The following is a 56,651-nucleotide window of genomic DNA, read 5'->3' on the forward strand; positions in this document are numbered from 1 at the left end:
AATGGTGGGTCGGACAATGTCACCCGGTACTCCGGCTCCGGAGCTGCCGCGCTGCCGAAAACGGAACAGGCCGTGACGGACAGCAGACTGGCGAAGGCGGTGACTGCCCGGGTGGCGCGTGAAAACATCCTTGTCTCCTTTTCATCCAAGGGTGCGCATCCGATCAGCTTATGCCCCGAACGTGTCCTATTCTGATTGAACGCATCACAGCAGAGAAATGGATCAGCACACCGCCCTTTAGCTTACCATGGGCAACATTGGTGTGAATTGAAACGTGCCGCGAGGGTCGTCGCATCAGCGTGGCAGCTTGCGCTGCTCCAGGGTTTCGTCGTTGCCATCCGCCTTCATGACATCGGCAATCAGATGCTCGACCATGTCGCCGAAATACGCGGTGAGTTCCCGGTGCAGTGCTCGGAACTCCTCTCCCACCGTACTCTCAAAGGTCGGTTGATGCACCCGGACCATGACAGTTGTGCGCCGTTGCCTGGGATAGCGGTACGGCTTGATGTCATGCTTGCGGCAAAGCGCCACAAAAATCCGGACCGACCAGACATCCGGCAGCGAATACTGCAGTTCGGGCTCGGGTTCGCCTTTTCCATCTGCTTCAAGGACAATCCTGGCTTGCAGGCGGTCACGTGCCGCACCTGCCGCCGCACGTTCACCCGCCGTAGCGCCTCGTGAGAACAGCGCCTCAAGCTTCGCGAGCTTGTCCTGAATCTCTTTTTCCCCAGCCATCGTCGACCCTCCTTCTGCCCGGACCTTGAACGCCATGGCAGAGAGCAGGTCAAGCAAGCCCCAACGGGCGCCCGTTGCCAACCCGGTGGGATATTGATCCGGGCATTGGCAAAGTATCTGGTCCCCGGAAATGCCATGTGGCAGCATCCCGACATGATCACGTTTCAAACCCTGTCAGATGACCATCCCGACCTCGCGCATTCGCCGATGCTGCGCGCGGCCTTGCTGACACTTCAGTACACGCGCGAACACGGGGCCATCGGGCTGACCAAAACCATGGCGTTCAAGCGCGTTTTCGTTCACTGGGCGGTCGAACACTTTGACTGGCCGGGACGCAGTGCGGAAGAAATGTTTCGGTACAACAAGGTGATCAACGAATATGAGTTTCCCCCGCTCGAACTACTCCACTTCCTTTTGATTAGGCTGCGCCTGGCGCGGCATTTCAAAGGAGAGTTCAGGCTGACCAAGCGGGGAGCAGACCTTGCGGAAGCCCCGGGGCGGCTGTTTTCTGAACTGGTACCGTTCTTCGTTCTCGAGATCGACCATGCGGCGTACTCCCGTTTTGAAGAGGCGCCGTTTGGAAAATGGGATGTCTGGATGAACGTCATCAATGTCGAGGCCGACCACGGCACAACCGAGAAAGCGCTCTTCGGTGCCTTCTACGGAGACGGCCCGGACTGGGACAATGCCGGCTGGCGGCAGATGGCGGCGTTCTCCTCCTGCGTCTTGCGACCATTGGAATGGGCGGGCTTGGTTGTCCTATCCGCCGATGAACTCGCCGGGAAGCAAGTGCATCATGTGTTCAAGACACCGCTATGGCGCAGTGCCCTGAAGCTCGACACCGACGCCCAGCTTCAGCCGATCTCCGTCCAGTGAAATGTCCAACTCAAAAGCGGCAATAAACTAGATGACAGGCGGAGGGGATAGCCGTTGCAAGGCGCCGACTAGACGCAGAAAAGATCGATGATCAGTACTTCTAGGGCAGTTGATGTAGGATTTTCCCTGCCAGAAAACACGTCTTGAAGGGCGGGGAACTGCCGTTCGCTGCGCTCGTCGCGAACGGCAGCAAAGCGCAGGAAGCGGTCGCTGCAAAGTTGTGAACCATGGTCGGCCTTGATGACGCGACCCGCCCACAGCAGTCATACGAGCCAGGCGCAGCCTATGGCCGCTCCCAGCCCGAAGCGCCCCCGCAGTTCGGCTTGCTTTGCCTCGGTTCGACAGCCGTGCTCAATGTAATCCCTGATCCGCCATCCGGGTGTGATGCGCGCATCATCGAACGAGAGGTAGAGCGTGTAGTCGTCCTGATCGGTATCGGACGGCATCGCGCCGTCTTCGTCGAGAAACTCATCGATGATAGCGCGAACTGGGGCTCGAAGTCAGTTCGGAAGCTGCGGAATACTCAGTTTAGCGGCCTCGCCTGAGAAGGCTCCGTTTGCCTTGAGCCTTCTACTCTCTCGCAGCATCATGCCACTCTTGCACAGAAAACTCACCTACCCGAGCTGTTCAAAATTCCCTTCCACTTCTCCACCAAAGTGAGCCAAAAGCTCTACAGAAAACTGGGTCAAGTCCAAGTAGTGTCACTTGCCTTTCCGAGGCTTTGAAGCAGGGAGCAAGCGTGGCAGGATGAGGCCTGCGGCGTGACGGGTTTCCGGATTCACGTCGCGCAAGCTTGCCTCGCCATGAACGGCAGCCTTCAGCGCGGCATGGATCGGGGCATATCGATTAGCCAGACGAGTCTCTTCGAACCAGTCGACCAAACGCTCGCCAAGTCCAGCCGTGATGGAGAGGCGCAGCAAACGTTCCAGGTCATCGGTGAAATTCCAGCTCTCCGGCACCAAGCCTCCTTGCAGGGCCTTGTTCAGATGCTCCGTGGCGTCTCCAAAATTTCCTGCCTGAACGGCAAGCGCTGCATCCATCAACGCACGCCCCTCGGTCGGCATGTCTTCGAGATGGGGCAATGTCTCTCTCGCCTTGGAAAGCTCTCTCGATGCAACATACAGCCAGAACAAGTTCCCGTAAGCCAAGGCTTTGTGGCTTTCCGTCACGCTTTTCAAGAGCGCTTCAGTTCGGCCCCCCTCGACGCCAGTGTCGATCAGGCGATTGGCTAGAGAGACCTTCGCCTGCGCGACCTCTTCCTGCAGCGGGAGGGCGTCGTTGTCGCCGTAGCGGGCGATGAGAGCGTCGTAGGTCTCGATCTCTGCCGCAGGATCGCCGGTCTGGCCCAGCGTGATCCCCTTGCTGAGCATGGCCCGCGCGACCTGTTCCTGCAGCGGGAGGGCGTCGCTCTCGCCGTAGCGGGCGATGAGAGCGTCGTAGACCTCAAGCGCCGCCGCAGGATCGCCGGTCTGGCCCAACGTGACCGCCTTGTTGAGCATGGCCCGCGCGACCTGTTCCTGCAGCGGGAGGGCGTCGCTCTCGCCGTAGCGGGCGATGAGAGCGTCGTAGACCTCAAGCTCCACCGCAGGATCGCCGGTCTGGCCCAACGTGACCGCCTTGTAGAGCATGGCCTGCGCGACCTCTTCCTGCAGCGGGAGGGCATCGCTCTCGCCGTAGCGGGCGATGAGCGCATCGTAGGTCTCGATCTCTGCCGCAGGATCGCCGATCTGGCCCAACGTGACCGCCTTGTTGAGCATGGCCCGCGCGACGTGTTCCTGCAGCGGGAGGGCGGCGCTGTCGCCGTAGCGGGCGATGAGCGCGTCGTAGGTCTCGATCTCTGCCGCAGGATCGCCGGTCTGGCCTAGCGTGATCCCCTTGTTGAGCATGGCCCGCGCGACCTGTTTCTTTACTTGCTGGTCTGGGCTGTCGCTGTAATGAGCGATCACCTCCTCGAATATCTTGAGCGCAGCTACACCCTCTCTGTCTCTACCTACGGATACGCCCGTGTCGCCCATCTCCTTCGCCTTTTTGGCTTCGGGCGAAGCCGGATAGTCTGCAACGATCATGTCGTTGTGGCAGGGCCCCGCCGACTTCAGGCCGAGACGCTCGCGCGCTGGTGCGATCTGCGTCGCCTGTTCGAACGCATGCACGTATTCCCGGGTCCAGAGATCGAAGCGGCCCGTTGCGCGTGCGGTCCGACCGATTTCTTCCAACTCGTCCTTGCAGTAGAAGCTCGACAGGAACGCGACGAGCCAGCGCATCCGCTGCCTGATGCGGCGCGTTCCGTGCCGCATCAGGTACCAGATATTGAGGAACCGTTCGACGACCTGATGGCCCGCGTAGGAGCCCGAGGTTTCGATCCTTTCAATCAGACCATCCTTGCGCAGCCGGGTCAGCTGCGGCGACAGCGTCGTGGTCGGGATGCCGGTTATGTCGGACAGGTGCCCGGTGGTGACCGGGTCCCAATGCAGCGCGATGGCATCGATGATCGCCCGTTGCAAGGGGGTCCGATATTCCTCGACGCGGGCCTTGTAATAAGGCGTGACCTCGTCCAGCAGCCGCTCGAGATCGGCCATCGCGCTGTGGGAATCCTCGGTCTCGAGAAGGCGATATGTCAGGGCTAAGATCCGAGGGTTGCCACCGGTCAACCGGTGAAGGACGCGGAGCCGTGCGCGATCGGTGTGCATTACATGGAGGACGCGGCGCCCGACCTCGCCGCGCTGGTTTGCGAGAGCTCGCATGCAGGTCTCGGTTTCCTGCAACTCGAGGGGCTCAAGGTAATAGGGTTGGAAGAACTCGTAGAAGGCTGCGTCGCGGTCCGCGGTTTCCTTCAGTGACTGGGTTGCGGCACCGACAAGGATTGGCCCGCCCCGCGCCTGCAAACTGGCGCGCAGGGTCCAGCGGTCCTCGTCCTTGAGCGCATCCAGAATCAGGTCGAGGTTGTCGATCAGCAGAACTGCCCGTTTGCCAAGCGCCTGCATCTCCGCCTCGAACTGCTCTGCGGCGCCGTCGTCGCTGTCCCAACTGCTTGAGAAGACCACGTCGTCAAGATGCTCCGCCAAGTCGTCGCGCCCTTGGCTTTCCGCCCATCCAGCGAGGGATTCCCCGCAGTTGCGCCAGAAATCCTGCAGTCGCAGCACATTGTACTGCTCTTCGCGGAACATGAGCGGGACAAAACGGTCCGACAAGTCGTGATCGCGCTTGATCTCAATCGCCATGCGGCGCAGCAGGGAGGTCTTGCCCATCCCCCGCGTGCCGATCAGGATCTGATGCTGCCCGTCGTCCTCCGGTCCGACAGATTTCAAGCGGCGGCACATCGTCTCGAGCGTGTCGCGGCGTGCCACGAAGCTGGCGACGAAATCATCGTCATTAAGGATGGTCTGATTGTAGAGCGTCGACTGCGGGATCACGGTCAATCCGCCTCGTACTGCTGCCAGTAGCGACGGATCAGGCCGGACCGGAACCTGTAGCGCCCTTCGGTCAGGTCAGTCAGGCCATCGCTTTGCAGGATGTCAAGAATGTCCCGCACGGCTTTCGGTTTGGCGGGGGCCATGGCAGCTTGCAGCGTGTCCAGCGTCTCGCCATCCGCAGCGGCCGACACACGGCCCAGCACCCCGCGCGCGAGGTCACGATCGGTCTGGGGCAAGTTCTTGTCGATATGCTCGCGCCAGACGGCGAACTCGGATTTCCGGGTCGGTTCAAGTAGTTTTTCCATGGCGGCCCGCAGGTCCTCCGGCTTCGCGGTCAGCGTGCCGCCTTGTTCGGGGCCAGATGGGCGGACTTCATTGCCGACCAGTTTGAGGTAGTAGGGCGCTAGCCAACCCAGTTCTTCGAACAAAACCTTGAGGTCTTCGTCACTGGCGTGGAACTGGTGGTTGAACCCCATCTGCGTGGCCGGATCACGGAGAAAGGACCCGGCTTCGGCTTCGTCGAACGGCTCGAGGATGAACGTGGTCAGATCCACGAACGCGCCGCCAAGGCCGAACCGTTCGGCCACAAAGTTCAGGCCGATCGAGCCGGTGAAGAGCCAACGGACGTTCGAGTATTCGGCCTGCAGTTTCCTCAGCTCGTAGAAGAAGTCCTTGGCGTCGTTCTCATTTCTCTCTGCGAAGCCGAGAACGAAATAGGCGATCTCGTCCACGAAGATCGCCGATTGCTTCTCTTCCTTCTCTAGTGTTTCCAAAAGCGCGTCCAAGAAGGCCACGGGGTCGACTTGGCCGATCACGTTGATAGGGTTGGTGCCCCAACCTCCCCCGATCAATGCCTCGAGCCGGTTTTTGAAGGCTGCATGCAGACCTGACGTCGTGGGCAACTGACCTTGAATCTTCTGGCACAGGCGCCGCGCGAACTTGTCCGGAGCGGACATGCCTTGGACATCCACCTCGACGATCAGCCAGCCCTCTTTCCGCATGTCTTCCGCGAGCCTGTTGATTGTCCAAGTTTTCCCGATGCGACGAGGGGCCGGCATGTGAATGTTCTGTCCGGCTTTAAGCTTGCGTTTCAGAGTGTCGCGTTCATTCTCTCTGCCGTGCATGAATTTATCCCGTCATGAATTAATTCCAGGATGAATAAATCCATCGAGCTTCGAAGTCAACTGGCCTGCGTCCCTGCCCGAGCATCTCCGTGATGACGGTTCTCTGCGCATCGCTGCCGTTCGTCCAGGTCGCAGCGAAGGGCCACTTCCCGCCCTCATGTCCTGGGCTCGGCTCAATGCTGCGCCGGGCACGAATGTCGTAGAAGGGCTGGCTGCCGCCGGTTGTCATGATCGCCGAGGCGGTTCGGGCTCGGCATTTTCATGCTGCACCGCCGCGAGGAGGCTCTGAGCCCATAGTGATCATTTGGGTTCAGATAGATGGATCCACACCTCAGCATCTGGTTCGTGTTCAGCACGCGTGCCATCCGTGTTTGCTCCGAGACGTTTCGCAACCGCTTGCGAACGATGATTTTCGCAATCAATGTAGCTAACCAATTGGTTGAATCCATGGGTTTGATACGCCCAGCTACGAACGGCCTGCCCAGCTTCGGTTGCGTATCCTTTGCCCTCGGCTCCTTCAAAAAGATGCCACGCCAACTCAACTTCGGGCCAATTTGAATGCTTAAGCAGCCCGACACGACCTATAGGAAGGCTCTGTCCACGTTCAATTAGCGTAAAGAATCCAAATCCGTGCCATCGCCAGTGACCAATCCCGGTCAAGAAGCCAAACCAAGCTTGTTCTTTGCTGACCGTTTCTCCCTGAGCCTGCATCCTCGGCGAACTCGTCATGAATCGGGTAAACTCGGGTAGGTCGCTTTGTAGTGGTCCGCGTAGGGTTAGGCGTTCCGTTTCAAGGACTGGCGCGGACGTCAAAGGTTCGGTCATAGCAGAATCCGTTTGGACATTGGTTTAGGAACGATAACTCGCAATAGCATGACCAATACACCACCCTCGGCCTTGAAATGGAGGTCGGAAAAGTCCGCAGTGCTGTCGGTCGTCGGTGATTGGATGATGCAATTGCGGCGAACGGCAGCTCCCGAGCCCGGCACCGCAACATAAAAACTCGGCTGATCTTGCCAAAAGCTTGAGTTTGCAAATGGCGCTTCCCTGCGCCTTGCTGACACTCACGCACCGCATGACGCTCGACCGCTCCCAGCCCTCCTACGACATTCGTGCCCGGCGCAGCATTGAGCCGAGCCCAGGACGTGAGGGCGGAGAGCTGCCGTTAGCTGCATTTGCACATATTGCGCCCCAATGATGATAGCGGACATATCACGGATATCCAGCAATAGTGCGAGACAAAACTCCTTAGGCGCGGGCCTATGGCGCGTTCAACCACTGCCCCTTGTCTTTTCCGCTTGCCGCAGCATGTCCGTAAAAACAGACACTTTTGCGGCGCGGAATTTTGACGCCGGAAGCACCACGAAGATCCCCCCTTCGGGGAGTTGCCACGCGGGCAATACCTGCGTCAGCGCGCCCGAGGTCAGACGATCACGCACCAGATAGTCAGGCAGGATCGCCAAACCTGCTCCTTCCTCCACGGCGGCCATGATCGCGGGCGCGCTGTCGATTGAAAGATCGCTTTGCATTGTGACGGAGACCGTTTCGCCAGCGGTGTTTTCGAACAGCCAGTGCAGCGGGTCGGACAGCGCCTTGTTGGCAACAAAGGGCACCGTGGCGAGATCGCTGGGGTGTTGAATGTGATCGAACCGGCCGGACTTGTCGCCCGCGCCGACGAGAAACTGTCGGAACCCGCCCAGTTTGCGCGCCAACAGGGTGGAATCGCGCAGCCACCCGACCCGAATGGCCAGATCAAGCTCTCCCGCCATAAGATCGCTATGATCATCCCCGAGATATAGCTCCACCTGACACTCGGGGTATTGGCGTCGAAACGCTGTGACCAGCCGGGCTACGACCGCCGTGCCGTAATCATTCGGGGCGGTCATGCGTAATAGGCCCACGGGCTGCTCCGAGAGGTGCGACAACTCGCTGAAGGCCTCTTCCGCCTCGTTCAGGATCGATGTGCAGCGCATATAGAAAAGCCGCCCCGCCTCGGTGGTGCTGACCTTGCGCGTGTTGCGCACCAAAAGCGTCGCCTTCAGCTCGTCTTCCAACTGCGTCACCTGACTGCTGACCACGGCTTTGGTCACGCCAAGGCGGTCAGCGGCATTGGTAAAGGATCCGGTTTCGACAACCGCGGCGAAATACGCCAGCCGGTTGAGATTATGTGATCTAGCCATGCTTTCAGTGTTAGCCTTTGACATACAGTCTGTCAAAATAGTTTGTCTTATCAGGGGCAATGGAAGCGCCTATATCCCTCCCCAAGGAGACAGATCATGACACAAACAGTGACACTGCACTACCTTTTCGATCCGCTCTGCGGTTGGTGCTACGGTGCCTCGGAGACCATCGCCACGCTTGCGAACCACCCCGACATCGACCTTCAACCATGGGCCACCGGCCTGTTCGCAGGCAATGGCGCACGGCCGATGAAAAGCTTTGCCGCGCAGGCTTGGGCGAATGACCAGCGCATTGCCGCGCTGAGCGGTCGGCAGTTCACCGAAGCCTATCGCCGCGACGTGCTGGGGGCCGACGATGCGTCTTTGGACTCCACCATGGCGACGCTCGCCGTCACGGCTGCGGCCGACACCGTCCCCGATCGCGTGATCGAGGCCCTCACAGCCATTCAGACAGCGCGCTATGTCGACGGCAAAGACGTGACCTCTTCCTCAGTTGTCGCAGGCTTGCTGACCGACCTCGGTCTTGCAGAGGCGGCCGCGCGTATTCTGACCCCCGATGCAGCCCTCACGGGCCTAGCGCAGACGCGCAGCGCGAAAGCACGCGATCTGATGACGTCTCACAACCTACAAGGCGTTCCCGCCCTGATTGCCGAGGTCGACGGCACGCAGTTCGGGCTGGATGCAAGCAAACTTTATTCCGGACCTGATGCAATACTGGCCACCCTCGGGCGCGCCTGATCCCACCATACTGAAAGGACAAAAAACATGAACCGCAGAGATCTCCTGAAACTCTCCACCGCAGCGGGCGCAGCCGCCCTGATCGCGCCCGGCATTTCGCTTGCAGATGCGAACGGCTTGACCTGGACCCATTTCCCCGCAGGCGAGAACGGCTTTTTCCGCGCGCCCGTTCTGATCCAGGGCGAAACCGAGGCCGTGTTGATTGACGGCGGGTTCACCCTCCCCGATGGCCGCGCATTGGCCGAAAAAATCAAGGCGACGGGCAAGACCCTGACCACGATCTATATCAGCCAGAGCGACCCTGATTTTTACTTCAGCCTGCGCCCGATCGTCGAAACCTTCCCCGAGGCCCGCGTCATCGCAACCAACGAAACCGTTGCGGCCATCAATGCCAACGTGGCGAAAAAGGTCGAAACATGGGGGCCGCAACTGGGCGAGAACGGCCCCGCGACGGTGGCAGAGGTGGTTATTCCCGAAGCCGATGACAGCACCACCCTGACGGTAGACGGCCACGCCATCGAAATCGTCGCGGCCGAGGGGCTGACGAACCGCCGCTATTTGTGGGTCGAGGATCTGAAGGCCGTGTTCGGCGGCGTGATGGTCTTTTCCGGCACGCATGTCTGGACCGCAGACACCCCGACCAAGGAACAGCGCGCCGCATGGATCGCCAATCTTGACGCGATCATCGCCCGCAATCCGCAGGTTGTCGTGCCCGGTCACATGACTCTGGACGCGCCGATGGGCCTCGATGCGGTGGAATTCACGAAAAGGTATCTTCTGGCCATTGAGGAAGAGCTCGCCAAGGCAGATGGTTCGGAAGCGTTGATCGCAGCAATGACGGCCCGCTATCCCAATCTGGGAATGGGCGTGGCCTTGAATGTCGGCGCCAAGGTTCTGACCGGCGAGATGAAATGGGGTTGACCCGCGCCTGATCCGTTTCGGGGCGCTTGCCATTTGAGAAATCAATCAAACGAGAGCGGCCGAGAAATCTTGGCCGCTCTCCCGCCGTTTCGGATATGCGCACCTTGAGATCGTCGCAAAATGTAGGGCGGCGGCGGCGCTGCGGTGGTCGGTCAGCATTGTGGAGGATGTTATCCGCCGGCTCAAAAGACCGCTTCGAGAAAGTCGCGGCGCGGCTCCAGTCGTGGTGATGAAGGTCGGTTCAGGGCCGATCGATGCGGTGGACACTCCCACCTAAATCAGGGCAGGTCGCCATGGGTAATGACAAGATCGTAATGTCCCCCGCAGGCTTCAACGTACCTGCTGATGGAATCGAGGCTGGGCACAGGCCCGCTAAGGGCCTCCATACGGGCAATCGTCGGCTGTTTCATATCCGAGTTTCGAGCCACATCGGCCTGGGTCATGCCAACCGCGTCCCTCAGGACACGGAGTTTCATGGCGATCTTGCGCTTGTGGACATTCTTTGCCTGCCGTTTGACCACATCGGGACGCGCGTCGCGTATTCTCTGGTGAAACGTTCTGGTAGCAGTGGTCATTGTCATGTCTCCCAGGATGGGTTAATCAATTCGAACTGCTGGAACGCAAGGGATGCGCCCTGATTACTGCTTTAGTCCGGTGTCGCGATCACGCCGTGCAGCCATCTCCACCGGGAAGAAATCCGCCTGTCGATCGACAGGATGATCCTCGACTCCACTCATTCCAGCAGATGGATGGCATCGACCTCGTAGCAATCGACAAGCATTTCGCATCGATGAAGGCTTTCCGTCTTCGCACCCGGGAACCTGTGCAATACTGAAGATGGCATGGCGCTTCCGACGCCCTCTGTATAGCAAATGTGTTATCAAAATTCAAGATCAGGCAAGGCTGTGAGGCAAAGTCATCTGGCCGTCAGGGGAGCCTGGTCAGGGTTCCATCCGGAAGCGGCCGCTGAAGCGCCTTTGCTTCCGACCAGGCCGCCGTCATCCAGGTCTCCCATTCCGCGGGCTCAACAAAGATGACCGGCATCGCTTTCGGATGAATTTCGGCCACCTCGCTATTCGGCTCGGTGGTGAGGAACCCGTAGAGATCGTCTGTGGTCTCGCCATCCTTCAGTCTTCGGATGCTGGTCCATTCTGACACCCAGAGCCCCGCGAACATAGCCGGGGGATCGTCTGCGATCGCGAACCAGGCGTTCCCCTCCCCCTTGCCGGCCGGTTCGGCAAGCAGACCTGCTGCCGGTGCGTTATTTCCATCTCGTCTTCACTTTACCCAAACCGATTGCCGACATCGCACACCAAAACAAACGCGAGCTTTACAACCTGCTAATGCGAGCACCAATCGTGCGGCGCGGATGATCACTTGTTTGGTCCTTCGGTTCAGGCTCCTGCCCGACGCCTCGGCAACCACAGCGGCTTTGGCATCGTTCTCACCCTGCAGACTCAATGTGCAGTATGTAGAAAAAGGGCCTACAAAGATAAGCGAGCAATGCCTGTAGAGCGTCAACCACCTTGTCCGCGGGCGACAACCAATTTGACCGGTTCTGAGGCCGCTGTGGTTGGCGTGTCGTTCAGTGTTTTGGGTTAGGTCTCTCCTTCGTTTTGCTTGTCGTTGTTGGTTGTCGCTGACGCTTCGGCCAGTGCCATCCTGTTGGTGGCCGCGGCCCGCTGACGGAAGCTTTCGGCGTTCATCTCCAGGATGGTCGCGTGGTGGACCAAGCGGTCGATGGCCGCGACGGTCATGGCCTTGTCCGGGAATATCTGATCCCAGCCACTGAAGGGTTGATCGGCCGCGATGGCGATGCTGCGGTATTCATCGCGTCGGGCGATGAGTTCGAAGAGGACGCCAGTTTCGGCCTGGTCCTTGTGGGCATAGGTGATGTCGTCGAGGATGATCAGGTCGAACTTGTCGAGCTTCGCCAGAGCCGCCTCGAGAACGAGATCGCGGCGGGCAGCTTGAAGTCTCTGCACCAGATCGCTGGTCCGGGTATAGAACACGCGGTGTCCGGTCTCGATCAGGGCATGCCCGATGGCGCAGAGGATATGGGTCTTTCCGGTGCCGGAGTTCCCGATGGCAATCAGGTTGCCGCCACCGTCCAACCAATCGCCCGCAGCCAGAGCCTCGACGCGGGCACGTGGCAAGGTCCGCAGCGCCTTGAAGTCGAAGTTGGCCAGCGTCTTGCCGACCGGCAGCTGCGCCTCGTTCAGATGGCGCCGGATGCGGCGCATGTCCCGCTCCGCCAGCTCATATTCCGCCAGCACGGCAAGGAAACGGGCGGCAGGCCAGCCTTCGGTGTCCGCGCGGGTGGCGATCTCGGCCCAGAGCTTGTGGAAGCTGGGCAGCCGCAGCGCAGTCAGCATGCTGGGCAGCGTGTGGATGTCGATCTCGCGGGCGGTCATGCGCTTGCCCCCAGCAGCGCATCGAAGCTGCGGACACAACATCCGCAAGATCTTGGCCTCGCTGAAGGCTCTTTTGGTCCTGTTGTTCGAGGGCCCATCACGGGCGCGGCGCGCGATCAAAGTCTGCACCGTCCGATCAATAGCAGTACAAATCGCTGCGTAGGTGTTGTTCAATGTCGACGAACCAGATGATATCGATAATGAACCAATCAACATCAAGTGCCTCCCGTCGATTACCCAGATGCCATCTATTTCCGATCAAGACCGGCAAAGAATGTTCTGGATGCAGCTTTTTCTTCGGCTGCCCCTAGGCGGCGTTGGCCTGCGGTTCCCAGACGAAGCCGCCTGTGAACAACGCTTCCGAGAAGTACGTTGGCCCGAAGGAATTCGCTGCCTCAAATGCGGTGGCGTCCAGCTCAAGACCTGCCGAGCGCGAAAAACGTTACGGTGCAGAGATTGCGGCCGTGAGTTTTCCTTGAAAGTCGGCACCTTTATGTTCCGGTCTCGACACAGCATTCGCGATTGGTTCCTTGCAGCCGAGGAGCACATGACCCTGTGCGCCTTCGGGCGCGATCGCCTCGACACCGGGCGGGACATGGCCGACAGAAATGGCATTGCCTACACAACAGCGTTTCGGATGAGGGAAAAACTCCGAGGAGAGCTCCGGAGGGATCCCAGCTTGCTGGTATCCAGCATCTGCATAGAGGACCTTTGTCCGCCACAGGATGTGGTGGATGATGAGTTTCGTTTCCTCATGTGGCTCCTCGATTCTTGTGCCTCCCGTGAGCAACAAACCCGCGAGGGGTGAGTTAACGCTATCGCCGCTCCACAGTTGAAGAGTTCGTCTGACTTCCCTGCAGACCTGTCGCCTACTAAGTCAAATCGTAAGACAACAAGCCAACCCGCAAATGGAGCAGGTACCTTGGTCTATAGGAGGCCGATGAACTAGAGAATAAACAGAAGTAGGGAGTTTTTCGCATTATTTTCAGACACTTGACTCGAATCGGTCAAGGAAATCTAAGGCCGAAGGGAATTTTTCTTTTCGGTTTTTCACGACTAACGCGCACATCAATCACGAAGGCTACAAAGGTACAGCGACCAGGAACACAAACTGTCTGACGTCAGCGCTTTTGGGACAGATTTGAGGATTTGAACAACGGAGGATTTCTGGTTCATCGTAGCTTTCAAGGAGCGAAGATGAACAAGACATCCGGAACGTCGAAGGACGCAGCTGACAAGCTGGTCAAGAACATCCGCCGCAAGACGCGGCAGACCTATTCTGCAGAGGAGAAGATCCGCATCGTCTTAGCTGGCCTGCGCGGTGAGGAAAGCATTTCGGTGCTATGTCGGCGGGAGGGTATCGCCGAGAGCCTGTATTACAGCTGGTCGAAGGAGTTCCTGGAGGCTGGCAAGCGTCGCTTGTCTGGCGATACGGCGCGCCAAGCCACGTCGCCGGAGGTGAAGGAGCTTCGCTCTGAGTCTTTGGCCCTGAAGGAATGCGTGGCCGATCTCACCCTGGAAAACCGTCTGCTCAAAAAAAGTATGACAGGGGCTGGGGAGGTGGAGGAATGAGATACCCTGCAACCGAGAAGCTTGAGATCATCCGCACCGTTGAAGGTTCGCATCTGCCCACCAAAATGACGCTGGATATGCTGGGCATTCCGCGCACGGCTTTCTACCGCTGGTATGATCGCTACGTCGAGGGCGGGTTCGATGCGCTGGCCGATCGGTCTCCTCGACCAGGGTCGGTCTGGAATCGAATACCCCAAGACCGGCGCGATGACCTGATCGAGTTTGCGTTAGAACATGAGGCGCTGACGACACGTGAACTGGCGGTCAAATACACCGATGAGAACCGGTATTTTATCTCGGAATCATCGGCTTACCGCATTCTTAAAGCAGCTGATCTGATCACGGCGCCGGACTATGTGGTGATCAAGGCCGCGGACGAGTTCACGGACAAGACCACGGCCATCCATCAGCTCTGGCAGACCGACTTCACCTACTTCAAGATCATCGGCTGGGGCTGGTATTACCTGTCCACCATCCTCGACGACTACAGCCGCTACATCATCGCCTGGAAGCTTTGCACAAACATGCGGGCCGAGGACGTGACGGACACGATTGAACTGGCTCTGAGCGCATCGGGCTGTGACCAAGCCGTCGTCCGGCACAAGCCGCGCCTGCTGAGTGACAACGGGGCCTGCTACATCTCTGGCGACCTCGCCAAGTGGTTGGGAAATCAAAAAATGGGCCACGTTCGCGGGGCACCATTCCATCCGCAAACCCAGGGCAAGATTGAGCGCTGGCACCAAACTATGAAGAACCGGGTTCTGCTGGAAAACTACTACCTGCCCGGCGATCTCGAACGCCAGATCGGGGCCTTCGTAGAGTATTACAACAACGCGCGATACCACGAGAGTCTCAACAACGTCACGCCCGCCGACGTCTACTTTGGGCGCGACAAAGCCATCCTCAGAGAAAGGAAGAAGATCAAGATACTGACAATCCGCGAACGCCGCTTGCAACACCAAAAACAAGCCGCATAATCAATCACACAAACGAGCCAGAGCCTCCAATGCTCAAGCCGCTCTGATGTCCCATTTTATATGACGACGGACACCTTGATCTGCGCATCCAGGCATTGCGGACACATGCGGGTGTGCCGGGAATGCGCGGGACCGGCGAGCGTATTTTTGGCACTTTCAGCACCGATTTGATGCCGCGTCTTGTGGGTCGCACCTTCTCCAATTCCATCGAGCGCGGGGATTATAAATCGCAGGACAGGGCCTGCCTGAACGCCGAGGATGTCGCCTTCATCCTGGTGCGCTGGGTCGTCGATATCTACCACAACTCGCCGCACCGTGGTCTTGGTGGCCGCACTCCGCTGGAGCAATGGGAAGCTGACATGGACGACGGAAATTACCCCCTGAGCGGGCTGCCGGATGTGGCCTCCAAGCGTCTGGCATTTGGCAAGCGCCTTGAGTGCAAAGTCTCGCTGGCAGGCATTGTGGTAATGGGGATCCAGTATCAGAGCCCCGAGCTCGGGATGTACTTCATGGGGATGGAGACAAAGCTGGTCGATGTCCGCTGGGATCCTGAGAACCTTGGCGCCATCAGCGTTTATCTGGAGGGCAAATGGCAGGTCGTTCCGTCCGTGCATGACCGGTTTGTCGGAATGCATTTCCATGACTGGATGAAAGTTCGCCGGGCGCTCCGCGCCAAGTCAGCGTCGCGCAAGGTGTGGAACCAGGAAATCGTATTCAACGCAGTCGATCAGATTGAAGACCTGGTCAAGGAGCGCTCCATGGCGTTCGGTATCATCGATACCACGATCAGCGACAGCCAGTTCAAAAAGATCCAGGAGGACTTCTTCTCATCCTTCCGTATGGATGACGCGCCACGCCTGAAGGCCGATGACACGGGACCGGGCCGCGTGATCACACCGCGTGCGCCAGACCCTGACATCGCGCCTACGGGGTCCAAGGCACCTGCGAAGTCCGCCGTGGTCAAGCCGTTCCATGATGTGGAGCAACACGCAGAGGCGGCGGATGCTTCCGACGGGCCGCGCAAGGCTCGCGCCGCGGCGCCGAAGTTTGGTGTGCCGCCCAAGCGCGGGGACTGACACCGGTCATTCGTTGCATAGTGCAGGCCCCCACTGTCACACAGGCATTGGGGGCCTGCTTCGTACCCGTGGCGACAGCTTTCGGTTGCCCAGGGCGCGGTGCGGCAAGTGCAAATGACCACTGGCCATCGCTCTCCGCTGATCGACGCTGACAGACCAGAGCCGCACCTTGCATCCAACCGCTGCACCGCTGATTCACAAAAGGGATGCCACTGTCGCGTCGCGCAGTGTTTTCGATAGTTGAATGCCAACAGAGCGGACAAGATTGACGTTGTACCTTTTTGAAAAGCCGAAGCTGTTGGGAAGTTCTTTGATACCCTGGCAGCGGCTTTGAAACAGGATCGCCTCGAGCGAAGAGCCGAGCATTCCAAAAATTGTTGCCCGGCACTCTCGACGTCATGCTTGCGCCAAGTGGTGCGACGAACCGTCAAATCGTCCCGACAGTCGCGTCAGACAGACACCGGCTGAGACGGCCAGTGCGCCGATGAAAGGTGTCGCAGCCACTCCGATGTGATCGACAACCAGGCCGCCCGACCATGCGCCCAACGCGATGCCGAGGTTGAAGGCACCGATGTTCAGACCGGATGCTACGTCGACCGCACCGGGACTGACCTCCCGCGCGATCTGGACAACATAGGACTGCAACGGCGGTACGTTCGCGAAGGCAAAGCCGCCCCAAAGTGCGATGACGGCGATGGCGGCAACGGGATGCGCAAGTGCCAATCCAAGCGCGACCAGCATCACGGCCAGCCCAACAAAGATGAGCGTCAGCGCAGGGACTGGCCCCACGCGGTCGGCCAGCTTGCCGCCTAAGATGTTTCCCCCAGCTACGGAAGCACCATAAAGCAGGATAACAAGGCTCACCATACCGGCCGACAGGCCGGTGACTCCGGTCAGCATCGGCGCAAGATACGTGAAGGCCACAAAATTGCCGCCATAGCCGATCGCAGTGATCAGGTAGACCAGAAGCAACCGAGGAGAGGTCAGGACCTGCGCCTGCGCCCGCAGGCTTGGCGCCGCTGTCTGCGGCAGATCGGACGGCACCAGAACGGCGCTTGCCACCAGCCCTACAATGCCAAGCGCCACCACACCCAGGAATGTCGACTGCCAGCCAAATGTCTGTCCGACCCAAGTGCCCAACGGGACGCCCGTCACAAGTGCGACCGTCAACCCCATGAACACCATGGCGATTGCCGAACTTTCCTTATCACGCGGCACGAGGCTTGTCGCAATGGTCGAGGCGATGGCGAAGAAGACGCCGTGCGCCAAGCCGGTGATGAACCGGGCGATAATCAGGCTGCCGTAACCGGGGGCGAAGGCGGCAAAGGCATTGCCGACGATGAAGAGCGTCATCAGTGCCAGCAGCAGCGTCTTGCGTGGCAGGCCCCCGGTCAGGGCCGTCAGGACCGGTGCACCAATGGTGACGCCAAGAGCGTAAAGACTGACCAGAAGGCCAGCGGATGGGAGTGATACGCCGAGGCTGTCAGCGATGGTGGGCAGCAGGCCGACGATGACGAACTCGGTCGTGCCGACGGCGAAGGCGCTGATCGTCAGCGCCCAGAGGGCGAGAGGCATGAGGTGATCTCCGGAAGAATGAACTCGACCCCGGAGATGGCAGGAATTAGCTATTGCGTGAACAAGCCGAATTGGAAAGGGCCTTTGCGTATGGCGCACGACTTGCCACAAGCGGCTGACCTCGCGGTTTTCATCGCGGTGATCGAGGATGGCGGCTTTGCAGAGGCTGGGAGACGGCTGGGGGCTGCACCATCCACGCTCAGCCGCACGGTGACGCGGTTGGAACGGCAGTTGAACGTGACCCTGCTGCGCCGCTCGACGCGCGGGATCGAATTGACGCCAGAAGGTCGCGACCTGCTGATGGCTGCGCAAGAGATCGTCGCGCGCACAGAAGCCTTGGCGGATCTGGCAGCAGGCAGTCGTGCGCCGCGCGGCCCCCTGCGGATCAATGCGCCGGTGCCCTATGTCCTGCACGTCATCGCGCCACATCTCGCGGCGTTTCATGCGCAATATCCGGACATCCAGTTGACGATCGACATGACCGACCGCATCGTCGATTTGATCGACGCCCACGCTGACGTTGCGATCAGATTCGGGCCGTTACCCGACAGTGATTTGCTGCAGCGCCGACTTGGGCAGGCGCAGTGGCGGCTGGTGGCCGCACCAAACTATCTGGAACGCACGGGCCGCCCAAAGGAGCCCGCAGACCTGGCGGATCTCGAACAGGTGCAATTTGCGTCACCGGTCCACATCAACCACCTGCAGTTCAAGAATGTGAGGGCAGCCATCACGCCGCCCGCCTCTGTCACTGCAGCGAACGGCGAGGCTGTTCGTCAACTGGTGCTGAACGGCATGGGCATCGCCCGGTTCTCAGACTTCATGATCGACGCAGACATTGCGCACGGGCGCGTGGTCGAACTGTTTCCGGGTCAATTGGACATTCCCCCGCTGAACATCACCGCGCTTTACCTGACCCGGGCGTCAGGTCTGCGGAGGCTTGCGGTGTTCTTGGACTGGCTGGAAACACTGCAGCACTGAGCTGCTTTGAGTAGCCATTCGCGGCAGACATTTTTCCCGCAGTTCCGTCTTGCGGCAGCGCGATACTCAAATTCTGGCATGGGGAAACCACGCGATGTTCAATGCTGTCCCCGGTCGACGGCTTTCAGCCCGAAACGAAGCTCCGAAGAATCGCCGAGGCAAGGGAGATGCACCCCCATGGTTGCTCGAGGAGCGATATTTCTTTGCTGCGCGACCCACTGTGAACCGGTCACGATTTGTGAGTTTCGCCCATCCGGAAGGAACGCGGTGACATTCAAGTTCCCATTCTGTTCTCTCTGCTTTAACATTGTCGTAAGAACCGCAAGAGGGAACCGGGCATGGCAGAGGCAGGCTATCTCGACAAGCTGAACGACAACCAGCGCGCTGCCGTGGAATTCGGCGTCGGAGGTGACACCCTGCCCCCGCCGTTGCTGGTGATCGCCGGGGCCGGGTCGGGCAAGACCAACACTCTGGCCCATCGCGTGGCGCATCTGCTGGTCAACGGAGCCGATCCGCAGCGCATTTTGCTCATGACATTCTCACGCCGCGCCGCGACCGAGCTGACCCGCCGGGTCGAGCGCATCACGGCGCAGGCGATGGGCACCTCCGTCGCCGCCGAGGCGCTGACCTGGGCAGGGACGTTCCACGGAATTGGCGCGCGGATCTTGCGCGAACATGCGCTGTCGATCGGGTTGAACCCTGAGTTTTCGATCCATGACCGCGAGGACAGCGCGGATCTGATGAACCTCTCTCGCCACGGCTTGGGGTTTTCAAAGACCGAGAGCCGCTTTCCATCCAAGGGCACCTGCCTTGCCATCTATTCCCGCGCTGTGAATGGCGAGGCACCGCTGAGCGACATCCTGCGCGACCACTTCCCCTGGTGCGCCCCGTGGCAGGTCGAGCTGAAGCAGCTGTTTGGCGCCTATGTGCAGGCCAAGCAGGCGCAGTATGTGCTGGACTATGATGATCTGCTGCTGGCCTGGGCACAGGTGATGGCGGATCCGGACTTCGCCGCGCATATCGGCGCGACCTGGGATCATGTGCTGATCGACGAATATCAGGACACCAACCGGTTGCAGGCGCGGATCCTGATGGCGCTCAAACCGGATGGGCGCGGCCTGACCGTTGTGGGTGATGATGCGCAGTCGATCTATGCCTTCCGTGCCGCGACCGTGCGCAACATCCTCGACTTCCCTGACGCTTACACGCCCCGCGCCGATGTCATCACGCTGGATCGCAACTACCGCTCGACCCAGCCGATCCTTGCCGCCGCGAACGCCGTCATCGGCCTTGCGAAAGAACGCTTCACCAAGACCCTCTGGACCGAGCGCACCTCGGCACAAAAGCCCCGGCTGGTGACGGTTCAGACCGAGGCCGAGCAGGCGCGGTATATGGTGGACCGCATCCTCGAGGACCGAGAGACGGGCATGAAACTCAAGGACCAAGCGGTGCTGTTCCGCACCTCAAGTCACTCTGTGCAACTTGAGGCCGAGCTGACCCGCCGCAACGTGCCTTACGTGAAATTCGGCGGTCTGAAGTTCCTCGATAGCGCCCATGTGAAGGACCTGCTGTCCTTTCTGCGCCTTGCCCGCAATCCCCGCGACCGCGTGGCGGGGTTCCGCGTGCTGCAGCTGATCCCCGGCATCGGGCCAAAGGCCGCAGGGGATGTGCTGGAGGCGCTCGACCTTGTCCCCGATCCCCGCGCCGCCCTGTCGGATGTCGCGCCCCCTGCCCGCTCCGGGGCCGACTGGCCGGGGTTTGTCGCGGCGATGACGACAGAGGCGGCCTGGCCCGCCGCATTAGGCCTGGCCCGCGCCTGGTACGACCCGCATCTCGACCGCCTGCACGAGGATGCCGAGTCCCGCCGCGCAGACCTGCTGCAACTCGAGCAGATCGCCACCGGGTACGCTTCCGCCGAGGCCTTCCTGACCGACCTCACACTGGACCCGCCCGATGCCACCAGCGATCAGGCCGGTGTGCCGCTCAAGGACGAGGATTACCTGATCCTGTCGACCATCCATTCGGCGAAAGGGCAGGAATGGAAGTCGGTCTATCTGTTGAACACGGTTGACGGCTGCATGCCCTCCGACCTCGGCACCGGATCGACCCACGAGTTGGAGGAGGAGCGCCGCCTGCTTTACGTCGCGATGACGCGGGCCAAGGATCACCTGACTTTGGGCCTGCCGCTGCGGTTCTACGTCACGCAGCAGACCCGCAACGGCGACCGGCATGTCTATGCCATGCGGACGCGGTTCATCCCAAAGGAGATTCTTGAGCACTTCGAAGCGGTCCACTGGTCGCCGACGCAGCAGGGCAGCGCCCTGCGGCCTGCGCCCGGGTCGATTGATGTCGCCGCGTCGATGCGGGACATGTGGAGTTAGGCGCATGGAACTGTCCTTTTGACTTTGACTCCGATCAGAAAAGAGGGTGCGGCTGCAAAACCCTGGGCTGGGTCACATGGGAACAGAGGTGGTTCTGTAGAGGTTGTCCGGGAAACATATGAATGAGGCAGAGATGAAGATCGACACAGTCACGCTCAGGAACTCTGGCGACATTCGCATGCCAAAGATTGGCATCGGAACATGGCACATGGGCGAGCAGATGCAGACCGCCGAAACCGAAATCAGCGCATTGCGCCACGCCTGCGACCTTGGGTTCACGCATTTTGACACGGCAGAAATGTATGCCGATGGGGGTTCCGAGGACATACTGGGGCGCGCCATGGCCGGGCAAGACAGGGGCCGTCTGTTCATCACGTCCAAGGTCTATCCCTGGAATGCCGCACGGAACGACATGATCACCGCCTGCGAACGCTCTCTTGATCGCTTACAGACAGACTACGTTGACCTCTATCTGCTGCACTGGCCGGGATCGGTGCCGTTCGATGAGACATTGGAAGGTGCGCGGGCCTTGCTGGATCAGAGCAAGATCCGTGCCTTTGGCGTCAGCAACTTTGACACCCGGGGCATTCAGCAGCTGATCGGCGAGGGGCTTGCCGACTTGGTGACCGTGAATCAGGTGATGCACAATATCCCGAACCGGGGTGTCGAGCTGGATCTGTTCCCCCTGATGGCGGAGCATGGAATCGCGGCCGTCGCCTACTCGCCGCTTGAGGTGGGACCGACCCGTGCGATCCCCGGCATGCAGGACCTCGCCCGCGAAGAAGGCCTGAGTGTGGCGCAGCTTATCCTTGCCTGGCATATGAGCCGCGGCCTGGCCGCACCCATTCCGAAATCCAGCCGGATCGAGCACCTCAACGATCTGGCGGCCGCCGCGCAGACACAATTGTCTTCGACAACGCTCGAGCGGATCGACTCGCTTGCACCTGCGCCGGATCGCCCAGTGCCGCTGGAAATCCGCTGAGCGGCATTGTGAGATCTCGAATAAAGGCAAAGGCGTGCGTGACAAACCGAGGCTACCGGGCCCATCATGCCCCCGTGCGATCGCTTCGATGGCTTTTGTCGAGCCAAAACCAGATGGCAAGGCCTCAGTAAACTCATAGGAGATCTTGGTGGTCATGCACTCACTTTCGCGCGGTGGGCAGATTGTCCAAAACGGTCACTCAGCACGCTGCTGCAACACTCGACGATGCTGCGGACCGCACCAGCCGCAGTGATGCGCAGATAGCGGCCTATGCAAATTCGAGTTGCCACAGCGGGATCAACAGGCAGGACCGGCCCAAAGTTGCCACTCGTCGCAAGCCATGTTGCCGCAGTGCAGCTCACGAAAACTGCCCGCCATGCATTGCGCAGTATTTTGACATCTCAGACTTCGGATAGCCGACAAAGCCGACACTCTCAATTATCGTCCCATGTCGCTCCCAGGCGCGCATCCGGCAATCTCCCGACTGAGGATGGTCAGTTGTTTCCGTTCGCGGTTTGGCACACTTCAATGAATGCCCGCAGGGGTGCCGCGGCAGAGCGGCTGGGGTAATAGAGATGCGGCCCTTCCATGTCCGGCCACCAGTCCGGCAGGATGGGCAGCAGCTTTCCGGTTTCGAAATCCTGGTCCAGCCACTTGCGGAAGGTTTGGATGATCCCCAGCCCCGCATGCGCGTACCGCAGGCCCGTGTCGAGCGCGCCTACGCTCAGAATGAGCACGTTGACGGGCTCGACCTGCAGAGATCGCCCTTGGTTCTGCAGCACCCACGGCAACAACCGACCGCCGTCGAAACGGTAGCGGATCGCGTCATGGGTGGTGAGATCCTCGGGGACCTGCGGCATCCCTCGGGCCTCCAGGTAGGCGGGGGATGCCCCGAGCGCGGTCTGTTGTCGGCGCGGCCCGATCGGGATCGAGATCATGTCATGCTCCAGCACGCTGCCATACCGAATGCCGGCGTCACAGCCCGCAGCGACGATATCAACGAGATCGCTTTCCACCATGATCTCGACCTCCACACCCGGGTGCCGCGCGTGGTATTTGGCCAGAATCGGCGGCAGAATGTCGGGCATGACCGCCCCGGGCACATTCAGCTTCAACCGCCCCTGCACCTGACCGCCAAGCGTTGCCACCTCGTGGCATGCGGCCTCCAGCGCCGACAACAAAGGTCCCACGCGATCCACCAGCAGCTGCCCCGCATCCGTCAGGTGCAGGCTGCGCGTTGTTCGCCGCAAGACAGGGGTGCCAAGTTGCTCCTCGATCCGTGAGACCGTGGTGCTGACCCTCGAGGGGGCCGTGCCGAGCCGCCGGGCGGCGGCGCGGAAACCGCCTTCGCGCAGAACCGCCAGCAGAATGGTAAGATCGTCAGCCGAAACATTGTTCTTCATGCAGAACAGACCATTCCAATTTTGAAAACTTATGCAAGTAATCAAGAACAGTCATCTTGTCAATCATCATCATTACGCACGGCGCCTTTTGGCGCGATACAATGGATTGGAGATCGAACATGTTCATCGTTACGGGCGCTTCAGGAAAACTGGGCGGGCTTGTGGTGGAGGCTCTGCTACGCCTCGTGCCGACCGATCAGATCGGAGTCAGTGTGCGTGACCCGGAAAAGCTTGCCGGGCTGGCAGCCCGCGGGGTGCGCGTCAGGCGCGGCGACTACGACGACGCAGACAGCCTGCGCCATGCCTGGGAAGGCGCAAGCCGCGTGTTGCTGGTATCGTCCAACGTTGGGGCCAGCGGAGGCAATCCACAGAAGCAGCATGAAACGGCGATTGCGGTGGCAAAGGAGCTTGGCGTCGATCGGTTGCTCTACACCAGCCAGGTGTCGAGCAGCGCAAAGTCGCATTTCCCGCCAGGCCGGGACCATGCGGCGACCGAGGCGATGCTGGGGGCGTCCGGCTTGGCCTGGACCGCGCTCCGCCATGGTTTCTACGCCGACAGCGCCATGGACATGAATGCGCATGGCTTCGCAAGCGGCAGGCTGGCGGGACCCGAGGACGGCAAGGTGGCCTGGACGACCCATGAAGACCTGGCAGAGGTTGATGCGCTTCTGCTGGCCGGGCGTGAGACCTTCGAAGGCGCGACACCGCCCCTCACCGGAAGCGAGGCGCTCGACCTCGCGGACCTGGCGCGCATGGCGAGCGAGGTGACAGGCCGGACGATCACCCGGCAGGTCATCAGCGAAGACGCCATGATCCGGAACGTGCAAACCTCGGGCGTGCCGGAAAGCGTCATGGAGATCATTCTGGGCTACTATCGCGCTGCCCAGGCCGAAGAATTCGCGACCATCGATCCGACACTTGCGCGCATTCTGGGCCGTGCGCCGCGTCCGATACGGGGCGTTCTGAGCCGATATCTTGGATAAAGTCGAACCGGGCAGCCCAATATGGAGTTCCGCCCACACGCCGCCTGGGCACCGGAGCCTTTGTGAAACCTTGGTCGCCTTGGGCGATCGGTACTTTGGGCTCACAGTAGTTATGCGGCGACGCGGCATGGCCGCGCATCGACGGCTTGGCTGACCGTCACTCGCGGCCCTTTGCTGCCCTTCGCGCCGGGCGCAGCGGATGACCGGTCTCAGCTAAAACAAGGTAGACGGGGTGGCAACCTTCCAGATTCGGCGTGCTTGCGGAGCGGTTCGATTAAGCTCTGAAGCCCCCATTGCAAAACCAATCACTATGGGACGCTGCTTCGTATAACGCGCCTTCCCAAGAATTGAGGCTAACGTCGGCACAACTCAAGCTCCTTTCCAGCAGATCCGCGCTGACCGCATCAGCTCCGGCTGCGTCGTAAATATTGGATAGAGAACGTCGGATGTTTTGTATTTGTCGACCGGCTTGGGACGCATAGAGCCTCGCCAGCTTTAGTTTGTCTGACGTCAGCGCTTTTGGGACAGATTTGAGGATTTGAACAACGGAGGATTTCTGGTTCATCGTAGCTTTCAAGGAGCGAAGATGAACAAGACATCCGGAACGTCGAAGGACGCAGCTGACATGGACTTGTCGCGATTTAGTTCCGGTCTCTTTCGAGCGATATTCGCAATGAAGGAGACACAAATTGGCACCAAGATACAGCGACGAGTTCAGACGTGATGCGGTTCGCATTGCAACAAGCAGTGGACTGACGCGACCTCAGATTGCGTCTGATTTAGGGGTTGGTGTTTCGACACTGAACAAGTGGGTTCAACACCATCAGAATGATGACCTGATGTCCGGCCCGCATGAGGATGTGGAGAAGGAGAACGCCCGCCTTCGCAAAGAGAACCGGCTACTCCGCGAGGAGAGGGAAGTGTTAAAGAAGGCGACGATCTTCTTCGCAGGCCAAAAGGCGTGAGGTTTGCCTTTATCGACACCTGGAAGAAGATCTGGCCCATTGAGTTTCTATGCCGCGTTTTGCGGGTAACTTCCCGTGGGTTTCGCGCCTGGAAGATCCGCCCTATCAGCCGAAGCCAGCGAGATGACATGGTGCTGTTGGCCCATATCAGAGAACAACACCGCCTTAGCCTGCAAAGCTACGGCCGACCTCGCATGACGGAGGAACTGCGCGATCTCGGTCTTGTTGTCGGGCACCGCCGGGTAGGCCGGTTGATGCGTGAGAACGCGATCAAGGTTATTCGAACCCGTAAACATAAAGTCACGACTAACAGCAATCACGCCTTCAATGTCGCCCCCAACTTTCTTGATCAGGACTTCTCTGCTGATGGCCCAAACCAAAAATGGGCAGGGGACATTTCCTACATCTGGACGAGCGAGGGATGGCTGTATTTGGCCGTGATCATCGATCTTTACTCCCGCCGGGTCATTGGCTGGGCGGTCAGTAACCGGATGAAGCGGGACCTGGCCATCAAGGCATTAGACATGGCAGTAGGGCTGCGAAAGCCACCCAAAGGCTGTATCCATCATACGGATCGTGGCTCTCAATACTGTTCAGGTGACTATCAGAAAAGTCTGAAGCAGCATGGATTTCTGGTCTCAATGAGCGGCAAGGGAAATTGTTATGACAATTCCATGGTCGAGACCTTCTTCAAATCTCTGAAAGCCGAACTGATCTGGCGTCAGAAATGGGCGACCCGCAGACAAGCAGAAGGAGCAATATTCCAATACATCAATGGGTTCTACAACCCGCGAAGACGGCATTCATCCCTTGGCGGGAAAAGTCCCTTGGCTTTCGAGAGACGGGCTGCCTAACATGAGCTGAGAGACCGGAACTTTTGCGTGGCAAGTCCACCATCGAAACGGCGCCGTTCCTGGCCGCAAGCCGCGACAGCAAGGAAGTGGCCGGCTCGCAGGCGGCATGCGCCACCGTCAGCGGCAACTGCGGGAAATTCGTTCCGGGAGTGGCATGTAGGCTTTTGACCAAGCGAGGCTTCCGAGATCAGACAAAGGCTGGATTGGCCGAGTCTTACGATCACCCGCTCAACTGAGCAACGCTGCTATGATTTCTAGAAGTACTGCCGACTGGGTCAGTTGTCTGTCACAAAAGTTGGTTTTGCTTGGCATCTGACAAAAGTGAGATGGTGCACCGAGGAGGATTCGAACCCCCGACCCCTTGATTCGTAGTCAAGTACTCTATCCAGCTGAGCTATCGGTGCGTGAGGGCAGCGTTTAGAGATATCTGGCAAGGATTGCAACAGACAAACTGCAGGAATTTTCAACCTTACCCCAGATCACCCATCGGAAGCCAGATCGAGAAACATGTCCCTGTTTTGTCGCTACTTTTCAACTCGAGCCGACCACCATGGCCGCGCACGAGTTCTGCCACAATCGCCAGACCCAGTCCCGAACCACCTTTGCGCACACCACCCTGAAATGGCTGGAACAGATGTTCGCGCGCCTTGGCTGGCAAACCCGGGCCGGTATCTGTCACTTCGATGATCCAAGCAGTGGGTTCGACACGGGCCGCGACGCCGATTTCGCCTGCCAAACCCGATCCGACAATAGCCTGCCGCGCATTGCGAACCAGATTCGAAATCACGCGGTAAAGCTGCTCGGGGTCACCGCGGATCATCAGCGTGGCCGGAATGTCGCCTGCCAGGCTAAGATCAAAGTCGTCGATCGCAAGACGTTCACTGTCAAGCACGTCATCCACAACCTCGGCCAGACGGAACAGCGTCATCATCGGAGCCGGTTCTTCGGCTTTGCCGAAGGCCAGCGTGGTTTCGCACAGCGACACGGCGCGGGCGATCGAATTGACCAGTTTGGGAGCCAGCCGCTGGACTGTTGGATCCTCGGACATTTCGATCCGGTCGGTAAAGAGCTGTGCAGAGGTCAGGATATTGCGTAGGTCGTGGCTGATCCGCGCCACAGCCCCGCCCAGTTGTGCCAGACGTTCTTTTTGCCGTAGCGCCTGGGTCAGTTGGGTTTCCAGTGCATGCAGCGCATCCTCGGCCTCGCGCAGTTCGGTTACACGGGCCGTTGGCTGAATGATCCGGCGCGCATCCTCAGGCGATTCAGCATAGCGTTGCATATGGCCCACCACATTCTTGATCGGCTTGACCAGAATGACCCGCACCGCAAGGAACAGCATGCATGCCGTGATGACCGAAATCACCGCAGACAACAGCAAAATGCGCAGACCGTAGTCGATCATTGCACGTCGCAGCTCGTCCGTCTCCATCGTGATCTCGATCAGCAGGCCAGCATCGCGCAGCGGACTGCCGATCACCCGGATCATCTGCGGCGTCGGCGTGACAAGCGTCATCAGGGCGTCGCGCACCAGTTCAGGTGCAGCATTATCGCGCAGATCAAACGTCTCGCTGACCGGCATCGGCACGGGCGAAGACAGGACCAGTTGGCGCGCCTCGTCGCGCCGCAGCACGATGTTGAACACCCCGGCGTTGAGCAGCAGCTCCTCTTCGAGATCTCGGTCAATCATGTCGTTGGCAAGCAACGCCAGCGATGCGATCTGCGCCCGTTCGAGCCGGGCCAGCAGGTAATCTTCGCGAAAACGCGCAACCGAGGGCACAAAAATCATGATTTCGGCCAGCATCACAAAGATCGTCGTCAGGATCAGGAACCGGCCAGAGAGCGAATTGAGCATGGCGGTCCTACTTATCATTCCTCACGGCAACCAGCGCTGCACAAACCCGACAACACGCTTGACTGTAGGGCTTTGAAACAGCCTTGGTGTAAAATAGGCACCCGCAGCGCGTTTGTTAACCTCCCCGATTGTAGGATATGGGGAAACCATGGCGGCAACATGCTTCATCTTCAGCTTGTTGGCCAGCACCAGCGCCCAGAGGTTGATCAGCTCGCCTGCCTGATAGCCGACAATCGACACCCCGACGGGGCGGCCGCGAACCACCATCACCTTAATCAGCCCCTTGGTCTTGCGCTCGGCAATGGCGCGGTCGTTATGGGTATAGTGGAACCGCACAACTTCGGTGTTCAGACCGTGCCTCTCTTTCGCCTGTTCTTCGGTCAGGCCAACCTGCGACAGTTCCGGGTCTGTGTAGGTGGCCCAGGGAATATGCGCGGTGCTCGCCTTGGACGGCAGTCCAAATAAGGCCGAACGAATCACGATCCCCGCGTGATAGCCCGCCACATGAGTGAATTGCAGCCCACCCGCCGCGTCTCCGATGGCGTAGACGCGTTTGTTGGTGGTCCGCAGGCCGGCATCAACCTTGATCCCGGTGCGGGTCGTCTCAATCCCGGCCACATCAAGGCCCATGTCACCCGTATTCGCTTTGCGCCCCACTGCGATCAGCACGTGACTGCCACGGAACACCGCGCCGCCCTCGACTTCGACCTCGATCCCATCTGGTGCGCGGCGCACCTCTTTCGCCAATGCATGTTCGGCAATGTGGATACCTTCGTCGTGCAGCGTATCAAGCACCACGGCAGCCATTTCAGGATCATCCTTGCCCAGAGCCTTGGCGCCTTCGATCACAGTGACGTCACTGCCCAGCCGCCGATGCGCCTGCGCCATCTCCATCCCGATGGGTCCGCCCCCAATCACCAGCAGGTGCCGTGGCTGTTCACGCAGGGCCCAGAGCGTTTCATTTGTCAGATAGGGCACATCAGCCAGCCCGGGAATCGGCGGCACCAGCGGTGACGATCCAGTGGCAATCACGACGCGGCGGGCGGTGATGATATGGTCCCCGGCCTGCACCTCGGTTTCTGAGACAAAGCGCCCGCGTTCGCGGATCACCCGCACGCCAAGGCTTTCGAACCGTTCCTGACTGTCAACCGGTTCAATCTGCCCGATCACATCTGCCACATGATCTTTGGCGGCGGCGTAGTCCACTTGGGGCACGACATTGCCAACACCAAATTGGCTGGCATGGGTCATGGCATGCGCCGCTTTGCCGCTGGCGATCAGCGCCTTGGATGGGACGCAGCCATAGTTCAGGCAATCTCCGCCCATCTTGTGATCTTCAAGGAGGACAACCGACGCCCCCATCTGGACCGCGCCTGCCGCCACTGACAAGCCGCCTGACCCGCCGCCTATGATTAGAAGATCCGTCTTGATACGATCCATGGTCACAGACCTTTCTTGCCACGCAGTGCTTTGAGGAGAATGGGAAGCGCCGCCAGCACACACAGCCCCAGAATAGGCAGCAGGATCTGCGGCTCGAAGATGATGCCAAGGTTCGGCGTCTCGCCACGGGCGAACACTTCCCCTAGGCCAGCGCCGACAGAGGTATAGACGACACCGCCCGGAATAATTCCCAGAAAGGTCGAGATCACAAACCGGCTTAGCGGCACACCAACAAGAGCGGGTACCAGATTGGCGACAAAGAACGGCACTGCGGGCACGAGGCGGATCAGGAACAGCATGGACCACTGATTCTCGTCGATACCGTCCTTGGTTTTTTTGACGACACCCGCGCCAGTGTCCATCCGCGCAGAGAGCCTTTCACCCAAGCCCCAGCGGGCGGCGAGAAAGATCAGCGTCGCACCCAGCGTTGCGGCCGTAACGTTAAAGATTGCACCGGGAAAGGTTGCGAACAGAAACCCACCTGTCAGCGTGGCCACCGTGGCACCCGGAAGAGAAAAGCCGACAATCACCACATAGGCCAGCATGAACACCGCCACCGTCAGCACATAACGGCTGTCTCGAAAGGCCAGCAGCGCCTCCCGGTTGTCGCGCAGCGTATCAAAGGTCAGGTAATCGCGCAGGAGATATCCGCCCGCCAGTGCGCCGCCGATAATAGCAATCAGCGGCAAATTTCTGGCAAAGCCTGATTTGGCGGAACTCTCGGTCATATGGCTCATCTCTTGGGGCCTCTCGGGCGGTACTTTCTGTTTGCGTTGTCAGAAACATGCGGGCACAGCAGGCAAAACAACAGCCGCCTCACGGGTGCTTGATGCCTGTGCCCCGGTTCCGTGAGAATTGACGCGCCAAATAGCGGTTCTGAAACATAAGACGCGAACATGCGGGCCAAAATGTTGCAATTCCCCTGCCCGAGGCGTTTGACTTATGCGGATACCCTGCCTATAGCACGGGCTTCGAATGGAACGGCCCCGCGATTCCGCGCACCTGGGCCCGCAATTGTACGGAGACCGCGTGATGACGAAACGCACATTTCAGCCCTCGAACCTCGTGCGCAAGCACCGCCACGGATTCCGCGCGCGCATGGCCACCAAGGCCGGCCGCAAAATCCTGAACGCACGCCGCGCCAGCGGCCGCAAGTCGCTGAGCGCATAAACACGCCAACGATCTGCAGACGGATATGACACCGCCGGAGACCCCCGCAATCAATTCGGGGAATACGTCCCCGGCGGATTTGTCATGTCCGGAGGCAACCCGGATTGAGAAACTACGCAAGCGCGCAGAATTTCTCAGCGCCGCCCGGGCACGCCGTCAGGGAACTGGCGGCATGATGGTGCAGGCGCGATTCCGGGACGATGGCACAGTCACGATTGGCGTGGGGTTCACCTGCTCCAAAAAGGTTGGCAATTCCGTCGCCCGCAACCGGGCCAAGCGTCGCCTGCGCGAAGTGGCGCGGCTGTTGTTACCGTCTCTGGGCAAACCCGGTTGGGACTATGTTCTGATTGGCCGGTTCGAGGCGACGGCCAGACGGCCCTTTGCTGATCTTCAGGGCGATCTGCGCTATGCGTTGAAAAAGCTGCACCCATGACACCACTGGCGCATCTTTTTGCCCTGCCCGTGCGCCTGTACCGGCTACTGTTTTCACCCTGGGTTGGCCACGGCTGCCGGTTTCAGCCTACCTGCTCGGCCTATGCGCTTGATGCGCTGCGTCATCACGGCGGGCTGCGCGGTGGCTGGCTTACTCTGCGCCGGATCGGGCGCTGCCATCCCTGGGGTGGTCACGGGTATGACCCGGTGCACGGGGCAAACCCTGACGCCTGAGCCCTCGGAACAGAATATTCGGGCAGCACGCTCAAAAGCCAGACACACAATCCAAGTGCGACGCAAAGCTATGCTGACAGGGGTTTGCGCCACTTTCGCGGCCCTTGCTGGATGTCGGGAAACGGGCTAAGCCCGCGCCATGTTAGATGATGCCGATGATATCCATCCACTGTTTTACGGCGCCCCCAAAAGCACCGAATTCAAGAAGCTGCGCAAACGCATCGTGCAGAACGTCCGCGAGGCGGTCGAACAATATGGTATGGTCCGGCGTGATGATCGTTGGTTGGTCTGCCTTTCGGGTGGGAAGGACAGCTATACCCTGCTTGCCGTACTTTATGAATTGAAATGGCGCGGTCTGCTGCCGGTGGACCTGCTGGCCTGCAATCTGGATCAGGGCCAGCCGGGATTCCCCGCGACCGTGTTGCCCGAATTCCTGGCGAAAATGGGCGTGCCGCACCGGATCGAGTATCAGGACACCTATTCCATTGTCATGGACAAGGTGCCCGCAGGTCGTACCTTTTGTGCGCTCTGCTCGCGGCTGAGACGCGGAAATCTCTATCGGGTTGCGCGCGAAGAAGGCTGCTCTGCCGTTGTGCTTGGCCATCACCGCGACGATATCCTCGAGACGTTCTTTATGAACCTCTTTCACGGCGGCCGTCTGGCCACGATGCCGCCCAAGCTGGTCAATGAAGGGGGGGATCTGTTCCTCTACCGCCCCCTCGCCCATGTCGCCGAGGTCGATTGCGACCGCTTCGCACGTGCGATGAACTATCCGATCATTCCCTGCGACCTCTGCGGATCGCAGGACGGATTGCAGCGCCAGCAGGTCAAGCAGATCCTCGATGGCTGGGAAAAGAACAGCCCGGGTCGGCGTCAGATCATGTTCCGCGCATTGATGAACGCCCGCCCGTCACATTTGCTGGATTCTAAATTGTTCGACTTTGCCGGGCTGACTCTGGACGCCGGGCAATTGGATCAAATCTGAGCGATCTTCCTTTTTCCGTTAACTCCTGCGTGAGTATTAGCGCCTAGGTTGACCTGAAACCACTTCGGTTTGCATGGCACCAAAAGGTAAAAATATGGCGCTCGACATGACAGCCCAGACATCAAAAATGCGGCGGCGGCTGCGACAATCGCTATTGGGCCCGCATGTTCTGGCGTTTTTGCCGGCACTGGCACTCGCCGCCTTCTGGTTAGGGGGCGAGACCTTGTTACTGGGTGTCGCACTGGGCATCCCGTTGCTGTTTGCCCTCTCTGGCGGCTTTGCATTTGGCGCTTCTGATGGTGGCTTGACCAGACAACTCGACCTAACCGACAGTCACGGTCTCATCGAACTTGCGGATCTTGCCCTTGCGCGAGCCCGACTTGCGCAGATGTCCACCGCCTGCTTCCTGATCGAGGCAGATGGTATCGCGGCACTCGAACGCCGCCATGGCGAGGTTGCGGCGCGCGGCGCCCGCGACTTGCTTCTGGGGCGCCTCCGCTCTCTGCTACGCGACGGCGATACTGCGATCCGCACTGGCGATATCCGCTATGCCGTATTGTTGGCACCCAATCTGCGACTCGATCTCGAATCACTGCTGCAAATCGCGAACCGCCTGCAGGCCACGCTGGAGGAACCCACCATATTCGATGGGATCACGCAATATATCTCGGTCTCGGTCGGCTTTTGCGGTAGCCCCCGCCTGCCGCACAATGCCATGGGCGAACAGCTGGTCGACGCTGCAACAACAGCACTGGCCGAGGCGCTCGCCAACGGTCCCTCCGCAGTGCGCGCCTGGTCAGACAGCATGCGCACGGCCAGAACCGCGCGACAATCGCTCCGCAATGAGGTCGCGCGCGCGCTGGAAAACGGGCAAATCCAGCCGTGGTATCAGCCGCAACTCTGCACTTCGACCGGTCGCGTCAGCGGAGTCGAAGCTCTGGCCCGCTGGATTCATCCCGACCGCGGGGTGATCGCCCCCGCCCAGTTCTTTCGCGCACTTGAGGATAATGGCCGCATGGACCGGCTGGGCGAAATTATCCTGAACCACACGCTGTCCGCCTTACGCAGCTGGGACAAGGCCGGTGTAGAAATTCCACGCGTTGGTGTTAACTTTTCAATGAACGAGTTGCGCAATCCCAAGCTGGTCGACCGGATAAAATGGGAACTGGACCGTTTCGACCTGACGCCCGACCGACTGGGAATCGAAGTCCTGGAAACCGTGATCGCCGAGACCGACGACGGCATCGTAGTCCGCAACATTGCCGGGCTCAGCAAACTCGGGTGTCAGGTCGATCTGGACGACTTTGGCACCGGCCACGCCTCGATCACCTCGCTTCGACGCTTTGCGATTGCACGCCTCAAGATTGATCGCAGTTTTGTGTCTCAGGTCGACCGGGACGAGGAACAGCGCCGCATGATCGCCGCCATCCTGGGAATGGCAGACAGGCTGGGCCTGGAAACACTGGCCGAAGGCGTCGAGAGTCTTGGCGAACATGCGCTGCTTTCACAGCTGGGATGTGATCATGTTCAGGGCTTTGGCATCGCACGCCCGATGCCAAAGGACCAACTGGCCGAATGGGTCACGGATCACAACCTGCGCATTGCAGAAACCCCGACGTTGGGACGCAATACCATCTGATTGCCGCCGCGAATGGCCACAGTTGACAGTGGATTCCCCCGAAACCGCTTGACCTTTGCTGCCACTCTCTGTTGAACCCAAGCCTGACTTACAAAGGACAGGTGTGGTCCCACATGGACGATCAAAACAAGAACCTCATCCTCGCAACGGCGCTCAGCTTCATCGTGATACTGGTGTGGTTCGTCCTGTTCCCACCGCCCGAGCCTGACGCGGTTGACCCGAACGTGCCAACGGTGAGCGAGAGTGAAGCCGCGCCCGTGGCATCGCGGCCCGCGGCAGCAACCGGTGGTGCAGCCCCCGTTGACACCATGGCGACAGAATCGGTGCCCGAAGCGCCGCGCCTGGCGATCAGCACGCCGCGCCTCGATGGCTCGATTTCGCTCACAGGCGGGCGCATCGACGACCTGAAGCTCAAGGATTACCGCGACTCGATTGATCCGGGATCGGACACCGTACAGCTGCTGGAGCCCGCTGGCCGCGAACATCCCTATTATGCGCTCTACGGCTGGGCACCTGGTACCGGGATGGCAATCGAAGATGTTCCAGGCGCCAACACACCCTGGGCGATCGAGGTGGGTGATACCCTCACCCCCGATACCCCGGTCGTGCTGCGCTGGGACAACCCGACCGGCATTATCTTCCGTCGGACACTTGGCGTCGACAACGACTTCATGTTCACCGTGACGCAATCGGTCGAAAATGCCTCGGGTGGCACTGCTGCGATGGCCCCGTACGGTATCATCGCCCGCAACGGTGAGCCGCCGAACCGCAAGAAGTTCTTTATCCTGCACGAAGGTGTTGTCGCCATGTCTGATGGCGAACTGACCGAAACTGACTATTCCGACATGCCCGACCTTGATGTTATCCCGTCCGAAGGCGCCCGCGCTGAGGTAGTGCAGGTGGCGCAAAATGGCTGGATCGGCTTTACCGACCACTATTGGATGACGACGCTGATTCCCGCGCCGGGTACCGCGTTCAAGGCGGTCGCGAAATATGACGAGGCACGCGACATCTACCAGACCGAGGCTGTGCTGCCGACACTGACCCTCGCGCCCGGCGAAAGTCAGCAGGTCACAACACAATTTTTTGCCGGTGCCAAAGAATGGGAAACGATTCGCGAATATCAAGCCGCTGGTGTCGATCGTTTCGTGGACAGCATCGACTGGGGCTGGTTCTTTTTCCTGACCAAGCCGATCTTTGCCGTGCTACATTGGCTGAACGGTGTGATCGGCAACATGGGCTGGGCGATCATCGGCCTTACCCTGCTGATCAAGGCACTGCTATTCCCGCTCGCCTATAAATCTTACGTCTCGATGGCCAAGATGAAAGAGCTTCAGCCGGAGATGGAAAAGCTCAAGGAATCCGCAGGCGACGACCGCCAAAAGCTGCAACAGGGGATGATGGAGCTTTACAAGAAGAACAAGGTCAACCCGGCTGCCGGCTGCCTGCCGATACTGATGCAGATCCCGATCTTCTTTTCACTCTACAAGGTGATCTTTGTTACCTTGGAGCTGCGTCACGCACCTTGGATCGGCTGGATTCGCGATCTGTCGATGCCCGACCCCAGCTCAATCCTGAACCTCTTTGGCCTGTTGCCATTTGCACCGCCAGATCCGACCTCGTTCCTCGCGGTGATCAGTCTCGGCGTCCTGCCGATCATCCTTGGCATCTCGATGTGGTTGCAGCAAAAACTGAACCCGGCCCCCACTGACGCTACTCAGGCGATGATCTTTGCCTGGATGCCTTGGGTCTTTATGTTCATGCTGGGATCGTTTGCCAGCGGGTTGGTGCTGTACTGGATCGCGAACAACACGATCACGTTCACCCAACAATATCTCATCATGCGTACTCAGGGCTACAAACCCGACGTCTTTGGCAACATCACCCGCGGCTTTAAACGCAAGTCAAAGACGGACAGTAAATGAGTGCCCGCGTCACCGATATTTGGCGGCATCCGATCAAAAGCCACGGTCGCGAAGCACTGGACACGGTGACGCTAAGCGCGGGCCAGACCCTTCCTTGGGACAGGGTCTGGGCCGTCGCTCACGAAAAATCTGACGCTGACGGCAATATCTGGGTGCCCTGCCAGAATTTTAGCCGCGTCAGCAAGGCGCCGCAGCTCATGGCTTTAACCGCCACATTGGACGAAGCCACAGAGGTGATCACGTTGCGCCACCCGGCGCGACCTGATCTGCGCCTGGCACCGGATCGCGACGGCGATGCCTTTCTTGACTGGGTGAAACCGCTGATGCCAGAGAACCGGGCCCAATCCGCGCGCATCATTCGCAGCCGCGAACGCGGTATGACCGACAGCGACTTTGCCAGCGTTACATTATGCAACATGTCGTCGCACCGCGCCGTTGAGCAGAAACTTGGGCAGCCATTGTCGATTCATCGCTGGCGTGGCAACATCTGGATGGACGGCCTCGCCCCATGGGAGGAATTCGACTGGATGGATCGCGAAGTGCAGGTCGGCAATGCCGTCTTCAAGGTCCGCGAACGCACAGAGCGCTGCGTCGCCACCACCACCAATCCCGACTCTGGCGTGCGGGATGCCGATACACTTGGCACGCTGCGCAGTTGGGGCCATAGCGATTTTTCGGTCCGGGCCGAAGTGGTGCGCTCGGGCGATGTGTCCCTTGGTGATCCAGTGAGGCTACTCTGATGCAGATTCCCTTTGCCTTGGCCGAGAATCCCGACGACAGCGTCCTCGAACAGGCGCGCAAACTATTCGCGGGTGAAACCGATTTCTTGAAGGGGGTGGTGGCCATGTCCGGCATGCCACCCGACGACCGGCTCGAAGTTTGCTTTGCCGGTCGGTCCAACGTCGGGAAATCGAGCCTGATCAACGCCCTGACGGGTCGCAAGGGGTTGGCACGTGCCTCAAACACCCCCGGACGGACGCAAGAGATCAACTTTTTCACACTGGCAGACAGTCATTATCTCGTCGACCTGCCCGGCTATGGGTACGCCAATGCCCCGCTCGCAGTTGTCCAAAAGTGGCAGCGTCTGCTGAAACAATACCTGTCCGGGCGTGCGACCCTGCGCCGAGCCTTTGTCCTGATCGACACCCGTCACGGTATCAAGTCGGTCGACGAAGACATCCTGACCCTGCTGGATCAGAGCGCCGTCACCTTTCAGGTGGTGATGACAAAAACCGACAAGGTGAAAGAAGCTGACCGCGAGAAAATTCTGACGCAGGTCCGGGAAAAGCTGGCGAAACATCCCGCCGCCTTCCCGGAAATCGTGATGACCAGCGCCGATAAAGGTGACGGGATTCCGCTGTTGCGCAGCATTATTGCGACACTGATCTGACGGACACCCTTGCACGCAGGCGCGTCCCATCGGATAAACTGCGGCACGTCTCAGGAGATCAGCAAGGATGAGAAATCAGACGATGAATCCCGACTGGATTGCCACCGCCCGCACCTTGTCCGAAGCCCTGCCTTATATGCAGCGCTATTCTGGTGCCATCGTAGTGGTGAAATTCGGCGGCAATGCCATGGGTGACGCCGATGAGATGGCCGAGTTCGCCCGCGACATCGTGCTGATGCGTCAGGTCGGGGTGAACCCGGTGGTCGTGCATGGCGGCGGGCCGATGATCAACGACATGCTGAAACGTCTGGGCATCGAATCGAAATTTGTGCGCGGCAAGCGTGTCACCGATCAGGCCACGGTCGAAGTGGTCGAAATGGTGCTGACCGGCCTTGTGAACAAACGGATTGTGCAGGCGATCATGGACGAGGGCGGACGCGCCGTTGGCCTGTCTGGCAAAGATGACGATCTGATGGTCTGCGAACCCGATGATCCCGAACTTGGGTGGGTCGGTCGGCCGGTTGAGATGAACGTACAGGTGCTGCGCGATCTCTTCAACGCCGGGATTATCCCTGTTGTCGCGCCCGTCGCCACGGGTATGGACCCGGTCGAGACGTTCAATGTTAATGGTGACACCGCCGCCGGTGCAATTGCCGGTGCGCTTCAGGCTGACCGACTGCTGCTGCTGACCGACGTGACCGGCGTCAAGAATAAGGCCGGTGAAGTTGTGACTTCGATGACGCCTGACGATGTTCACGCGATGATCGAGGACGGCACCATCGCCGGTGGCATGATTCCCAAGGCCGAAACCGCCCTGAAAGCGATTGAGGAAGGCGTACGCGCTGTGGTTATTCTGGATGGCCGGGTGTCCAACGCCTGCCTGCTTGAACTCTTTACCGAACATGGCGCCGGGTCGCTGATCCGCGCGACAGATCTGGCACCGCGCAAGGATCCGTGACACTCGCGACGCTGGAAGCCGAGGCGCAGACCGTCGGTCTGACGATTCGCGGCGCGTTCCACCCCACGCCGGGCGATATGCCCCCGGCGGGCTGCGCCACACTACTACTTCTAGGCCCGAACGAGCCGGTATTCTGGCAACATTACGCGGCAGCGCCAGAGTCGCGGGACGCAGGCCCGGATCCGCTCGACCGCTGGTCGAAGCGGGTGATTGGCGCGCTGGCACTTGGCTGGGGTGGATTGGCGCAATTTCCTTCGGATGGACCGCCCTACCCGCCGTTCCAGAAATGGGCCGAATCTTCGGGCCGCTGCTGGCCATCGCCCACCGGGTTGCTGGTTCACGACGATGCCGGCCTACTGATCAGCTTTCGCGGCGCGGTCGCCCTGCCCCACCGCATTGTCCTGACCGCCGCGGCCGTACCCCCCTGCACCACCTGTGCCGAACATCCCTGCGAAACGGCTTGCCCGGTGGCTGCCTTGCGCCCCGACGCGCCCTATGATGTCCCCGCCTGTCAGGCATTTCTGCGTACACCACAGGGGGCGGACTGCCGACATAATGGGTGTCTTGTGCGCCGGGCCTGTCCGGCCTCGGCCCGCCTGAACCGCGCGCCGGAACAGGCTGCTTTCCACATGGCCGCCTTCGTGAAAGACTAAGCGCAATTCAGACCCCAAAAGGATCCGCCCCCCATGCGCCTTGTCCTCATGCGTCATGCCAAATCCGACTGGTCCCTGAATGGTGAGGACCACGACCGCCCGTTAAACAAACGCGGCACAGGGAACGCCCGCAGATTGGGCGACTGGCTGCGGACCAAGAGCTACTTGCCGGACGAGGTGCTGTGTTCGACATCCATCCGTACGCGGCAAACGCTGACGCTGACCGGCCTCGACGCGGCAACCGTGCGATTCGAACAAGCGCTCTATCACGCCAGCCGCGAGACCATGATGGAGCTGCTGCAGAGTGCCAGTGGAAATTGTGTTTTGATGATCGGCCACAATCCCGGCATCGCGGCGTTTGCCACATCATTGGTCGCGGTACAGCCGCTGCATCTGCGGTTTCGTGATTACCCGACCTGCGCCACCCTCGTTGTGGATTTCAATATCCGCAGTTGGGAGGAACTGACCCCCCAAAGCGGAAACGCGCGGGATTTTGTGATCCCGCGCGAATTGGTCACGCCTTAACAGATCGCCCACGCGGGCGGTATTGCCGCTCTCAGTGCCCCAGAATCTGGCTCAGGAACAGCTTGGTCCGTTCGTGCTGCGGGTTGTTAAAGAACTCTTCAGGCTCGTTCTGCTCAACAATCTGGCCCGCGTCCATAAAGATCACCCGATTCGCCACCTGCCGGGCAAAGCCCATCTCGTGGGTGACGCACAGCATGGTCATGCCCTCTTCGGCCAGCTGCACCATCGTATCCAGGACCTCCTTGATCATCTCGGGATCAAGCGCCGAGGTCGGCTCGTCAAACAGCATGATGCGTGGCTGCATACACAGCGAACGGGCAATAGCCACACGCTGCTGCTGACCACCCGAAAGCTGCCCGGGGTACTTGTTCGCCTGATCGGGGATCTTGACTTTGGTCAGGAAGTGCATCGCGAGTTCTTCGGCTTCCTTCTTGGGTGTCTTGCGGACCCAGATCGGCGCCAGCGTGCAATTCTCAAGGATGGTCAGATGCGGGAACAGGTTGAAATGCTGAAACACCATCCCGACCTCGGACCGGATCCGGTCGATATTCTTGAGATCCGAAGACAGCACCGTGCCATCAACGGTGATGCGTCCCTTCTGATGTTCTTCCAGTGCGTTAATACAGCGGATCAGCGTGGATTTACCTGACCCCGACGGGCCGGCAATGACGATCCGTTCACCACGATAGACCGTGAGGTCGATGTCGCGCAGCACATGAAAAGTGCCGTACCATTTGTTCATGTTCTCGATCGCGACGGCGACCTCGTCGGACACTTCCAGTTTTGCAGCTTCTTGTTTTGCCAAATCAGCCATGTGTCAGCCCCTTAACGATGATCGGTCTGAAGCTGACGCTCCAACCATTGTGAATATTGCGAGATCCCGTAGCAGACGACAAAGAACAGCAACGCCGCAAAGCCCAACAGCTCCCAATAGACGCCGTTCCATTCGGTCGAGGCCAGGACCGGCCCGCGAATCATGCCAACCAGATCAAACATCGAGATGACCGAAACCAGCGTGGTGTCCTTGAACAGTCCCACCGCAACGTTGACGATCCCAGGGATAGATATCTTGAGCGCCTGCGGCAGAATGATCAGCCGCATCGCCTGTGGATAATCCAGCCCAAGAGAATCGCCCGCCTCGTACTGGCCGCGCGGCAGTGCCGCCAGCCCGCCCCGGATCACCTCCGCGATATAGGCCGAGGCGAACATGGTGATCATGATGATCACCCGCAGGATCAGGTCAAAGTTGGTTCCCGGCGGCAGGAAGTAAGCCAGAACCACGCTGGCCACGAACAGCAGCGTGATCAGTGGCACGCCACGGATGAATTCGATGAACACCACGCAGATCCACTTGATGATCAGCATGTCCGACTGCCGCCCCAACGCCAGCGCGATGCCGAACGGAATCGACAGCGACACGCAAACCGTACCGAGGATGAGGTTCAGCATGAAGCCCCCCATCAGTCGCGATGGCACCGCCTCGATGGCGATGAGCCCCTCGACCGGCAGGAAAGACGTCACCCACCAGAACAACATCGCCGCGATGACCCCGCCAAAAAAACCGGCGGCAAAGCTTTGTTGTACCAAACGGCTGTAGATCAGATAGCCCGCGACAAACCCCAGAAACGCAAAGATCGGCGTGAGGATCGACCCGCCCCAGATCAGGAAAAACGCGACAAAGGGATAGAGCCCGGTAAAGATCAGCATCTGTTTCGGGAACACCTTGCTGAACAGTATCGGCGCAATGGCGACGAACAGCAGCAAAAAGGCGAGTGCTGGGCGCCAGTAAATCTCGTTCGGGTATTGGAACCCGAACAGCAGTTGGGTCCAGCGCTCGGTCAGCACCGCAAAGCAGCCGCCGACGTTGCCTTGCAGGATTTCGCGACATTCGCGGATGCTGGGGGCGTCCCAGACGCCATTCAGAATCCACGGCACCACCCCTGACAGGATGGAGTAGACCGCGACAATTGCTGCCAGGGTCAGAATGCCATTGGCGATGGATGAAAACAGGTTCGTCCGCATCCATTTGACGATACCGCGTTCTGCCCCGGGTGGCTCAATCTCAGGCAACATCGTGTCGCGGACAAACGGGATGGAATGCTGGTGCGTATCAGACATATCAGCGCTCCTTCAGCCGGACAGAATTGTTGTAGACATTCATGATCGCTGAGATCGCAAGGCTGATGCAGAGATAAAACAGCATCAGGGCAAGGACACATTCGATCGCCCGCCCCGTCTGGTTCAGCGTGATCCCCCCCAGCGTACCGGTGATGTCCATGTAGCCAACCGCAATGGCCAGCGACGAGTTCTTGGTGATGTTGAGGTAATTCGAAATCAGCGGCGGGATGATCACCCGCAGCGCCTGCGGTAGCACCACCAGCTTCATGATCCGGTTCGGACGAATTCCCAGCGACGCCGCCGCTTCGGTTTGTCCCCGGCTTACCGCCTGAATGCCGGCCCGGACGTTTTCGGCGATGAAAGCGCCGGTGTAAATTGCCAGTGCGAACCACAGGGCGATCAGTGAACCGAGGATCTGGATCCCCCCCTGAAAGTTAAACCCTCTGAGCTCGGGGTAATCCAGAGTGACCGGCCGCCCGAGCAGGAAGTAGAACACCAGCGTCGGAAGAAAGAAGATCGCCACCGACGGCCAGCCCATCGGCAACAGCCTGCCCGTGTCGAACAGCAGCTTGGTGGCGTAGCGGCGATAAACAACAACCCCGATAACCGACGCGACAAAGATGGAGGCCAGAAGCAGCGACCCCGGTCCCCAGACCGGCGCTGGCAGATATAGCCCACGGTTGGTAAAGGCGAACGCGCCGAACAGCATCGACGACGTCGCATTCTCGCCGCGAAACGCATTTGGAGCGGGCAGAACGGCTGTCATCACAGTAAAGATGATGATGATCCAGATCAGCACTGGCACGTTACGGAACATTTCGACATAGATCGCCATCAACTTGCGGACCAGCCAGTTTGGCGACAGGCGCAGCACCCCCGCGATCACGCCGATCACCGTCGCAGTGATGCACGCCAGGAACGAGACAAGCAACGTGTTCAAGATACCAACCACAGAGGCCCGCAGATGCGATGACTGACTGGTATAGTCGATAAGTGTTTGATTAATATCGTAATTCGACGGTTCAGACAGAAATCCATATCCGATCGTCAGACCGGCAGCGCGCAGGTTGGCGACCAGATTAGCCCCGAGATAGGCAAAAACGGCAATCACAATGATAAGGGCGATCGCCTGAAACGTGTAAGAGCGGTAGCGCGTGTCGTTGATCAGCATCGACAGCCGAAACGACGCCTGCGGAGGGTCGCTGAATGTGGTCATGAAAGACATCCCTGGTGTCCCGGGTCTCTTGTTCGACGGGTTGATCCCACCTGATGGCCCTGGGCGTTTATTGTGTCTGGTGTCGCAATGCAGAAAGGGCGCAGGAATGTCCCGCGCCCTTTCCTGTTCCGTTTAACGGAACGGCGGGGAGTAAAGCAGACCGCCATCGGTCCACTGCGCGTTCAGGCCGCGCGACAGGCCGATCGGAGTATTCTCGCCGATGTTCTTTTCGAACACTTCGCCATAATTTCCACCTGCTGCGATGGCCATCTTGGCCCAGTCGGCACTCAGCCCCAGCATCTCGCCCAGATTGCCCTCAGTACCGAGCAGACGGTTGATTTCGGGGTTGTCGGTGCCTGCGGACATCTCTTCGAGATTGGCCGAGGTGACGCCGTATTCTTCGGCGGCGATCAGCGCGTTCAGTGTCCAGCGCGCGATGTCGGCCCAGTCATTGTCGCCATGACGGACCAGCGGGCCAAGCGGCTCTTTCGAGATGATCTCGGGCAGGACGATGTGATCCTGCGGGTTCTCAAACGCGGCGCGGGTCGCGGCAAGACCAGAGGCGTCTGTGGTATAGGTATCACAAGCACCTGCAAGGTACTGCTGCTGACCTTCGGCATTCGTCTCGATCGGGACGGGCTGATAGCTCATGTTGTTCTTGCGGAAGTAGTCCGCGAGGTTGAGCTCGGTCGTGGTACCGGTCTGGATGCAGACAGTCGCGCCATCCAGCTCCTTGGCCGAGCTGACGCCCAGTGCCTTGGGAACGATAAAGCCCTGACCATCATAGTAGTTGATTCCAACGAATTCGAACTTGAGGTCGACATCGCGGCTAAAGGTCCAGGTGGTGTTGCGCGCGAGCAGATCAATTTCACCCGAGGCAAGCGCAGTAAAGCGGGTCTTGCCGGTGGTTGGGACGAACTGCACGGCAGTCGGATCGCCCAGAACAGCCGCAGCGACAGCACGGCAGACGTCGACGTCAAAGCCGGCCCATTCGCCGTTTGCATCCGGCGCGGCAAAGCCTACCAGACCGGTCGTCACGCCACAGTTCAGCGTGCCGCGTGCCTTGACGTCGTCCAGTGTCGCAGCTCCGGCCACACCGGCCGAAAGGCCTGCAACCGTCAGTGCGCCAAGAATTACGGATTTTTTCATTTTTACCTCTTCCTGTTTGGCCGCCGCAACGCGGGACGGCTCATTCGACCCGTGCGGGCCGTTCATAACAAAGTAGGGACTGCGCCCTCTCAGTGTGCAAGAGTTTGGGTTGATTCATCTGGCAAGGTCAACCCAAACCGAGGGTAAGATGCTCAATCATTGCGCAATTGCCCGGCGATGTCGCGACCTGCCGCGTCGCTCAGGCTGATCGCGTCAATCGGTAAAACCGATATGCGCGTAAAAACGCTGTTCTTTTACGTTCAGCGGTCTGTTGCGCTTCGTCGTCAGCGCCCCATTGCTCTTCTTGCCAGGTTTCGTCCAGACGAGACACCTGCCAGAGGTCTTCGGGCGGCTGCATGTCGTGGATGGCGGCAAACGCCAGGATCAAAGACCCCGAAAGCGCCACCAGATCGTGAAACGCCGCCAGTTCGAAATCTGACAACTGATGCACCTGACGGCGCAATTGCGTCAGCGCTCCCGCATCCTGCGGCACATGCATCAGGCCGGTGCGTTCATGCAACCGCGCGCCCAGAACCTCGGCCGCCCAGTCCAGATAGGGGGTCCAGATCATGGCCTGCCGGTCCACCAGCGCATCCGGGCTGTCAGCCCGGTAACACAACAGATCGGCGTCACCGTAATCGGCCAGCATATCGGCCACCTCGATGCGTTGCAGGCCCAGCTTGTCGATGGCAGAGTTCGCTGCCTGAGTCATAGGCATGCTCATCGGGTCAACTTTTTCAGCCTGCGCATCCCATTCCGCCGCGACGGCCTGCGCAAGAGCGCGGGTCGGTACAATCAGACCGGCCTTGGCCGGCGTGCGTACACGGCGCCCGTCAAGTGCGACGCCAAAGCCACCCTCTTCCTCGACAACATCTGCGGATGTCCAGAATCGTTTCGGCGCCCAGTCGGTCATGCCGTCTGTTCCCATATCTGTTGAAGCAGGCCCGGTAGCATACGAATGTCATCCAGCAGCACATGCGCCTCGCGCAGCCGCGCACGGTCATGATAGCCCCAGGTCACACCGATCGCCAACATGCCGGCTGCGCGCGCCATTTCCATGTCATAACTGGTGTCGCCGATCATCACCGCGCGGTGCGGTTCAATCCCGGTCTCGGACAGGGCCGAACGCAGCATGCCCGGATGCGGTTTCGACGGATGATTGTCCGCAACCTGCTGCGTTACAAAAAGGCTGCGCAGGTCATGCCCGTCCAGAAGTTTGTCCAGCCCCCGGCGCGATTTTCCGGTGGCGACGCCCAGCAGCACTTCTGGCACCGCATGCAGACCATCAAGCACGTTGCGCACATGGGGATAAAGCGGCGACGACACCGCAACCCCGTTGTCGGCCCGCAGCGTCATGTAAGCCGCCTTGTAGCCGTCAACCAATATGCGCCGCTCAGCGGTTTTGATCCCTGGCACCAGTTGCGACATCGCCTCGGGCAGGGACAAACCGACAATGCCCAGAACTGCGTCGCGCGATGGCATTTCCAGACCCCCGCCATCAAACGCCGCCTGCATCGCCGCGAGGATATCGGCCTGACTGTCGACCAAAGTGCCGTCAACGTCAAAAACCACGAGTCGCAAGTCGCTCATCCCAGAATCGACTCGAACGGATCGTCAGCCGCCAGATCCTCAGTCCAGCCCAAGGTATCCCAGCTTTGGGCCATGTGATCGGGCAGCGGCGCGGTGACGGTAATCATCTTGCGCGTAACGGGATGTTCAAACCGCATGGTCCGCGCGTGCAGGTGCAGCTTTTTCGAGATGATGCCGCCCAGCTGCGCGCCCCAGCCGTCGCCCATATTCTCCTGCCCCGAACCGCCATATTTGCCGTCGCCGATGATCGGATGCCCGATCTCGGCCATATGCGCGCGCAACTGGTGGGTCCGCCCGGTCAGCGGCTCCATCGCCACCCAGGACGCACGACTGGCCACCCGGTAGAGCGTCGCATACAGCGTATGCGCCCGCTTTGCCCCGGGCGTGCTGTTCATATCGCGCGGATGCACGGCAATCATCTTTTCGCCCTCGCCCGCGCTGCCATGGCCTGCGGCCTTGACCAGACCATACTTTATCTCACCCAGATAAGGCGTCGGCACCCCGGCGACGAGCGCCCAATATATCTTGCGCGTCTGCTTGTGCCGCATCGCGGCTGTAAGCGTCGCGGCCACCGCACGGCTGCGCGCCAGCAGCAGCACACCAGACGTGTCCTTGTCGAGGCGATGCACCAGACGCGGCTTTTCGTCATATTCTCCTCGCAGAGCCTCGGACAGGCCGTCCACATGGCGCACCTGCTTACTGCCGCCCTGTGTCGGCAGGCCCGGCGGCTTGTTCAGCGCGATGACGTGATCGTCACGGTACAGCACCGCGTCCTGCATCATCCGCGCATCAGCTGAAGTGATCTCGGTCTTGGGGCCTGACACAATCTGTCCGGGGTCCGGCAGCGGTGGGATTCGCACGCTCTGTCCCGTAGCAAGCCGCGTGCTGGCCTTGACCCGGCCGCCATCAACACGCAGATCGCCCTTGCGGCACATCTTTTCGATGCGCGTCTGCGCGATATGCGGAAACAGCCTGCGCAGCCAGCGGTCAAGCCGCTGATCCGCGTCATCCGGTCCTACCGTAATCGTTTGTACCCGGCTCATGCCCAGATCCCCCGCGCGGCCAACAGACCCGCCATCAATGCCAACAGTGACACCACAACCGACAGCGCCACATAGGCCATTGCCAGCGTCACAGCGCCCCGTTCATAGAGGCTGACCGCATCCAGCGAAAACGCTGAGAATGTGGTGAACCCGCCCAAAAAACCCGTCATCAGCAGAGGCGCGAAACGGTTGCCCCCCAGATGCGCCAGTGTCACTACCAGCCCCCCCATCAGGAACGATCCCACGATGTTGACCGTCAGCGTTCCCCAAGGGAACCCCGGCCCCATCACGCGGATCGCCGCAAGCCCTGTCAAATATCGTGACACGGCCCCAATTGCGCCGCCCATAGCGACCTGAAGCAGGGTGAATATCATCTGCGGTGCATCGCGCCTGACCGTGCGGATGTCAAGCGACGCGACGGGACGTCCTGTTTGCAATCTCAACCCTGACGATTGGCCCGCAGCTTATTGAAATAGTCGACGCGTTTCTTCAGATCCCGCTCAAAGCCGCGTTCGACTGGGGCATAAAATTCGGTCCGGCCCATGGTTTCGGGAAAGTAATCCTGACCCGAAAACCCATCTTCAGCATCGTGATCATAGGCATAGCCCTCGTTATAGCCGAGGCTCTTCATCAGATCGGTTGGCGCGTTCAGGATATGTTTAGGGGGCGGCACCGATCCGGTCTGTTTGGCCGCCTTGCGCGCCGCCTTGTAGGCCACATAGACCGCGTTCGATTTCGGAGCGAGCGCGAGGTAAACCACCGCCTGCGCAAGCGCCAATTCGCCCTCGGGACTGCCCAGCCGTTGGTAGGTGTCCCAACCCTGAAGACAGATTGCCTGTGCCTGCGGATCGGCCAGGCCTATATCTTCGACCGCCATGCGAGTGATCCGCCTTGCTAGAAACCGCGGATCCTCGCCCGCATCCAGCATCCGTGCAAACCAATACAGCGCGGCATCCGGATCCGACCCACGCACCGATTTGTGCAACGCCGAAATCAGGTTGTAATGCCCGTCGCCGGACTTGTCGTATTGCGCCGCCCGCTTCATCAGCCGAGTGGTCAGGGCGTCGGTGTTCAGCTTGCCCTCAACTTTCCACGCCGCCACCTGTTCAATCAGGTTCAACAGGGCGCGTCCGTCACCATCCGCCATTTCCAGCAAGGCCTCGCGCGCGGGACCATCCAGCGGCAGCGCACGCCCCAGATCCTGCTCGGCCCGCTGCGCCAATCTTTCCAACGACGCGAGTGTCAGCCGCTCAAGCACCAACACCTGCGACCGGCTCAGAACAGCAGCGTTCAACTCGAATGACGGGTTTTCAGTCGTGGCACCGACCAGCAGGATTGTCCCATCCTCCATATGCGGCAGAAACCCGTCCTGCTGCGCCTTGTTAAAGCGGTGGATTTCGTCAACGAATAGCAAAGTCCCCTGCCCGTTGGCGCGGCGATGCTTGGCCGCCTCGAACACCTTGCGCAGATCCGGCACGCCGGTGAAAATCGCGCTGATCTGGACAAAATGCAGATCCGTTTCAGCGGCAAGCAACCGGGCGATGGTTGTCTTACCCACGCCCGGCGGCCCCCAAAAAATAATTGATCCCAAAGACTTAGACGCCAGCATCACGCCCAACGGCCCCTCGGACCCCAGCAGCGCCTCTTGCCCGATCACCTCAGACAAGGTGCGTGGGCGCAACCGGTCAGCCAGCGGGCGCGGGCCGATGTCTGGCGTGTCACCTGAATCAAACAGATCTGCCAAGGTTCAGACCCGGAACCGCAGCAACACCCGCTGCGCGCCGCGCTGCGCCTCAATCGCGATCCGGGGAGCGGCGCGTTCCAGCGCCGGGGCGATCTGGTCCGCGCTCTCGACGTCATCACCGTTGACGGCGCGCAGAATGTCCCCCGCCCGCAGACCGGCCCGCGCGGCATAAGGGCCCGGATCCTGCACCACCACTCCATCCGCAGTCAGCGGCAGGCCGAATTCCGCAATCACCGCGGGGTTGATATTGACCACCTGCAAACCCGGCAGGACCTCGCCTTTGGCTAGGATATGCAGATCGCGGGCCGGGACCTCAGGTGGCGCGATCATCTGCACCGGCAGCGTTTCGCTCACGCCGTCGCGCGCGCGCGTCACCTGAGCCGTGGCACCAATTCCCCGCACCGACATGCGATAGATCATCTCTGGCGGCGTGTTCACCGGCTGGCTATCCACCGCAAGCACGACGTCTCCGACGTCAAACCCCGCCGCCCGAAAGGGGCTCTGCTCGTGCAGGTCCGAAATCACGATCCCCCCCGGCACAATCAACCCAAGCGATTCCGAAAGCTGCGCATCGACTGGCTGGCCACCAATTCCTGCCCATGGCCGCCCGAACCCGGTCTTGCCCGCCCTTGCCTGATCGACAAACTGCGCGACCAGCGCCGACGGAATGGCAAAACCGATACCGTTCGACCCACCCGAGCGAGTGAGGATTGAGGTGTTGACCCCAATCAACCGCCCCGCCATGTCAATCAGCGCGCCGCCGGAATTTCCCGGATTGATCGGTGCATCGGTCTGGATGAAATATCCGCGCGCATTGCCCGTCGCAGTGCCCGACCGCGCCAGCCCCGAGACGATGCCACTACTCACCGTCTGCCCGACACCAAACGGATTGCCAATCGCCAAAGCCAATTCACCAACCTCGACCGTGTCACTGTCGCGCAGGTCGAGATGCGGCATACCCTCGCCCCCATCAATTCGCAAAATGGCCAGATCGCTTTCCTCGTCGCCCAACAGCACGCTGGCAGAAAACTCACGCCGGTCATTCAGAACCACGCGAATGTCTGTTGCCTGCCCAACCACGTGATAATTCGACACCACGATCCCATCAGCCGATAGAATTACGCCGGACCCCAGAGAATTTTGGACACGCGGGCGTGCCTGGCCAAACTCTCTAAAAAAATCGCCAAAGATCGGATCACCCTGAAACGGACTGCTCGCCTGGACCACGCGGCTAGCGTAGATATTGACCACAGCGGGTGCGGCCTGCCGGACCAGCGGCGCAAAGGATAGCGCAATTTCGGTCGTGGACGTCGGCACACGCGGTTCTTCCGCGCTCAAACTCGTGCAGAAAACCATCAGAAAAATCAACAGGATGCGCATCACCGCCCTTTCATTCGACAGGCTAGATATGTCCCGGCCTGCCCCCCAATGCAAGGGTTGGTGAAAACACAAACCCCACGCTTCTTCTCTTTAAAAATACGCACTTCGCAACGCACAAGACCTTCGCCCCACAACGAAAAAGGCCCCCGCCGTCTCCGGTAGGGGCCCTAAACAATTGATCCAAATGGATCTTAAGCGTCAGCAGCGGCTTCTTCGGCAGCAACACGCGCCTTGTCGCCGGCACCCTTGGCCGACACGTCGCGGTCGACAAACTCGATGATCGCCATCGGCGCCATGTCACCATAGCGGAAACCGGCCTTCAGCACGCGGACATACCCGCCCTGACGTTCAGCATAGCGCGGGCCTAGAACAGCGAACAGTTTCTCAACATACGCATCCTGCTTTAGCTGCGATGCAGCCTGACGGCGCGCGTGAAGATCGCCGCGCTTGCCCAAGGTGATCAGCTTTTCGATCACGCGCTTCAGCTCTTTGGCTTTTGGCAGCGTGGTCTTGATCTGTTCGTGTTCGATCAGAGAGCCGGACATGTTCGCCCACAGCGCTTTGCGGTGCTCGTGGGTTCGGTTCAGGCGGCGGTAACCTCTGGCGTGACGCATTTTCTGTACTCCTATTTAGGCTTTGAGAAGCCCTATGCTTTGTCCGGGGCGAGATGCGTGTCTCACCCGTCATTGGGGCGGAATGCCCGGGTCGTATCGGGGCGCCAACAGGCACCCCGGTGTGATATCAGAACGTGTCTTCCATCTTTTTTGCGAGGTCTTCGATGTTGTCTGGCGGCCAATCCTCAACATCCATGCCAAGGTGCAGACCCATGCCGGACAACACTTCCTTGATCTCGTTGAGCGACTTGCGGCCAAAGTTCGGCGTACGCAGCATCTCGGCTTCGGTTTTCTGGATCAGATCGCCGATATAGACGATGTTGTCGTTCTTGAGGCAGTTCGCGGAACGCACCGACAGCTCCAGCTCGTCGACTTTCTTGAGCAGCAGCGGGTTGAATTCCAGACCGTCGTCGTCGTCCTGACGGTTGGCCGACTCGGGCTCGTCAAAGTTGACAAAGATCGACAGCTGATCCTGAAGAATACGCGCGGCATAGGCCACGGCATCCTCGGGTGTCAGCGATCCATCGGTTTCGATCTTCATGGTCAGCTTGTCGTAGTCCAGCACCTGGCCCTCGCGGGTGGGCTGCACATCATAAGCGACCTTCTTGACCGGCGAATAGATCGCATCAATCGGGATCATCCCAATGGGGGCATCTTCGGGCTTGTTCTTGTCAGCCGAAACATAGCCCTTGCCGGTGTTGACTGTCAGCTCCATGAACAGATCCGCCCCATCGTCGAGGTGGCAGATCACGTGGTCCTTGTTCAGGACCTCGATACCGTTGCTTTCGGTGATATCGGCGGCAGTCACAACACCAGGTCCCTTGGCATTGACCGAAAGGCGTTTGGGCCCTTCGACTTCCATGCGCATGGAAACCCCTTTGAGATTCAGTACAATGTCTGTAACATCTTCACGAACACCAGCGACGCTGGAAAATTCGTGCAGCACGTTGTCAATCTGTACCGAAGTGATGGCCGCGCCTTGGAGCGACGACATCAGAACCCGGCGCAGGGCATTACCCAGCGTCAGACCAAAGCCACGCTCGAGCGGTTCGGCAATCACGGTAGCGACGCGGGTGGGATCATTGCCCGGCCTGACGTCCAGCTGCGTCGGTTTGATCAGCTCAGCCCAGTTTTTGTGGATCATACGTCCCTCCATTCCTGTCTCGGCCTCATGTCCTAAAGGCGCGAGACGCCCGAGGTTAAAATGACGAATTGGGGCCGTGCGCAAACCGCGCGGCCCCAGGTAGAAAAATGTGGGATCAGACCCGGCGACGCTTTGGCGGGCGGCAGCCGTTATGCGCCATCGGCGTCACATCGCGGATCGAGGTGATGTTGAAACCAACTGCCGCCAGGGCGCGCAATGCGGATTCACGACCTGAACCGGGGCCCTGCACTTCGACTTCGATGGTCTTGACGCCGTGTTCCTGTGCCTTTTTGCCGGCATCTTCTGCGGCAAGCTGAGCAGCATAGGGAGTCGATTTACGCGACCCCTTGAAACCCATGGTACCAGCCGACGACCATGCAATGGCATTGCCCTGCACGTCAGAAATCAGGATCTTGGTGTTGTTGAAAGAAGAATTCACATGCGCCACACCAGCGGCGATGTTCTTGGAGACTTTCTTCTTGGTGCGCTTTGTATCACGTGCCATTCGTTCAGCCCTCCCTTATTTCTTCTTGCCGGCAATGGCCTTTGCGGGGCCTTTGCGGGTGCGTGCATTGGTATGAGTCCGCTGACCGCGTACCGGCAGGTTGCGACGATGACGCAGGCCACGATAGCAGCCAAGGTCCATCAGACGCTTAATGTTCATCTGGGTCTCGCGACGCAGGTCACCTTCGACGGTATAGGTCGCGTCGATATGCTCACGGATGGACAGAACTTCGGCATCCGACAATTCGTTCACGCGACGGCTGGCGTCGATGCTCACGGCTTCGCAGATAGCTTTGGCCGATGTGTGACCAATTCCGGTGATGTAGGTTAGGGCGATCGGGACCCGCTTGTGGGTCGGGATGTTAACGCCGGCAATACGTGCCAAGTTTCACGTTCCTTTACGTTGCGGGTCCGTAGTTCCAGACCCTTTTTTCACAACATCAAGCCCGAGGCGATGACCTGCGGGCTTGCGGCTGATCAGGTGTTCGTGCTGAACCACGCTCTGGTGGTCGTCATTCACGATTCTCTCATAGAGATGGGGGTGGGTAAGAGGATTCGTCAGGGGCGTCAAGTGTCAGATTGACTTTCAACCACAGAGCCGCTGCGTCACCTAAAAAAGGGGGCTAATGCCCCCTCCCCTACGGCAAAATAGTGCCGATACTGTATTCAGACGTCGAGGATTGCGTCGACCGCCACCTTGACCTCGAGCATCTCGCCCAGACCATTAAGACGGGACAGTGCACCCTTGGCATAATAGTACCCGATCAGCGGCGAAGTCTTTTTGTAATACTCCATCAAACGCTGCTTGAGGCTCTCCTCATTGTCGTCGGCCCGGCGCTTGAATTCAGTACCGCCGCAATTGGTGCATTTACCGTCCGCCGGAATCGGCTTGGTATTGTCGTTATATACCTCGCCACAATCACCACAGGTCGAGCGGGCGGTGATGCGCGCCACAAGCGCGGAATCATCCACTTCCATCTCGATCACCGCATCAAGGGTCTCATTATTCTCGGCGAGCAGCGCTCCCAAAGCATCGGCCTGAGCCAGAGTGCGCGGAAAGCCGTCAAAGATAAAACCGCCCTGCTTGTCGCCCTGCAGTTTTTCCCGAATCAGACCAATAACGATCTCGTCCGTCACCAGATCGCCGCGGGCCATGACATCGGCCACGATCTTGCCCATCTCAGTACCGCTATCACGAGCTTCGCGCAGCATGTCGCCAGTCGACAACTGAATCATGCCTCGCTCTTCCACCAGAAAGCGTGCTTGGGTGCCTTTGCCGGCGCCCGGCGGTCCTAGAAGTATGATGTTCATCTGCGCGAGGGTCCCTTGGTCTTGCGAGGCTTACCTTTGCCGCGCAGCTGCGACTTTTGAATAAGACCTTCGTATTGATGGGCCAGAAGATGGCTCTGCACCTGCTGGATCGTGTCCATGGCCACAGAGACCACGATCAAGACGGATGTGCCGCCAAAGTAAAACGGAATGGCGAACTGACCGCGCAGGATCTCAGGCAGCAGGCAGACGGCCGTCAGATAGGCCGCGCCCATAACCAGCACGCGGGTCACAACGTATTCCAAATACTCGGCGGTTTTCTTACCCGGACGGATACCGGGAACAAACCCGTTCTGGTTCTTCAGGTTCTCGGCCACTTCATCGGGTTTGAACGACACGTTGAAAGTGTAAAAGAAGGCAAAGAAGCAAATCATCGCAGCAAAGAACAGCAGGTACAGCGGCTGACCGGGACCAAAGTAGGCCAGAATCGTCGACATGATCGGACCGGTCTGGGTCTGCTGCGAGAAGGTTGCGATCGTCGTCGGCAACAACAGCAGCGACGAGGCAAAGATCGCCGGGATAACGCCCGCCGGGTTGACCTTGACCGGCAGATGCGAATTCTGCGCTTCGGTCATCTTCATGCCGACCTGACGGCGGGGGTACTGAATGGTGATCTTGCGCAGGGCGCGCTCCATGAACACCACGAACATAATCACCGCCACAACCATGATCATCACACCGATGATGACAGCGGGGCTGATCGCACCCGAACGACCCGAAGCAAAGAACTGTGCCAGAGCGGCGGGAACCTCGGCCACGATGCCAACATAGATGATCAATGAGATACCGTTACCAATGCCGCGCGCGGTGATCTGCTCACCCAACCACATCAGGAACATGGTGCCGCCGACAAGCGTAATGACGCAGGAGGCACGGAAAAACATCCCCGGGTCAGTAACAAGATCGCCCGCCTCAAGGCTTACCGCCAGCCCGTAGGCCTGAAAGGTGGCTAACAACACCGTACCGTAGCGGGTGTACTGGTTGATCTTCTTGCGGCCCGCGTCCCCCTCTTTCTTGAGCTGCTCCAGCGCCGGAACCATCGAGGTCAGCAGTTGGATGATGATCGACGCCGAGATATAAGGCATGATCCCAAGGGCAAAGATCCCCATCCGCCCCAGCGCACCGCCGGTAAACATCGTCAGGATGCCACCGATACCCTGCTGTGCCTGTTCCATGAACTGGCGCAACGCCGCGCCATCGATGCCCGGAACCGGAATATACGTGCCAAGCCGGTAAACGATCAGCAGGCCAAGCGTAAAGAAGATGCGATTGCGCAGATCCGTCGCCTTGCCCAGAGCGGCCCAGCTCGTGTTCGCGGCCATTTGTTCTACTGCGGATGCCATAAAGGATCTCTCTTGTCAGACGAAACGCCGCCCGGAGCGGTTTCCTGCTCGGGCGGCGTCGGGGAAAACCTGTGAGGTATGTAAGCGGCGTTGCCCCCGCTCACAACCGGTTATTCAGCCGCGTGAGCCGACGTGATCGTCAGCGTTCCACCTGCCGCTTCAACCGCTGCCTTGGCAGAGGCCGATGCGCCCGTGACCTGAAGGTCAAGTTTGCTGGTGATCTCGCCTTTGGCAAGAACACGAATCCCGTCCAGCTTGCGACGCACCAGACCCGATGCAATCAGCGTATCTTCGGTGATGGCGGAACCGGCATCAATTTTGCCCGCTTCGACAAATTTCTGGATCAGGCCCAGGTTCACAACAGCGTAATCCTTGCGGTTCGGCTTGTTAAAGCCGCGCTTGGGCAGACGCTGATAGAGCGGCATCTGGCCGCCTTCGTAGCCTTTGATCGCTACACCCGAACGGGATTTCTGACCTTTGATACCCCGGCCGCCAGTTTTACCCATGCCGGAACCCGGACCGCGACCGATACGCTTCTTGCGCTTGGTGGCGCCCGGGTTGTCATGCAATTCATGCAGTTTCATGTCGCTTCTCCTTTGCCGGAACTGCCCTCCAGCGACGGAGTGGGCAAACACGGCGTTATATCAAAATGAATCGCAGCCCTTTGGGCCACCGTGGGCGTATAGACGGGGAATTGTTTCGGTTCAAGGCTCTCCTACACCCGCCGTCTTCTCTTTCCAAATACGCCGGGGAGCGCGAGGGGCTAGCCCCTCGCTTTTCTTACGATACCAAACAGTCACGTCCCCCGGTATCGCGGAGGACGCGACACTCAAACCGCGCAGAATTCAGGCCGACGCGGGCCAGGCAAAGTCCGGGCGAAGCCCCTCATAGACCGGACGACCGTCTGACGGTTTGGCATAATCCTTGGTCTCGTCATAGAATGCATGATAGCTGGCCGCCGGAAAGGCGGCATCGTCGTATCCCATTACATTTGGCACCGCGACGCGGATCCGCTTTTCCTTGTCGTCCAGCATCAATGCGGCGCCACAATCGGCGCAAGTGCACAGCTCAAGTGGGCCGTTCGGGTTGGCCGAATTGAATGGCTGACGATTCACCTTTTCGGGATGATCTACAGTAACATCGCCATAGTTGAAAAACGCCACATGCGTGTGCTGCTGCCCAGTCACGCCCTTGCAGACATTGCAGTGGCATTCGTGATTGTCGATCGGTTCGGCATTCGCCTTGATGTGAACGTGGTCACATCCGCCCTGATAATTGGACATAAGATTTCCTCCTCCATGGAAGCGCACTTTGAACATCGCGCGCGGTCCCATGGGACGACAAAGCCGTTCAAATAGCGATACACACTTTCGGATCGCCAAACGCAAAACGCCCTCCAGAAAACTGGAGGGCGCCTTGAATTTCAGACGCCGGGGCCGTGCCCCGACAGCGGGCTTAGCCGCGCTCTTCGATGATCTTGACCATGTGCGGGATCTTGTTGACCATGCCGCGCACAGCGGGCGTATCTTCAAGTTCGCGGGTCTTGTGCATCTTGTTCAGGCCCAGGCCAATCAGGGTCTGGCGCTGCTTGGCGGGGCGACGGATCGGCGAACCGATCTGTTTCACGACGATAGTTTTTGCCATGTTCTCAGCTCCTTACGCTTCTGCGGGCTCAGCCGCGGCGGCTGCCGGTGCGTCATCCTTGGACCCAAGGATATCAGCGACCTTCTTGCCACGACGCTGTGCAACCATACGCGGGCTTGTCTCTTTTCCGAGACCGTCCAGCGTGGCACGGATCATGTTGTAGGGGTTCTGCGAACCGATCGACTTGGCGACAACGTCCTGTACACCCAGCATCTCGAATACGGCACGCATCGGACCACCGGCAATGATACCAGTACCCTGCGGTGCGGTACGCATGACCACTTTACCCGCGCCATGACGGCCCTCAATATCGTGGTGCAATGTGCGGCCTTCACGCAGGGGCACGCGCATCATCTTGCGCTTGGCCTGCTCGGTCGCCTTACGAATCGCCTCGGGGACCTCTTTGGCCTTACCCTTGCCGAAACCAACGCGGCCCTTCTGGTCGCCCACAACCACGAGGGCTGCAAAGCCAAAGCGCTTACCGCC

The 56,651-nt window shown here is 59.6% G+C and carries 57 protein-coding genes and 1 tRNA gene (2 of these 58 cut by a window edge); 22 read left to right on the forward strand and 36 right to left on the reverse strand.

Annotated features, from left to right (window positions below):
- On the reverse strand, nt 1-149 hold the 5' portion of the coding sequence (locus tag IMCC21224_RS14935; RefSeq protein ID WP_156178283.1) for a heme-binding protein. It extends 247 nt beyond the left edge of the window; 149 of the gene's 396 nt are visible here — the first part of the coding sequence; its start codon is at nt 147-149; the stop codon falls past the left edge of the window.
- Between the two features lie 145 nt (nt 150-294).
- Nucleotides 295-792, reverse strand: a complete 498-nt coding sequence (locus IMCC21224_RS14940; protein ID WP_231582095.1) for a hypothetical protein — start codon at nt 790-792, stop codon at nt 295-297.
- Nucleotides 793-888: 96 nt separating this feature from the next.
- Here IMCC21224_RS14940 and IMCC21224_RS14945 point away from each other — a divergent pair, with 96 nt between their 5' ends.
- A complete protein-coding gene (locus tag IMCC21224_RS14945) occupies nt 889-1,611 on the forward strand; it encodes a hypothetical protein (protein WP_047997164.1) in 723 nt (240 codons plus the stop codon).
- 263 nt (nt 1,612-1,874) lie between these two features.
- Here IMCC21224_RS14945 and IMCC21224_RS27880 read toward each other — a convergent pair whose 3' ends face one another.
- The 5 genes from IMCC21224_RS27880 to IMCC21224_RS14965 form a co-directional block, all read right to left on the reverse strand.
- Nucleotides 1,875-2,057: a hypothetical protein gene (locus IMCC21224_RS27880; protein WP_156178285.1), complete on the reverse strand. Its 183-nt coding sequence runs from the start codon at nt 2,055-2,057 to the stop codon at nt 1,875-1,877.
- A gap of 255 nt (nt 2,058-2,312) precedes the next feature.
- On the reverse strand, nt 2,313-5,021 hold the full coding sequence (locus IMCC21224_RS26570) for a tetratricopeptide repeat protein (RefSeq protein WP_053078991.1): 2,709 nt from the start codon (nt 5,019-5,021) through the stop codon (nt 2,313-2,315).
- A gap of 2 nt (nt 5,022-5,023) precedes the next feature.
- The gene (locus IMCC21224_RS14960) at nt 5,024-6,145 is read right to left on the reverse strand and encodes an AAA family ATPase (protein WP_156178289.1); all 1,122 of its coding nucleotides are present in this window, start codon (nt 6,143-6,145) and stop codon (nt 5,024-5,026) included.
- A 300-nt stretch (nt 6,146-6,445) separates the two neighbouring features.
- A complete protein-coding gene (locus IMCC21224_RS27195) occupies nt 6,446-6,970 on the reverse strand; it encodes a GNAT family N-acetyltransferase (RefSeq protein WP_082135233.1) in 525 nt (174 codons plus the stop codon).
- Nucleotides 6,971-7,416: 446 nt separating this feature from the next.
- Nucleotides 7,417-8,325, reverse strand: a complete 909-nt coding sequence (locus IMCC21224_RS14965) for a LysR family transcriptional regulator (RefSeq protein WP_047996021.1) — start codon at nt 8,323-8,325, stop codon at nt 7,417-7,419.
- A 96-nt stretch (nt 8,326-8,421) separates the two neighbouring features.
- Here IMCC21224_RS14965 and IMCC21224_RS14970 point away from each other — a divergent pair, with 96 nt between their 5' ends.
- Complete coding sequence (locus IMCC21224_RS14970; protein WP_047996022.1) at nt 8,422-9,063, forward strand: DsbA family protein; 642 nt, start codon at nt 8,422-8,424, stop codon at nt 9,061-9,063.
- A 27-nt stretch (nt 9,064-9,090) separates the two neighbouring features.
- Entirely contained in the window at nt 9,091-9,984 is an 894-nt protein-coding gene (locus IMCC21224_RS14975; RefSeq protein ID WP_047996023.1) for an MBL fold metallo-hydrolase, read from the forward strand.
- 278 nt (nt 9,985-10,262) lie between these two features.
- Here the strand turns inward: IMCC21224_RS14975 and IMCC21224_RS14980 are convergent, their stop codons facing one another.
- The 3 genes from IMCC21224_RS14980 to istB all read right to left on the reverse strand — a co-directional run bounded on the left by IMCC21224_RS14980 (nt 10,263) and on the right by istB (nt 12,398).
- Nucleotides 10,263-10,559 (reverse strand): helix-turn-helix transcriptional regulator, encoded by a 297-nt coding sequence (locus IMCC21224_RS14980; RefSeq protein ID WP_053078992.1) that lies wholly within the window; start codon nt 10,557-10,559, stop codon nt 10,263-10,265.
- A 352-nt stretch (nt 10,560-10,911) separates the two neighbouring features.
- The gene (locus IMCC21224_RS14985; protein WP_369796045.1) at nt 10,912-11,229 is read right to left on the reverse strand and encodes an SOS response-associated peptidase family protein; all 318 of its coding nucleotides are present in this window, start codon (nt 11,227-11,229) and stop codon (nt 10,912-10,914) included.
- A gap of 353 nt (nt 11,230-11,582) precedes the next feature.
- Nucleotides 11,583-12,398 (reverse strand): IS21-like element helper ATPase IstB, encoded by an 816-nt coding sequence (istB, locus tag IMCC21224_RS14990; protein WP_047997168.1) that lies wholly within the window; start codon nt 12,396-12,398, stop codon nt 11,583-11,585.
- 166 nt (nt 12,399-12,564) lie between these two features.
- Between istB and IMCC21224_RS14995 the strand changes: the two genes are divergently transcribed.
- The 3 genes from IMCC21224_RS14995 to IMCC21224_RS15010 all read left to right on the forward strand — a co-directional run bounded on the left by IMCC21224_RS14995 (nt 12,565) and on the right by IMCC21224_RS15010 (nt 16,023).
- Nucleotides 12,565-13,206, forward strand: coding sequence for a transposase (locus IMCC21224_RS14995; protein WP_156178291.1), 642 nt, complete (start codon nt 12,565-12,567; stop codon nt 13,204-13,206).
- 389 nt (nt 13,207-13,595) lie between these two features.
- Nucleotides 13,596-14,947, forward strand: a protein-coding gene (locus IMCC21224_RS15005) for an IS3 family transposase (protein ID WP_156178093.1) whose coding sequence is annotated in 2 segments (ribosomal slippage) — nt 13,596-13,932 and nt 13,932-14,947 — 1,353 coding nt in all. Because the reading frame shifts where the segments join, the coding sequence is not laid out codon by codon here.
- A gap of 122 nt (nt 14,948-15,069) precedes the next feature.
- Nucleotides 15,070-16,023 (forward strand): Mu transposase C-terminal domain-containing protein, encoded by a 954-nt coding sequence (locus IMCC21224_RS15010; protein ID WP_053078994.1) that lies wholly within the window; start codon nt 15,070-15,072, stop codon nt 16,021-16,023.
- 396 nt (nt 16,024-16,419) lie between these two features.
- Here the strand turns inward: IMCC21224_RS15010 and IMCC21224_RS15015 are convergent, their stop codons facing one another.
- Nucleotides 16,420-17,598: an MFS transporter gene (locus tag IMCC21224_RS15015; RefSeq protein WP_047996025.1), complete on the reverse strand. Its 1,179-nt coding sequence runs from the start codon at nt 17,596-17,598 to the stop codon at nt 16,420-16,422.
- Between the two features lie 90 nt (nt 17,599-17,688).
- Between IMCC21224_RS15015 and IMCC21224_RS15020 the strand changes: the two genes are divergently transcribed.
- The 3 genes from IMCC21224_RS15020 to IMCC21224_RS15030 all read left to right on the forward strand — a co-directional run bounded on the left by IMCC21224_RS15020 (nt 17,689) and on the right by IMCC21224_RS15030 (nt 21,939).
- On the forward strand, nt 17,689-18,576 hold the full coding sequence (locus tag IMCC21224_RS15020; RefSeq protein ID WP_047996026.1) for a LysR family transcriptional regulator: 888 nt from the start codon (nt 17,689-17,691) through the stop codon (nt 18,574-18,576).
- A 338-nt stretch (nt 18,577-18,914) separates the two neighbouring features.
- Nucleotides 18,915-20,957: an ATP-dependent helicase gene (locus IMCC21224_RS15025; RefSeq protein WP_047996027.1), complete on the forward strand. Its 2,043-nt coding sequence runs from the start codon at nt 18,915-18,917 to the stop codon at nt 20,955-20,957.
- Nucleotides 20,958-21,090: 133 nt separating this feature from the next.
- The gene (locus IMCC21224_RS15030) at nt 21,091-21,939 is read left to right on the forward strand and encodes an aldo/keto reductase (RefSeq protein WP_047997170.1); all 849 of its coding nucleotides are present in this window, start codon (nt 21,091-21,093) and stop codon (nt 21,937-21,939) included.
- A gap of 494 nt (nt 21,940-22,433) precedes the next feature.
- Here IMCC21224_RS15030 and IMCC21224_RS15035 read toward each other — a convergent pair whose 3' ends face one another.
- The gene (locus tag IMCC21224_RS15035) at nt 22,434-23,342 is read right to left on the reverse strand and encodes a LysR family transcriptional regulator (protein ID WP_047996028.1); all 909 of its coding nucleotides are present in this window, start codon (nt 23,340-23,342) and stop codon (nt 22,434-22,436) included.
- A gap of 119 nt (nt 23,343-23,461) precedes the next feature.
- Between IMCC21224_RS15035 and IMCC21224_RS15040 the strand changes: the two genes are divergently transcribed.
- Nucleotides 23,462-24,325 carry an SDR family oxidoreductase gene (locus IMCC21224_RS15040; RefSeq protein ID WP_047997171.1) on the forward strand — a complete coding sequence of 288 codons (864 nt, stop codon included), beginning with the start codon at nt 23,462-23,464 and terminating at the stop codon, nt 24,323-24,325.
- Nucleotides 24,326-25,014: 689 nt separating this feature from the next.
- Nucleotides 25,015-26,144 (forward strand): IS3 family transposase gene (locus tag IMCC21224_RS15050; RefSeq protein ID WP_156178107.1). Its coding sequence is split into 2 segments (ribosomal slippage): nt 25,015-25,255 and nt 25,255-26,144, totalling 1,131 coding nucleotides; the frame shifts between segments, so codons are not numbered across the junction.
- Between the two features lie 327 nt (nt 26,145-26,471).
- Here IMCC21224_RS15050 and IMCC21224_RS15055 read toward each other — a convergent pair.
- From IMCC21224_RS15055 to IMCC21224_RS15070, 4 genes are all read right to left on the reverse strand, one after another.
- Nucleotides 26,472-26,548: transfer RNA gene (locus IMCC21224_RS15055), tRNA-Arg, on the reverse strand.
- 65 nt (nt 26,549-26,613) lie between these two features.
- Nucleotides 26,614-27,996, reverse strand: coding sequence for a HAMP domain-containing sensor histidine kinase (locus IMCC21224_RS15060; RefSeq protein ID WP_047996029.1), 1,383 nt, complete (start codon nt 27,994-27,996; stop codon nt 26,614-26,616).
- Between the two features lie 21 nt (nt 27,997-28,017).
- The gene (locus IMCC21224_RS15065) at nt 28,018-29,436 is read right to left on the reverse strand and encodes an NAD(P)/FAD-dependent oxidoreductase (RefSeq protein WP_047996030.1); all 1,419 of its coding nucleotides are present in this window, start codon (nt 29,434-29,436) and stop codon (nt 28,018-28,020) included.
- Nucleotides 29,437-29,438: 2 nt separating this feature from the next.
- Nucleotides 29,439-30,173, reverse strand: a complete 735-nt coding sequence (locus IMCC21224_RS15070) for a TVP38/TMEM64 family protein (protein ID WP_047996031.1) — start codon at nt 30,171-30,173, stop codon at nt 29,439-29,441.
- A 295-nt stretch (nt 30,174-30,468) separates the two neighbouring features.
- Between IMCC21224_RS15070 and rpmH the strand changes: the two genes are divergently transcribed.
- From rpmH to IMCC21224_RS15125, 11 genes are all read left to right on the forward strand, one after another.
- Nucleotides 30,469-30,606, forward strand: a complete 138-nt coding sequence (gene rpmH, locus IMCC21224_RS15075) for a 50S ribosomal protein L34 (RefSeq protein ID WP_047997172.1) — start codon at nt 30,469-30,471, stop codon at nt 30,604-30,606.
- A gap of 25 nt (nt 30,607-30,631) precedes the next feature.
- Nucleotides 30,632-31,039 carry a ribonuclease P protein component gene (gene rnpA, locus IMCC21224_RS15080; RefSeq protein ID WP_047996032.1) on the forward strand — a complete coding sequence of 136 codons (408 nt, stop codon included), beginning with the start codon at nt 30,632-30,634 and terminating at the stop codon, nt 31,037-31,039.
- Nucleotides 31,036-31,272 carry a membrane protein insertion efficiency factor YidD gene (gene yidD, locus IMCC21224_RS15085; RefSeq protein ID WP_047996033.1) on the forward strand — a complete coding sequence of 79 codons (237 nt, stop codon included), beginning with the start codon at nt 31,036-31,038 and terminating at the stop codon, nt 31,270-31,272. Before rnpA ends, yidD begins: the two co-directional genes overlap by 4 nt.
- 139 nt (nt 31,273-31,411) lie before the next feature.
- Nucleotides 31,412-32,257, forward strand: a complete 846-nt coding sequence (ttcA, locus tag IMCC21224_RS15090) for a tRNA 2-thiocytidine(32) synthetase TtcA (protein WP_047996034.1) — start codon at nt 31,412-31,414, stop codon at nt 32,255-32,257.
- Nucleotides 32,258-32,363: 106 nt separating this feature from the next.
- Nucleotides 32,364-33,896, forward strand: coding sequence for a GGDEF domain-containing phosphodiesterase (locus IMCC21224_RS15095; protein WP_156178295.1), 1,533 nt, complete (start codon nt 32,364-32,366; stop codon nt 33,894-33,896).
- Nucleotides 33,897-34,009: 113 nt separating this feature from the next.
- On the forward strand, nt 34,010-35,821 hold the full coding sequence (gene yidC / locus IMCC21224_RS15100; protein WP_047996036.1) for a membrane protein insertase YidC: 1,812 nt from the start codon (nt 34,010-34,012) through the stop codon (nt 35,819-35,821).
- Nucleotides 35,818-36,561, forward strand: coding sequence for an MOSC domain-containing protein (locus IMCC21224_RS15105; RefSeq protein ID WP_047996037.1), 744 nt, complete (start codon nt 35,818-35,820; stop codon nt 36,559-36,561). Before yidC ends, IMCC21224_RS15105 begins: the two co-directional genes overlap by 4 nt.
- A complete protein-coding gene (gene yihA, locus IMCC21224_RS15110; RefSeq protein WP_047996038.1) occupies nt 36,561-37,211 on the forward strand; it encodes a ribosome biogenesis GTP-binding protein YihA/YsxC in 651 nt (216 codons plus the stop codon). The genes IMCC21224_RS15105 and yihA overlap by 1 nt, the downstream gene beginning before the upstream one ends.
- Nucleotides 37,212-37,278: 67 nt before the next feature.
- Nucleotides 37,279-38,169 (forward strand): acetylglutamate kinase, encoded by an 891-nt coding sequence (argB, locus tag IMCC21224_RS15115; protein ID WP_047996039.1) that lies wholly within the window; start codon nt 37,279-37,281, stop codon nt 38,167-38,169.
- Entirely contained in the window at nt 38,166-38,822 is a 657-nt protein-coding gene (locus tag IMCC21224_RS15120; RefSeq protein WP_047996040.1) for a hypothetical protein, read from the forward strand. Before argB ends, IMCC21224_RS15120 begins: the two co-directional genes overlap by 4 nt.
- Before the next feature lie 33 nt (nt 38,823-38,855).
- Nucleotides 38,856-39,347: a histidine phosphatase family protein gene (locus IMCC21224_RS15125; RefSeq protein WP_231582097.1), complete on the forward strand. Its 492-nt coding sequence runs from the start codon at nt 38,856-38,858 to the stop codon at nt 39,345-39,347.
- A 31-nt stretch (nt 39,348-39,378) separates the two neighbouring features.
- On the opposite strand, the gene IMCC21224_RS15130 is transcribed toward IMCC21224_RS15125, so the two are convergent.
- The 20 genes from IMCC21224_RS15130 to rpsE all read right to left on the reverse strand — a co-directional run.
- Nucleotides 39,379-40,161, reverse strand: a complete 783-nt coding sequence (locus IMCC21224_RS15130) for an amino acid ABC transporter ATP-binding protein (protein ID WP_047996041.1) — start codon at nt 40,159-40,161, stop codon at nt 39,379-39,381.
- A gap of 11 nt (nt 40,162-40,172) precedes the next feature.
- Nucleotides 40,173-41,465 carry an amino acid ABC transporter permease gene (locus tag IMCC21224_RS15135; protein ID WP_047996042.1) on the reverse strand — a complete coding sequence of 431 codons (1,293 nt, stop codon included), beginning with the start codon at nt 41,463-41,465 and terminating at the stop codon, nt 40,173-40,175.
- Between the two features lies 1 nt (nt 41,466).
- The gene (locus IMCC21224_RS15140) at nt 41,467-42,681 is read right to left on the reverse strand and encodes an amino acid ABC transporter permease (protein WP_047997174.1); all 1,215 of its coding nucleotides are present in this window, start codon (nt 42,679-42,681) and stop codon (nt 41,467-41,469) included.
- A 132-nt stretch (nt 42,682-42,813) separates the two neighbouring features.
- Nucleotides 42,814-43,830: an amino acid ABC transporter substrate-binding protein gene (locus IMCC21224_RS15145; RefSeq protein WP_047997175.1), complete on the reverse strand. Its 1,017-nt coding sequence runs from the start codon at nt 43,828-43,830 to the stop codon at nt 42,814-42,816.
- 199 nt (nt 43,831-44,029) lie between these two features.
- Nucleotides 44,030-44,743 carry an ATP12 family chaperone protein gene (locus IMCC21224_RS15150; RefSeq protein WP_047996043.1) on the reverse strand — a complete coding sequence of 238 codons (714 nt, stop codon included), beginning with the start codon at nt 44,741-44,743 and terminating at the stop codon, nt 44,030-44,032.
- Nucleotides 44,740-45,420, reverse strand: a complete 681-nt coding sequence (locus tag IMCC21224_RS15155; protein WP_047996044.1) for an HAD-IA family hydrolase — start codon at nt 45,418-45,420, stop codon at nt 44,740-44,742. The genes IMCC21224_RS15150 and IMCC21224_RS15155 overlap by 4 nt, the downstream gene beginning before the upstream one ends.
- Nucleotides 45,417-46,463: an RluA family pseudouridine synthase gene (locus IMCC21224_RS15160; protein ID WP_047996045.1), complete on the reverse strand. Its 1,047-nt coding sequence runs from the start codon at nt 46,461-46,463 to the stop codon at nt 45,417-45,419. The genes IMCC21224_RS15155 and IMCC21224_RS15160 overlap by 4 nt, the downstream gene beginning before the upstream one ends.
- Nucleotides 46,460-46,837 carry a fluoride efflux transporter CrcB gene (crcB, locus tag IMCC21224_RS15165; RefSeq protein ID WP_047997176.1) on the reverse strand — a complete coding sequence of 126 codons (378 nt, stop codon included), beginning with the start codon at nt 46,835-46,837 and terminating at the stop codon, nt 46,460-46,462. Before crcB ends, IMCC21224_RS15160 begins: the two co-directional genes overlap by 4 nt.
- A 65-nt stretch (nt 46,838-46,902) precedes the next feature.
- Entirely contained in the window at nt 46,903-48,207 is a 1,305-nt protein-coding gene (locus IMCC21224_RS15170) for a replication-associated recombination protein A (RefSeq protein WP_047996046.1), read from the reverse strand.
- 3 nt (nt 48,208-48,210) lie between these two features.
- The gene (locus tag IMCC21224_RS15175) at nt 48,211-49,587 is read right to left on the reverse strand and encodes a trypsin-like peptidase domain-containing protein (RefSeq protein ID WP_047996047.1); all 1,377 of its coding nucleotides are present in this window, start codon (nt 49,585-49,587) and stop codon (nt 48,211-48,213) included.
- A gap of 191 nt (nt 49,588-49,778) precedes the next feature.
- Nucleotides 49,779-50,201, reverse strand: a complete 423-nt coding sequence (rplQ, locus tag IMCC21224_RS15180) for a 50S ribosomal protein L17 (RefSeq protein ID WP_047996048.1) — start codon at nt 50,199-50,201, stop codon at nt 49,779-49,781.
- A gap of 127 nt (nt 50,202-50,328) precedes the next feature.
- On the reverse strand, nt 50,329-51,345 hold the full coding sequence (locus IMCC21224_RS15185; protein ID WP_047996049.1) for a DNA-directed RNA polymerase subunit alpha: 1,017 nt from the start codon (nt 51,343-51,345) through the stop codon (nt 50,329-50,331).
- Nucleotides 51,346-51,460: 115 nt separating this feature from the next.
- Nucleotides 51,461-51,850: a 30S ribosomal protein S11 gene (rpsK, locus tag IMCC21224_RS15190; RefSeq protein WP_047996050.1), complete on the reverse strand. Its 390-nt coding sequence runs from the start codon at nt 51,848-51,850 to the stop codon at nt 51,461-51,463.
- A gap of 15 nt (nt 51,851-51,865) precedes the next feature.
- A complete protein-coding gene (gene rpsM, locus IMCC21224_RS15195) occupies nt 51,866-52,234 on the reverse strand; it encodes a 30S ribosomal protein S13 (RefSeq protein ID WP_047996051.1) in 369 nt (122 codons plus the stop codon).
- Between the two features lie 281 nt (nt 52,235-52,515).
- Nucleotides 52,516-53,160: an adenylate kinase gene (locus IMCC21224_RS15200; RefSeq protein ID WP_047996052.1), complete on the reverse strand. Its 645-nt coding sequence runs from the start codon at nt 53,158-53,160 to the stop codon at nt 52,516-52,518.
- On the reverse strand, nt 53,157-54,521 hold the full coding sequence (gene secY / locus IMCC21224_RS15205; protein ID WP_047996053.1) for a preprotein translocase subunit SecY: 1,365 nt from the start codon (nt 54,519-54,521) through the stop codon (nt 53,157-53,159). Before secY ends, IMCC21224_RS15200 begins: the two co-directional genes overlap by 4 nt.
- Nucleotides 54,522-54,631: 110 nt before the next feature.
- Entirely contained in the window at nt 54,632-55,105 is a 474-nt protein-coding gene (gene rplO, locus IMCC21224_RS15210) for a 50S ribosomal protein L15 (RefSeq protein WP_047996054.1), read from the reverse strand.
- A gap of 261 nt (nt 55,106-55,366) precedes the next feature.
- Nucleotides 55,367-55,804, reverse strand: a complete 438-nt coding sequence (locus IMCC21224_RS15215; protein ID WP_047996055.1) for a GFA family protein — start codon at nt 55,802-55,804, stop codon at nt 55,367-55,369.
- Between the two features lie 172 nt (nt 55,805-55,976).
- Nucleotides 55,977-56,165, reverse strand: coding sequence for a 50S ribosomal protein L30 (rpmD, locus tag IMCC21224_RS15220; protein ID WP_047996056.1), 189 nt, complete (start codon nt 56,163-56,165; stop codon nt 55,977-55,979).
- A gap of 12 nt (nt 56,166-56,177) precedes the next feature.
- Nucleotides 56,178-56,651, reverse strand: partial view of a 30S ribosomal protein S5 gene (gene rpsE, locus IMCC21224_RS15225; protein WP_047996057.1) — the 3' portion only. Its footprint extends 102 nt past the window's final position; the window shows 474 of its 576 coding nt (coding positions 103-576); the start codon falls outside the window, past its right edge; it ends in the stop codon at nt 56,178-56,180.

The sequence above is a fragment of the Puniceibacterium sp. IMCC21224 genome, assembly GCF_001038505.1.
Classification (GTDB): Bacteria; Pseudomonadota; Alphaproteobacteria; order Rhodobacterales; family Rhodobacteraceae; genus Puniceibacterium.

Excerpts from the sequence above, each read along its gene's own strand:
- IMCC21224_RS15140 (WP_047997174.1), bottom strand. The coding sequence starts at position 42,681 with ATGACCACATTCAGCGACCCTCCGCAGGCGTCGTTTCGGCTGTCGATG.
- IMCC21224_RS14960 (WP_156178289.1), bottom strand. The coding sequence starts at position 6,145 with ATGCACGGCAGAGAGAATGAACGCGACACTCTGAAACGCAAGCTTAAA.
- IMCC21224_RS15215 (WP_047996055.1), bottom strand. The coding sequence starts at position 55,804 with ATGTCCAATTATCAGGGCGGATGTGACCACGTTCACATCAAGGCGAAT.
- IMCC21224_RS15150 (WP_047996043.1), bottom strand. The coding sequence starts at position 44,743 with ATGACCGACTGGGCGCCGAAACGATTCTGGACATCCGCAGATGTTGTC.
- IMCC21224_RS14970 (WP_047996022.1), top strand. The coding sequence starts at position 8,422 with ATGACACAAACAGTGACACTGCACTACCTTTTCGATCCGCTCTGCGGT.
- yidD (WP_047996033.1), top strand. The coding sequence starts at position 31,036 with ATGACACCACTGGCGCATCTTTTTGCCCTGCCCGTGCGCCTGTACCGG.
- IMCC21224_RS15125 (WP_231582097.1), top strand. The coding sequence starts at position 38,856 with ATGCGCCTTGTCCTCATGCGTCATGCCAAATCCGACTGGTCCCTGAAT.
- IMCC21224_RS15020 (WP_047996026.1), top strand. The coding sequence starts at position 17,689 with ATGGCGCACGACTTGCCACAAGCGGCTGACCTCGCGGTTTTCATCGCG.
- rplO (WP_047996054.1), bottom strand. The coding sequence starts at position 55,105 with ATGAAACTGCATGAATTGCATGACAACCCGGGCGCCACCAAGCGCAAG.
- IMCC21224_RS14975 (WP_047996023.1), top strand. The coding sequence starts at position 9,091 with ATGAACCGCAGAGATCTCCTGAAACTCTCCACCGCAGCGGGCGCAGCC.
- IMCC21224_RS14965 (WP_047996021.1), bottom strand. The coding sequence starts at position 8,325 with ATGGCTAGATCACATAATCTCAACCGGCTGGCGTATTTCGCCGCGGTT.
- rplQ (WP_047996048.1), bottom strand. The coding sequence starts at position 50,201 with ATGCGTCACGCCAGAGGTTACCGCCGCCTGAACCGAACCCACGAGCAC.
- yihA (WP_047996038.1), top strand. The coding sequence starts at position 36,561 with ATGCAGATTCCCTTTGCCTTGGCCGAGAATCCCGACGACAGCGTCCTC.
- IMCC21224_RS15155 (WP_047996044.1), bottom strand. The coding sequence starts at position 45,420 with ATGAGCGACTTGCGACTCGTGGTTTTTGACGTTGACGGCACTTTGGTC.
- IMCC21224_RS15135 (WP_047996042.1), bottom strand. The coding sequence starts at position 41,465 with ATGTCTGATACGCACCAGCATTCCATCCCGTTTGTCCGCGACACGATG.
- IMCC21224_RS15010 (WP_053078994.1), top strand. The coding sequence starts at position 15,070 with ATGCGCGGGACCGGCGAGCGTATTTTTGGCACTTTCAGCACCGATTTG.
- crcB (WP_047997176.1), bottom strand. The coding sequence starts at position 46,837 with ATGATATTCACCCTGCTTCAGGTCGCTATGGGCGGCGCAATTGGGGCC.
- secY (WP_047996053.1), bottom strand. The coding sequence starts at position 54,521 with ATGGCATCCGCAGTAGAACAAATGGCCGCGAACACGAGCTGGGCCGCT.
- IMCC21224_RS15070 (WP_047996031.1), bottom strand. The coding sequence starts at position 30,173 with ATGAGCCATATGACCGAGAGTTCCGCCAAATCAGGCTTTGCCAGAAAT.
- IMCC21224_RS15035 (WP_047996028.1), bottom strand. The coding sequence starts at position 23,342 with ATGAAGAACAATGTTTCGGCTGACGATCTTACCATTCTGCTGGCGGTT.
- IMCC21224_RS15145 (WP_047997175.1), bottom strand. The coding sequence starts at position 43,830 with ATGAAAAAATCCGTAATTCTTGGCGCACTGACGGTTGCAGGCCTTTCG.
- IMCC21224_RS15030 (WP_047997170.1), top strand. The coding sequence starts at position 21,091 with ATGAAGATCGACACAGTCACGCTCAGGAACTCTGGCGACATTCGCATG.
- ttcA (WP_047996034.1), top strand. The coding sequence starts at position 31,412 with ATGTTAGATGATGCCGATGATATCCATCCACTGTTTTACGGCGCCCCC.
- yidC (WP_047996036.1), top strand. The coding sequence starts at position 34,010 with ATGGACGATCAAAACAAGAACCTCATCCTCGCAACGGCGCTCAGCTTC.
- IMCC21224_RS15160 (WP_047996045.1), bottom strand. The coding sequence starts at position 46,463 with ATGAGCCGGGTACAAACGATTACGGTAGGACCGGATGACGCGGATCAG.
- IMCC21224_RS15095 (WP_156178295.1), top strand. The coding sequence starts at position 32,364 with ATGACAGCCCAGACATCAAAAATGCGGCGGCGGCTGCGACAATCGCTA.
- IMCC21224_RS27880 (WP_156178285.1), bottom strand. The coding sequence starts at position 2,057 with ATGCCGTCCGATACCGATCAGGACGACTACACGCTCTACCTCTCGTTC.
- argB (WP_047996039.1), top strand. The coding sequence starts at position 37,279 with ATGAGAAATCAGACGATGAATCCCGACTGGATTGCCACCGCCCGCACC.
- IMCC21224_RS15130 (WP_047996041.1), bottom strand. The coding sequence starts at position 40,161 with ATGGCTGATTTGGCAAAACAAGAAGCTGCAAAACTGGAAGTGTCCGAC.
- IMCC21224_RS15060 (WP_047996029.1), bottom strand. The coding sequence starts at position 27,996 with ATGCTCAATTCGCTCTCTGGCCGGTTCCTGATCCTGACGACGATCTTT.
- rpmD (WP_047996056.1), bottom strand. The coding sequence starts at position 56,165 with ATGGCAAAAACTATCGTCGTGAAACAGATCGGTTCGCCGATCCGTCGC.
- IMCC21224_RS15025 (WP_047996027.1), top strand. The coding sequence starts at position 18,915 with ATGGCAGAGGCAGGCTATCTCGACAAGCTGAACGACAACCAGCGCGCT.
- IMCC21224_RS15185 (WP_047996049.1), bottom strand. The coding sequence starts at position 51,345 with ATGATCCACAAAAACTGGGCTGAGCTGATCAAACCGACGCAGCTGGAC.
- IMCC21224_RS15175 (WP_047996047.1), bottom strand. The coding sequence starts at position 49,587 with ATGCGCATCCTGTTGATTTTTCTGATGGTTTTCTGCACGAGTTTGAGC.
- IMCC21224_RS15200 (WP_047996052.1), bottom strand. The coding sequence starts at position 53,160 with ATGAACATCATACTTCTAGGACCGCCGGGCGCCGGCAAAGGCACCCAA.
- IMCC21224_RS14945 (WP_047997164.1), top strand. The coding sequence starts at position 889 with ATGATCACGTTTCAAACCCTGTCAGATGACCATCCCGACCTCGCGCAT.
- IMCC21224_RS27195 (WP_082135233.1), bottom strand. The coding sequence starts at position 6,970 with ATGACCGAACCTTTGACGTCCGCGCCAGTCCTTGAAACGGAACGCCTA.
- IMCC21224_RS15040 (WP_047997171.1), top strand. The coding sequence starts at position 23,462 with ATGTTCATCGTTACGGGCGCTTCAGGAAAACTGGGCGGGCTTGTGGTG.
- rnpA (WP_047996032.1), top strand. The coding sequence starts at position 30,632 with ATGACACCGCCGGAGACCCCCGCAATCAATTCGGGGAATACGTCCCCG.
- istB (WP_047997168.1), bottom strand. The coding sequence starts at position 12,398 with ATGACCGCCCGCGAGATCGACATCCACACGCTGCCCAGCATGCTGACT.
- IMCC21224_RS15105 (WP_047996037.1), top strand. The coding sequence starts at position 35,818 with ATGAGTGCCCGCGTCACCGATATTTGGCGGCATCCGATCAAAAGCCAC.
- rpmH (WP_047997172.1), top strand. The coding sequence starts at position 30,469 with ATGACGAAACGCACATTTCAGCCCTCGAACCTCGTGCGCAAGCACCGC.
- IMCC21224_RS14980 (WP_053078992.1), bottom strand. The coding sequence starts at position 10,559 with ATGACCACTGCTACCAGAACGTTTCACCAGAGAATACGCGACGCGCGT.
- IMCC21224_RS15015 (WP_047996025.1), bottom strand. The coding sequence starts at position 17,598 with ATGCCTCTCGCCCTCTGGGCGCTGACGATCAGCGCCTTCGCCGTCGGC.
- IMCC21224_RS15065 (WP_047996030.1), bottom strand. The coding sequence starts at position 29,436 with ATGGATCGTATCAAGACGGATCTTCTAATCATAGGCGGCGGGTCAGGC.
- rpsK (WP_047996050.1), bottom strand. The coding sequence starts at position 51,850 with ATGGCACGTGATACAAAGCGCACCAAGAAGAAAGTCTCCAAGAACATC.